At 64.4% G+C, this 57,671-nt stretch carries 50 protein-coding genes (1 of these 50 cut by a window edge); 21 read left to right on the plus strand and 29 right to left on the minus strand.

Annotation, left to right across the window (positions count from 1 at the left end):
- The 4 genes from AC522E_RS15885 to AC522E_RS15900 form a co-directional block, all read left to right on the plus strand.
- Positions 1-732: the 3' portion of an inositol monophosphatase family protein gene (locus AC522E_RS15885; RefSeq protein WP_500747229.1), read on the plus strand. 60 nt of this gene lie to the left of the window's left edge; the window shows 732 of its 792 coding nt (coding positions 61-792); the start codon falls outside the window, past its left edge; its stop codon occupies positions 730-732.
- Between the two features lie 238 nt (positions 733-970).
- Entirely contained in the window at positions 971-1,984 is a 1,014-nt protein-coding gene (locus AC522E_RS15890; protein ID WP_500750726.1) for an ABC transporter substrate-binding protein, read from the plus strand.
- Positions 1,985-2,098: 114 nt separating this feature from the next.
- Positions 2,099-4,288: an ABC transporter permease gene (locus tag AC522E_RS15895; RefSeq protein ID WP_500747230.1), complete on the plus strand. Its 2,190-nt coding sequence runs from the start codon at positions 2,099-2,101 to the stop codon at positions 4,286-4,288.
- Between the two features lie 5 nt (positions 4,289-4,293).
- The gene (locus AC522E_RS15900; protein WP_500750727.1) at positions 4,294-5,406 is read left to right on the plus strand and encodes an ABC transporter ATP-binding protein; all 1,113 of its coding nucleotides are present in this window, start codon (positions 4,294-4,296) and stop codon (positions 5,404-5,406) included.
- Positions 5,407-5,437: 31 nt separating this feature from the next.
- On the opposite strand, the gene AC522E_RS15905 is transcribed toward AC522E_RS15900, so the two are convergent.
- Positions 5,438-6,205: a potassium channel family protein gene (locus tag AC522E_RS15905; protein ID WP_500747231.1), complete on the minus strand. Its 768-nt coding sequence runs from the start codon at positions 6,203-6,205 to the stop codon at positions 5,438-5,440.
- Positions 6,206-6,392: 187 nt separating this feature from the next.
- Here AC522E_RS15905 and AC522E_RS15910 point away from each other — a divergent pair, with 187 nt between their 5' ends.
- Complete coding sequence (locus AC522E_RS15910; RefSeq protein ID WP_500747232.1) at positions 6,393-7,052, plus strand: HAD family hydrolase; 660 nt, start codon at positions 6,393-6,395, stop codon at positions 7,050-7,052.
- Between the two features lie 7 nt (positions 7,053-7,059).
- Here the strand turns inward: AC522E_RS15910 and AC522E_RS15915 are convergent, their stop codons facing one another.
- On the minus strand, positions 7,060-7,467 hold the full coding sequence (locus AC522E_RS15915; protein WP_500747233.1) for a winged helix-turn-helix transcriptional regulator: 408 nt from the start codon (positions 7,465-7,467) through the stop codon (positions 7,060-7,062).
- 102 nt (positions 7,468-7,569) lie between these two features.
- Here AC522E_RS15915 and AC522E_RS15920 point away from each other — a divergent pair, with 102 nt between their 5' ends.
- A complete protein-coding gene (locus AC522E_RS15920; RefSeq protein WP_500747234.1) occupies positions 7,570-8,166 on the plus strand; it encodes an NADPH-dependent FMN reductase in 597 nt (198 codons plus the stop codon).
- 106 nt (positions 8,167-8,272) lie between these two features.
- Here the strand turns inward: AC522E_RS15920 and AC522E_RS15925 are convergent, their stop codons facing one another.
- From AC522E_RS15925 to AC522E_RS15945, 5 genes are all read right to left on the minus strand, one after another.
- Positions 8,273-9,436 carry an iron-containing alcohol dehydrogenase gene (locus AC522E_RS15925; protein WP_500747235.1) on the minus strand — a complete coding sequence of 388 codons (1,164 nt, stop codon included), beginning with the start codon at positions 9,434-9,436 and terminating at the stop codon, positions 8,273-8,275.
- Positions 9,437-9,443: 7 nt separating this feature from the next.
- Positions 9,444-10,835, minus strand: coding sequence for an aldehyde dehydrogenase family protein (locus tag AC522E_RS15930; protein WP_500747236.1), 1,392 nt, complete (start codon positions 10,833-10,835; stop codon positions 9,444-9,446).
- Positions 10,836-10,845: 10 nt separating this feature from the next.
- Positions 10,846-12,237, minus strand: a complete 1,392-nt coding sequence (locus AC522E_RS15935; RefSeq protein ID WP_500747237.1) for a glutamine synthetase family protein — start codon at positions 12,235-12,237, stop codon at positions 10,846-10,848.
- 57 nt (positions 12,238-12,294) lie between these two features.
- Positions 12,295-13,827: an amino acid permease gene (locus AC522E_RS15940; RefSeq protein ID WP_500747238.1), complete on the minus strand. Its 1,533-nt coding sequence runs from the start codon at positions 13,825-13,827 to the stop codon at positions 12,295-12,297.
- Positions 13,828-13,890: 63 nt separating this feature from the next.
- The gene (locus tag AC522E_RS15945; RefSeq protein ID WP_500747239.1) at positions 13,891-14,673 is read right to left on the minus strand and encodes an N-formylglutamate amidohydrolase; all 783 of its coding nucleotides are present in this window, start codon (positions 14,671-14,673) and stop codon (positions 13,891-13,893) included.
- Between the two features lie 132 nt (positions 14,674-14,805).
- Between AC522E_RS15945 and AC522E_RS15950 the strand changes: the two genes are divergently transcribed.
- Positions 14,806-15,675 carry a MurR/RpiR family transcriptional regulator gene (locus tag AC522E_RS15950; protein WP_500747240.1) on the plus strand — a complete coding sequence of 290 codons (870 nt, stop codon included), beginning with the start codon at positions 14,806-14,808 and terminating at the stop codon, positions 15,673-15,675.
- Between the two features lie 9 nt (positions 15,676-15,684).
- Here the strand turns inward: AC522E_RS15950 and AC522E_RS15955 are convergent, their stop codons facing one another.
- The 5 genes from AC522E_RS15955 to AC522E_RS15975 form a co-directional block, all read right to left on the minus strand.
- Positions 15,685-16,734, minus strand: a complete 1,050-nt coding sequence (locus AC522E_RS15955) for an AbrB family transcriptional regulator (RefSeq protein WP_500747241.1) — start codon at positions 16,732-16,734, stop codon at positions 15,685-15,687.
- A gap of 95 nt (positions 16,735-16,829) precedes the next feature.
- Positions 16,830-18,032, minus strand: coding sequence for a pyridoxal phosphate-dependent aminotransferase (locus AC522E_RS15960; RefSeq protein WP_500747242.1), 1,203 nt, complete (start codon positions 18,030-18,032; stop codon positions 16,830-16,832).
- A 110-nt stretch (positions 18,033-18,142) separates the two neighbouring features.
- A complete protein-coding gene (gene mscL, locus AC522E_RS15965) occupies positions 18,143-18,577 on the minus strand; it encodes a large conductance mechanosensitive channel protein MscL (protein WP_500747243.1) in 435 nt (144 codons plus the stop codon).
- 53 nt (positions 18,578-18,630) lie between these two features.
- Positions 18,631-19,158, minus strand: coding sequence for a VOC family protein (locus AC522E_RS15970; RefSeq protein WP_500747244.1), 528 nt, complete (start codon positions 19,156-19,158; stop codon positions 18,631-18,633).
- A gap of 10 nt (positions 19,159-19,168) precedes the next feature.
- Entirely contained in the window at positions 19,169-19,606 is a 438-nt protein-coding gene (locus tag AC522E_RS15975) for a DoxX family protein (protein ID WP_500747245.1), read from the minus strand.
- A 105-nt stretch (positions 19,607-19,711) separates the two neighbouring features.
- Between AC522E_RS15975 and AC522E_RS15980 the strand changes: the two genes are divergently transcribed.
- Both AC522E_RS15980 and AC522E_RS15985 read left to right on the plus strand, forming a co-directional pair.
- Positions 19,712-20,623: a LysR family transcriptional regulator gene (locus tag AC522E_RS15980; RefSeq protein WP_500747246.1), complete on the plus strand. Its 912-nt coding sequence runs from the start codon at positions 19,712-19,714 to the stop codon at positions 20,621-20,623.
- 84 nt (positions 20,624-20,707) lie between these two features.
- A complete protein-coding gene (locus tag AC522E_RS15985) occupies positions 20,708-24,217 on the plus strand; it encodes a PAS domain-containing hybrid sensor histidine kinase/response regulator (protein WP_500747247.1) in 3,510 nt (1,169 codons plus the stop codon).
- 21 nt (positions 24,218-24,238) lie between these two features.
- Here AC522E_RS15985 and AC522E_RS15990 read toward each other — a convergent pair whose 3' ends face one another.
- From AC522E_RS15990 to AC522E_RS16025, 8 genes are all read right to left on the minus strand, one after another.
- Positions 24,239-24,958, minus strand: a complete 720-nt coding sequence (locus AC522E_RS15990; RefSeq protein WP_500747248.1) for an aspartate/glutamate racemase family protein — start codon at positions 24,956-24,958, stop codon at positions 24,239-24,241.
- 78 nt (positions 24,959-25,036) lie between these two features.
- On the minus strand, positions 25,037-25,660 hold the full coding sequence (locus AC522E_RS15995) for a 2-hydroxychromene-2-carboxylate isomerase (protein WP_500747249.1): 624 nt from the start codon (positions 25,658-25,660) through the stop codon (positions 25,037-25,039).
- A 57-nt stretch (positions 25,661-25,717) separates the two neighbouring features.
- Positions 25,718-26,266 (minus strand): acyl-CoA thioesterase, encoded by a 549-nt coding sequence (locus tag AC522E_RS16000; protein ID WP_500747250.1) that lies wholly within the window; start codon positions 26,264-26,266, stop codon positions 25,718-25,720.
- Positions 26,263-26,772 (minus strand): DinB family protein, encoded by a 510-nt coding sequence (locus AC522E_RS16005; protein ID WP_500747251.1) that lies wholly within the window; start codon positions 26,770-26,772, stop codon positions 26,263-26,265. The genes AC522E_RS16000 and AC522E_RS16005 overlap by 4 nt, the downstream gene beginning before the upstream one ends.
- A 110-nt stretch (positions 26,773-26,882) precedes the next feature.
- Positions 26,883-29,090, minus strand: a complete 2,208-nt coding sequence (locus AC522E_RS16010) for an FAD-dependent oxidoreductase (protein ID WP_500747252.1) — start codon at positions 29,088-29,090, stop codon at positions 26,883-26,885.
- Positions 29,091-29,236: 146 nt separating this feature from the next.
- Entirely contained in the window at positions 29,237-30,445 is a 1,209-nt protein-coding gene (locus AC522E_RS16015; protein WP_500747253.1) for an acetyl-CoA C-acetyltransferase, read from the minus strand.
- A gap of 119 nt (positions 30,446-30,564) precedes the next feature.
- A complete protein-coding gene (locus AC522E_RS16020; protein ID WP_500747254.1) occupies positions 30,565-32,358 on the minus strand; it encodes an acyl-CoA dehydrogenase C-terminal domain-containing protein in 1,794 nt (597 codons plus the stop codon).
- A 420-nt stretch (positions 32,359-32,778) separates the two neighbouring features.
- A complete protein-coding gene (locus tag AC522E_RS16025; RefSeq protein ID WP_500747255.1) occupies positions 32,779-33,201 on the minus strand; it encodes a MerR family transcriptional regulator in 423 nt (140 codons plus the stop codon).
- 356 nt (positions 33,202-33,557) lie between these two features.
- On the opposite strand from AC522E_RS16025, the gene AC522E_RS16030 reads away from it, so the two are divergent.
- From AC522E_RS16030 to AC522E_RS16040, 3 genes are all read left to right on the plus strand, one after another.
- Positions 33,558-36,707 (plus strand): tetratricopeptide repeat protein, encoded by a 3,150-nt coding sequence (locus tag AC522E_RS16030; protein WP_500747256.1) that lies wholly within the window; start codon positions 33,558-33,560, stop codon positions 36,705-36,707.
- A gap of 102 nt (positions 36,708-36,809) precedes the next feature.
- The gene (locus AC522E_RS16035) at positions 36,810-37,739 is read left to right on the plus strand and encodes a sulfite exporter TauE/SafE family protein (RefSeq protein WP_500747257.1); all 930 of its coding nucleotides are present in this window, start codon (positions 36,810-36,812) and stop codon (positions 37,737-37,739) included.
- On the plus strand, positions 37,736-38,497 hold the full coding sequence (locus AC522E_RS16040) for a TIGR02186 family protein (RefSeq protein WP_500747258.1): 762 nt from the start codon (positions 37,736-37,738) through the stop codon (positions 38,495-38,497). Before AC522E_RS16035 ends, AC522E_RS16040 begins: the two co-directional genes overlap by 4 nt.
- 7 nt (positions 38,498-38,504) lie before the next feature.
- Here the strand turns inward: AC522E_RS16040 and pdeM are convergent, their stop codons facing one another.
- Positions 38,505-39,206 (minus strand): ligase-associated DNA damage response endonuclease PdeM, encoded by a 702-nt coding sequence (gene pdeM / locus AC522E_RS16045; protein WP_500747259.1) that lies wholly within the window; start codon positions 39,204-39,206, stop codon positions 38,505-38,507.
- A complete protein-coding gene (locus AC522E_RS16050; RefSeq protein WP_500747260.1) occupies positions 39,203-41,728 on the minus strand; it encodes a ligase-associated DNA damage response DEXH box helicase in 2,526 nt (841 codons plus the stop codon). Before AC522E_RS16050 ends, pdeM begins: the two co-directional genes overlap by 4 nt.
- Positions 41,729-41,876: 148 nt before the next feature.
- Here AC522E_RS16050 and AC522E_RS16055 point away from each other — a divergent pair, with 148 nt between their 5' ends.
- Positions 41,877-42,698 carry an SDR family oxidoreductase gene (locus AC522E_RS16055; RefSeq protein WP_500747261.1) on the plus strand — a complete coding sequence of 274 codons (822 nt, stop codon included), beginning with the start codon at positions 41,877-41,879 and terminating at the stop codon, positions 42,696-42,698.
- A 6-nt stretch (positions 42,699-42,704) separates the two neighbouring features.
- On the opposite strand, the gene AC522E_RS16060 is transcribed toward AC522E_RS16055, so the two are convergent.
- A complete protein-coding gene (locus AC522E_RS16060; protein WP_500747262.1) occupies positions 42,705-43,634 on the minus strand; it encodes a methyltransferase domain-containing protein in 930 nt (309 codons plus the stop codon).
- Positions 43,635-43,735: 101 nt separating this feature from the next.
- Between AC522E_RS16060 and AC522E_RS16065 the strand changes: the two genes are divergently transcribed.
- From AC522E_RS16065 to AC522E_RS16080, 4 genes are all read left to right on the plus strand, one after another.
- Entirely contained in the window at positions 43,736-44,806 is a 1,071-nt protein-coding gene (locus AC522E_RS16065; RefSeq protein WP_500747263.1) for a ligase-associated DNA damage response exonuclease, read from the plus strand.
- A complete protein-coding gene (locus AC522E_RS16070) occupies positions 44,803-46,599 on the plus strand; it encodes a cisplatin damage response ATP-dependent DNA ligase (RefSeq protein ID WP_500747264.1) in 1,797 nt (598 codons plus the stop codon). Before AC522E_RS16065 ends, AC522E_RS16070 begins: the two co-directional genes overlap by 4 nt.
- Entirely contained in the window at positions 46,596-47,054 is a 459-nt protein-coding gene (locus tag AC522E_RS16075; protein WP_500747265.1) for a secondary thiamine-phosphate synthase enzyme YjbQ, read from the plus strand. The genes AC522E_RS16070 and AC522E_RS16075 overlap by 4 nt, the downstream gene beginning before the upstream one ends.
- A 142-nt stretch (positions 47,055-47,196) precedes the next feature.
- Positions 47,197-47,868 carry a response regulator gene (locus AC522E_RS16080; protein WP_500747266.1) on the plus strand — a complete coding sequence of 224 codons (672 nt, stop codon included), beginning with the start codon at positions 47,197-47,199 and terminating at the stop codon, positions 47,866-47,868.
- Positions 47,869-47,887: 19 nt separating this feature from the next.
- Here AC522E_RS16080 and AC522E_RS16085 read toward each other — a convergent pair whose 3' ends face one another.
- A complete protein-coding gene (locus AC522E_RS16085) occupies positions 47,888-48,829 on the minus strand; it encodes an alpha/beta hydrolase (RefSeq protein ID WP_500747267.1) in 942 nt (313 codons plus the stop codon).
- Positions 48,830-48,925: 96 nt separating this feature from the next.
- Between AC522E_RS16085 and AC522E_RS16090 the strand changes: the two genes are divergently transcribed.
- Together AC522E_RS16090 and AC522E_RS16095 are read left to right on the plus strand one after the other, a co-directional pair.
- A complete protein-coding gene (locus AC522E_RS16090) occupies positions 48,926-49,186 on the plus strand; it encodes a DUF6460 domain-containing protein (RefSeq protein ID WP_500747268.1) in 261 nt (86 codons plus the stop codon).
- Between the two features lie 8 nt (positions 49,187-49,194).
- Positions 49,195-50,535, plus strand: a complete 1,341-nt coding sequence (locus tag AC522E_RS16095) for an MATE family efflux transporter (RefSeq protein WP_500747269.1) — start codon at positions 49,195-49,197, stop codon at positions 50,533-50,535.
- 22 nt (positions 50,536-50,557) lie between these two features.
- Here AC522E_RS16095 and AC522E_RS16100 read toward each other — a convergent pair whose 3' ends face one another.
- Positions 50,558-51,643 carry a quinone-dependent dihydroorotate dehydrogenase gene (locus AC522E_RS16100; protein ID WP_500747270.1) on the minus strand — a complete coding sequence of 362 codons (1,086 nt, stop codon included), beginning with the start codon at positions 51,641-51,643 and terminating at the stop codon, positions 50,558-50,560.
- Positions 51,640-51,984 carry a DUF952 domain-containing protein gene (locus AC522E_RS16105; protein WP_500747271.1) on the minus strand — a complete coding sequence of 115 codons (345 nt, stop codon included), beginning with the start codon at positions 51,982-51,984 and terminating at the stop codon, positions 51,640-51,642. The genes AC522E_RS16100 and AC522E_RS16105 overlap by 4 nt, the downstream gene beginning before the upstream one ends.
- A gap of 161 nt (positions 51,985-52,145) precedes the next feature.
- Here AC522E_RS16105 and AC522E_RS16110 point away from each other — a divergent pair, with 161 nt between their 5' ends.
- Positions 52,146-52,781 (plus strand): S24 family peptidase, encoded by a 636-nt coding sequence (locus AC522E_RS16110; protein ID WP_500747272.1) that lies wholly within the window; start codon positions 52,146-52,148, stop codon positions 52,779-52,781.
- 105 nt (positions 52,782-52,886) lie between these two features.
- Here AC522E_RS16110 and AC522E_RS16115 read toward each other — a convergent pair whose 3' ends face one another.
- Together AC522E_RS16115 and AC522E_RS16120 are read right to left on the minus strand one after the other, a co-directional pair.
- Entirely contained in the window at positions 52,887-54,620 is a 1,734-nt protein-coding gene (locus tag AC522E_RS16115) for a lysine--tRNA ligase (protein WP_500747273.1), read from the minus strand.
- A gap of 63 nt (positions 54,621-54,683) precedes the next feature.
- Positions 54,684-55,499, minus strand: coding sequence for a transporter substrate-binding domain-containing protein (locus tag AC522E_RS16120; RefSeq protein ID WP_500750728.1), 816 nt, complete (start codon positions 55,497-55,499; stop codon positions 54,684-54,686).
- An 88-nt stretch (positions 55,500-55,587) separates the two neighbouring features.
- Here AC522E_RS16120 and AC522E_RS16125 point away from each other — a divergent pair, with 88 nt between their 5' ends.
- On the plus strand, positions 55,588-57,528 hold the full coding sequence (locus AC522E_RS16125) for a glycosyltransferase family 2 protein (protein WP_500747274.1): 1,941 nt from the start codon (positions 55,588-55,590) through the stop codon (positions 57,526-57,528).
- Here the strand turns inward: AC522E_RS16125 and AC522E_RS16130 are convergent.
- Positions 57,471-57,644: a hypothetical protein gene (locus AC522E_RS16130; protein ID WP_500747275.1), complete on the minus strand. Its 174-nt coding sequence runs from the start codon at positions 57,642-57,644 to the stop codon at positions 57,471-57,473. The genes AC522E_RS16125 and AC522E_RS16130 overlap by 58 nt on opposite strands.
- Positions 57,645-57,671 lie beyond the last annotated feature (27 nt).

Consider the following 57,671-nt stretch of genomic DNA (forward strand, 5'->3'; position numbering starts at 1 on the left):
GCCCTGGCCCGCCGTCGGTTTCTCGAGCGTCCCCGGTCGCAGTTGGCTGACATGAAGGGCCCCCAGGACTATCTGACCGCAACCGATTCCGAGGTCGAGGAGCTGATCAGGGAGCGCCTTCTCACTCTTTTTCCGAAAGATGGGTTCTTCGGTGAGGAGGGTGGCGGCTCCTTCGAGCGGAATGTTTGGGTGGTGGACCCCATCGACGGAACGGCGAACTTTGCCCGGGGCATCCCCCATTTCGCCATCTCCATTGCCTTCCTCCGGGACGATCGCACCGAAATCGGCGTGGTTCTCGATGTCATGCATGACGAGCTCTACACGGCCCGGCGCGGCGGCGGCGCGACTTTGAACGGCAGGGCGATCAGGGTGAGCGGCCTCGGCCATATCGAGCAGGCGACGGTGGAAGCGGGATGGTCCTCCCGCCTGCCGGTCGAGCCGTATATTGCCATGGTTGAGCGCCTGAAGCGGACCGGCGTCAACGTGCGCCGCGCCGGCTCCGGGACGCTCGGGATCGTCTACGTGGCCGACGGCCGGATCGACGCCTATTGCGAGCTCCACATCAATGCATGGGACGTCCTGGCAGGGCTTCTCATCGTCGAAGAGGCCGGCGGCTGGACCAACAACTTTCTCGCCCGCGACGGACTCCGCAAGGGAAACCCGGTCCTCGCCTGCACCCCCGACCTCGCCGAAACCGTGTCGGCCGCCACCGGCATCGGCAAGGAACCGTAAGGCCCGGGATTCGGCGAGAAGCCCACCTTTTCCACAGCAAAGCCGAGCCTGCCATCAGGCCGGATCCGGTCTTATTTGGAGGCTTCGCTGGTATTCAGTCGAATACGTCGAAAGACGCGCCTCAAAAGTCTTGACCGGAAGGCGCAATGGTTGGAGCTTAGCCGACCAACGAAAAACAAAAGCCAAACCATCTGGGAGGATACTTGTGAAACTGAAAAAGAACTTCGTCGCGGCGACAATGCTGGCCGGAGCCGCCACGGCCCTGTCGTTCCTGTCGGCCGGCGCAGCCCAGGCCCAGGGCGCCCTCGTGATGTATTGCGGTGTGCAGGAGGAATGGTGCCGGGCGATGACGAACGCCTTCGAGCGCGAGACGGGCATCAAGGTCTCGATGACCCGCAAGAGCTCCGGCGAGATCTACGCGCAGGTCAAGGCTGAATCCGCCAATCCCCGCGCCGATATCTGGTGGGGTGGCACCGGAGATCCGCACATGCAGGCCGCCGAGGAGGATCTCACCGTCGAATACAAGTCGCCGAAGATGGGCGAGTTGCAGGATTGGGCCGTTCGCCAATGGGAGCAGGCCAAGCACCGCACGGTCGGCATCTATTCAGGCGCGCTCGGCTTCGGCTACAACACCGAGCTGATCAAGTCCAAGGGTGTCGCCGAGCCGAAATGCTGGGCGGACCTCCTCAATGCCAAGCTGAAGGACGAGGTCCAGATGGCCGACCCGAACTCTTCGGGCACGGCCTATACGCTGCTGGCCACCATCATCCAGATCATGGGCGAGGAGAAAGGCTTCGACTATCTCAAGTCTCTCCACAAGAACATCAACCAGTACACCAAGTCGGGCGCGGCGCCGGCCAAGGCCATGGCGCTCGGCGAAACCACGGTGGGGATCGCCTTCATGCACGACATCGTGACGATGGTGGTGGACAAGGCTCCGGTGAAGGTCGTCGCTCCCTGCGAGGGCACGGGCTACGAGATCGGCTCCATGTCGATCATCAAGGGCGCCAAGAACATGGACAGTGCCAAGAAATTCTACGACTGGGCGCTGACGCCCGACGCGCAGAAGCTCGGCGCGGAGGCCAAGTCCTACCAAGTGCCCTCGAACAAGAGCACGCCGGTTCCGCCGCAGGCCCCGAAGCTTAGCGAGATCAAGCTCATCAACTTCGATTTTGCCAAGTACGGCTCGTCCGACGAACGCAAGCGTCTCCTTTCCAAGTGGGACAACGAGGTGAAGAACCTGCCGAAATAGTCGGCCTGTTCTTCCCTGATCCGGCGAGGCGGCAATCGCCTCGCCTTTTTTGAAAGCATAGCAATTCCCGAGGAAGGCTCCCCAGCCCTCTTCGGGCCTCGTGCGAGGATGGAAATGTCGCGGGCAACCCTCGGCTGGATTGTCCTGGGCTGGATCGGATACGCGATCCTGCCTTGGTACGGCTTTGAACGCACAGCGGCACCCGCCCTGAGCGATTATGTGGTCAGCGCGTCAGGGCTCGCGCTCGGCCTGAAGGGTGCCTGGTGGCTTCTGCCGGTGCTCGCGCCGCTGCTCATGCTGCTGCGACCTGTCGCGCATTCCAATCCATCATCGCTGTCGCGCTGGCTGACCGCCTGTGGCGTTGTCGGATTGTTGCTCATTCTGGCACAGGGATTCGCCATCGGCCTGAACGGCTGGACGTTCGACTTCCTCAAAACCCTCTTCGGCGAGCCGGGGCCGCGCCAGGCTGGCATGGGCTACGGGGCCGCACTCACGGCCGCCTCGTTCCTCATTCTTTTGTGCCACGGTCTGGCTGCGCGCGGCTGGTGCCGCGGTGACGCCTTCGTGACATCGTCGATCGGCGTGGTCATCGCGCTCATCATCGTCTTCGTGTTCTTCCCCGTCTCCACGATTCTCGCCAGCGCCTTCGGCGACGACAAGGGCCACTTCGCTCCGATGGCCTTCGTGACGAAATTCACGGACCGTTCGATCTGGGGGCTCGACTGCCTGATCGGCGACCTTCGCTGCGGCGTTGCCTGGAACACGCTGTTTCTCGGCATCCTGGTGGCTTTCGGAACCACGGCGCTCGGCTTGGCCTTTGCGCTGATCGCCACACGCACGAGTTTCCGTTTCAAGAAGCTCCTGCGCGTGATGAGCGTCCTGCCGATCATCACGCCGCCTTTCGTGATCGGTCTCGCCCTGATCCTGCTCTTCGGTCGATCCGGTGCCTTTTCGGCCATCCTCTACGATTGGTTCGGCGTTCCGCGCTCGCGCTGGATCTACGGCCTGCCCGGCGTCTTCATTTCCCAGCTCCTGGCATTCACCCCGATTGCATTCCTTGTGCTCATCGGCGTCGTGCAGGGTATCAGTCCGACCCTGGAGGAAGCGTCTCAGACCCTGCGTGCAAAGAGCTGGACCACTTTTCTCACGATAACGCTGCCGCTGATGCGGCCCGGCCTTGCCAACGCGTTCCTGCTCGGCTTCGTGGAGAGCCTTGCCGATTTCGGCAATCCCCTCGTCCTGGGTGGCAACTTCGAAGTGCTGTCGACCAAGATCTTCTTCGCCGTCGTCGGCGCCCAGCAGGACCAGGGTCGCGCGGCGGTGCTGTCGATCATCCTGCTCGGATTCACTCTGGGGGCCTTTTGGCTCCAGCACGCCTGGCTCGGCAAGAAGGTCTATACGACAGTGACAGGCAAAGGCGACGCGGGTATTCCGCTGCCCCTGCCCCGGCGCGTCGCCCTCGCATCTTACCTGACCGCCATTCCCTGGGCTCTGTTCACAGTTGTCGTCTACGCCATCATCGCAGTGGGCGGCTTCGTGCGCTCCATGGGTCGGGACTACACGCCGACGCTTGATCACTTCCTGACGGCGTTCCGCGTCGAGCGGGCAGAATGGGGTCTTTATTTCTCGGGATCGGCCTGGGATTCCTTCTTCGCAACGGTCAAGGTGGCTGCTCTCTCGGCACCGCTGACGGCCGCCATCGGTCTGCTCACGGCCTACCTCCTCACGCGCCAGCGCTTCTCGGGACAGCGCTCCTTCGAGTTCGGCACTCTGCTGAGCTTCGCCATTCCCGGAACCGTCGTCGGCGTGTCCTATATCCTCGCCTTCAACGTGCCACCGATCGAGATCACAGGCACGGGCTTCATCCTCGTGATGTGCTTTGTCTTCCGCAATATGCCGGTGGGCGTGCGCTCCGGCATCGCCACCTTGAGCCAAATTGACAAGAGCCTCGACGAGGCGTCGCTGACGCTCGGCGCACGGTCCTTCACCACCATGCGTCGGATCGTACTGCCGCTGCTTCGACCCGCCATCGTCGCCTCCCTGGTCTACTCCTTCGTGCGTGCGATGACGGCTGTGAGCGCCGTCATCTTCCTCGTAACGGCCGAGTACAACATGGCAACGACCTATATCGTCGGTCGCGTCGAGGCCGGTGAGTTCGGTCTCGCGATCGCCTACTCGACGGTTCTCATCATCGTGATGCTCCTTGCGATCGTTGCGATCCAGTTCGCTGTCGGCGAGCGGCGCCTGGGGCGCCGCAGCGCCGGCGCCGCTACCGCCCCTCTTGCCGTCCAGGCCGCTCCATGAACCAGATGTCCACCGTATCCTCGCTCGCTCTTACGGGAGCGTCCAAGTCCCCACGGAAAGAGGCCGCCTCCGTCGAGTTCCGGCACGTGACGAAGCGCTACGGAAATGTCGTTGCCGTCGACGACGTGTCGTTCAGCATCGCGCCCGGACAGCTCGTGACGCTGCTTGGCCCTTCCGGCTGCGGCAAGACCACGACGCTGCGGATGATCGCGGGACTCGAAATGGCGAGCGCAGGACAGATCCTAATCGGCGACCGGGACGTGACGAACCTCTCCGCTGCGGATCGCGATGTCAGCATGGTCTTCCAGTCCTATGCGCTGTTCCCGCATATGTCGGTCCTGGAGAACGTTGCCTATGGCCCGATCGTACAGGGGGTGCCGAAGAAGAATGCGCATGCCATGGCGATGGAGAAACTCTCCCTGGTCGGTCTGACAGGCCTTGAGAAGCGCGCTCCGTCGGAGCTGTCCGGCGGCCAGCAGCAACGTGTTGCCGTGGCGCGCGCGCTGGTGCTGGAGCCGCAGGTTCTGCTCTTCGACGAACCCCTTTCCAACCTCGACGCCAAGCTGAGGCGGCGGGTGCGCGAGGATATCCGCGAGTTGCAGCAGAACCTGAACCTCACTGTCGCCTATGTGACCCATGACCAGGAAGAAGCGCTCGCCGTATCCGACCACATCATCGTCATGTCGAATGCGCGCATCGCACAGACAGGCACGCCGCGGGAGCTTTACGAGGAGCCGGCTGACCTGTTCGTCGCCGACTTTATCGGCGACGCGAATATTCTCGACGCCACACTTCTCGAACAGTCGGGCTCAGAGGCCAAGGTACGTGTCGGCGGAATGATCCTGAATCTTCCTCACCGGGGCGTGAGTCCCGGACCGGTCAAGCTGGCGGTGCGGCCGGATGCCGTCATCCTGGATGAAGGACCGGCCCAGGGCGGCGTCACCGGCACGGTCAGGAAGGCCTCCTATCTCGGCACCCAAGTCGAATACGACGTGGAGACGTCGATCGGTGTCCTGTTCGTCGTGCAGTACGGCCGCAAGGAGCCGATCCCGCCCGGAACGCCGGTTTCGATTTCGTTTCTCCTGCAGCGCGGCATCGCGGTCATTCCCAACGCTTGAGACATCGGGCCCGTGTCGACAATACGGCACCCTAGATTTCGCCCTCATCGGGAATTCTCAGGATCGTTCCGCAAGCCTTGCAATGAATCGCATCCCTGTCATGGAGCGTCAGGCCGCAGACGGGACAGGGAAATCGCACCTTGGGCGGACGGAGAAGCACCTGAACGAGCCGCAGGAACAGCGTCACTCCGAAGATCATGATGATGACGGAGATAAGATGCCCCAGTGTTCCCGTCAGGGTGATGTCGCCGAAGCCGGTCGTGGTCAGGGCTGCAATGGTGAAATAGAGGGCGTCCACGTAGTTGCCGATGGCCGGATTCATCCAATGCTGCGTCTCATAGACGAACCCGGTCATGATGAAGATGAAGACGCCGAGATTCACGGACGCGATGATCAGGTCCTCGTTGCGCCGGAAAAAGCCGCTGTCGGCCCGTAGCCTCGCGAGCAACTGATAGGTGCGCAAGAGCCGAACCGTCCGGAGAATGCGCAGGAATCCGATACCTTCCCCGACGATGGGAGCCAGGAAGGAGACCGTTGCGGCCATGTCGGCGAACGAGGTCGGATGAACCAAATCTTTCCAAGGTGTCCGACTGATGGCGAGGCGGGCGGAGAAATCGGCGAGGACGGCAAGCCCGATCACCACATCGAGCCATTCCTGAGCCTGGAAGCGCGGCACGAACGACGAGACGACGATGAAGAGGATTGTCACGACATCGAAAACGAGCAGCCCGTACCGGAACTTGTGTGCTTCACGCGTATCTCCCTCGTAGAGGGATCTCAGCCTGTCGACGACCCTCATTGGACCTCCCTGCCTTCTCGGCGTCCTGGAAGCCGCCGGTCCGGTGAAGATATTCAGGATCGGTTTATCAGTCGCCCATTAATCTGTAAGGATTGACCGTTCTTGCAGAGGAAATGCCCCATCCGGACGGACTGTCCGGATGATTGGGCAATGCCCGCCTCACCTTCCGATCGACGAGACGAACCTGATGCTCAAGGCGCTGATTTTCGACATGGATGGCACGCTGGTCCATAGCGACCCGGTCCATCTCCAGGCCTTTGCGGAGATTCTCGGCCCGGAGGGTGTCGTGATCGATGACGTGGTGTTTCGCAACTCCATCATCGGTCATACCAACGAATCCATCTTTGCGACCCTGTTGCCCCACCACACGGTCTCGGAGCATGAGCAATTCGCACAACGGAAGGAAGCTGCCTTCCGGCGGCTCGCAACGGAACTTCGGCCACTGGACGGGCTGCCTGAACTTCTTGACTGGGCTGACCGGCATGAAATCCGGGCGGCCCTCGTCACCAACGCACCGATCCTGAATGCGACGCACATGCTGGATATCATTGGCGTGACGAAGCGTTTCGCGGTCACTGTGACGATCGAGGACGTCGTCCGGGGCAAGCCCGATCCCCTGCCCTATCTCACGGCCCTGGACCGGCTCGGCATTGCGGCGGATTCGGCGATTGCCTTCGAGGATTCGCCGTCCGGTATGCGGGCGGCAAAGGGGGCAGGCTTATTTTCCTTCGGCATGCTGACCGGGCTGTCGGCCGAGGAAATGGCTGCCGTCGGCGCCGACCGGACGATTGCCGACTTTCATGACCATGCTCTCTGGGACATCCTGGAGGCGAGGATCCGGTCCTGAGGACCTTTCACGCCGCGTTGGATTGTCCTTCGAGCGAGGGTGCATTCTCCTCATCCGATGCGTCGAAACGCCGCCGGGCCTCCAGGATCTGGTCCCGATTGCGGATCGCCCAGTCTCCAAGAGCCCGTACGGTTTTCAGCAGCGAACAGCCAAGCTCCGTCAGGCGGTACTCTACCCGGGGCGGGATCGTTGGATAGACAGTGCGATGGACGAGCCCGTCCCGCTCCAGGCCACGCAGGGTCAGCGTCAGCATGCGTTGTGAAATCCCACCGACGATGCGGCGTATCTCATTGAAGCGCTTCGGTCCGCTGCCCAGCTGGACGACCACCTGAACGCTCCACTTGTCGCCGACCCGGGACAGGATCTCGGTGACGGTGCGACAGTCGGTGGGCACATGGATGTGACTCGGTGTCAAGAAAGTGCCTCCTTGCGGTTCTGCCGATTAGTTACTTAATGAGCCTCGGTTACAAAGCAGAACTTAATACCGGTTCTGCCCCGTTGCAAATCGAGGAATAAGATGACGTTCAAGCTTCATACCATCGTCGGCAGCACGCGCCCGGGGCGCGTGGGTCCCACCATCGCCAAATGGTTCAACGAGTTTGCCGCCGAGCACGGCAAGTTCGATCCGGTTCTCGTGGATCTGGCGGACTTCAAGCTGCCGGTTTTCGATGAGCCCGAGCACCCGATGCGCCAGAACTACAAGAACGCCCATACCAAAGCATGGGCCGAGAGCGTGAGTGCCGCGGATGCCTTCGTCTTTGTGACACCAGAGTATAATTACGGCCCGCCTCCGGCCCTGCTGAATGCTCTGAACTATCTTTCCCTGGAATGGAATTACGCACCCGCGGGCTTCGTCAGCTACGGCGGCATTTCCGGCGGCCTGCGAGCGGTCCAGGTCGAGAAGCAGATCGTGACGACTCTCAAGATGATGCCGATCCCCGAGGGGGTGCCGATGCCCATGGTGTTCCCGCATATCGAGAATGGCGTTCTCAAGCCGCTCGATATCTACAAGACCTCGGCGGCGACCATGCTCGACGAGCTCTACAAATGGACCGAGGCCTTGAAGCCGCTACGGGCGCAGCGCAAATCCTCCGCGACCGCGAAGGCAGCGTAATCAGCACGGATTGAGCCTGCCTGACTGTAGCGACCGAGCGCAAAACCTTGAATACGAAGAAGCGGCGGAGCCGGGCTCCGCCGCGTTCTCATGAAACGGGGGTTCTCTACACGGCACCCGCCAGAGCGTTCTCATAAAGCTTGCGGGCGCTTTCCTTGGTGATCGGGACCGGGTTCCCGCCGGCGGTCGGATCCTCCGGCGCCATGGCGGACATCTCATCGAAACGCGCCGCATCGATCCTGAGCCCTTCCAGGGTGTGCGGAACGCCGAGGTCCCTGCGGAGCTGCAGGACCCAGTCGAGGAAGGTCTCGAAGCTCGGCTCGAGGCCGATATAGGCGGCGAGGCGTTCGATCCTCGTCTCGATGGCCGTGCGGTTATAGACCAGCACATAGGGCATGAAGACCGCGTTGGTCAGTCCATGATGGGTGTCGTAGAGCGCGCCGGCCGGATGGGAGAGCGCGTGAATGGCGCCCAGGCCTTTCTGGAAGGCGGTGGCGCCCATGGCAGCGGCCGACATCATGTTGGCGCGCGCCTCGATATCCTTCCCGTCCTTGTAGGCACGCGGCAGATACTCCTTCACGAGGCGAATGCCCTCAACCGCAATGCCATCCGCCATCGGGTGATAGCCGGGAGCGCAATAGGCCTCGAGGCAATGCGCGAGCGCGTCGAGACCCGTGCCTGCCGTGATATGAGGCGGCATGCCGACTGTGAGTTCCGGGTCGCAGATCGTGATCTTCGGCATCATCAGCGGATGGAAGATCACCTTCTTGGTGTGGGTCGCCTCCTGCGTGATGACCCCCGCGCGCCCGACTTCCGAGCCCGTGCCGGCGGTTGTCGGAACCGCGATGATCGGTGCGATCCCTTTCGGGTCGGCGCGGGTCCACCAATCGCCGATATCCTCGAAATCCCACATGGGACGGGTCTGCCCCTTCATGAAGGCGATGACCTTGCCGGCATCGAGCGCCGAACCGCCCCCGAAGGCGACGACCCCATCATGCCCGCCCGCCCTCAAGGCCTCCAACCCCTTGTAGACATTGGTTTCCACTGGATTTGGCTTGATGTCCGAAAAGATTGCGGCCTTGAGGCCCGCAGCCTTCAGCGCCTCCAGCGCATTCTTCGTCATCGGCTGCGTCGCGAGGAACGGATCGGTGACGATGAGCGGCGCGGTCATCCCGACGGACCTGCAGGCTTCCGCCAGTTCGGCGATGCGCCCGGCGCCGAAGCGGATCGCGGTCGGGTAGTTCCAGTTGGAGCGGGGAGAAGCTATCATGTCGAACTCAGATCTGACGGAGGTGGAAGGATTTCGGGCGGGTGAGCGACTCATAGGCGAGCCGGGAGAGGCTGGCACCGCGGCCGGTATCCTTTACGCCGGTCCAGGCGAGAGCGGGATCGAGATAGTCGCAGCGGTTCATGAAGACGGTGCCAGTTTCGAGCCGGTCGCCGATGGCCTCCGCGGCATCGACGTTCAACGTCCAGATCGCGGCTGAGAGACCATAGGGCGAGTCGTTCATCAGGCGGATCGCCTCCTCGTCGCCCTTCACCTTCATGATGCCGACGGTGGGTCCGAAACTTTCGTCACGCATGACGCTCATGGAATGATCCACCTGGGTCAGGACCTGAGGCGCCAGATAGGCGGTGTCGCCCACATCCGCAGCGAAGCGCTGCCCATCGATATGGGCCTTGGCGCCCTTGGCCACCGCCTCCGCATTCTGCTGCCGCACGAGATCCGCGAACCGCCTGTGCGCCATCGGACCGAGCGTGGTCGCCTCGTCGAGCGGATTGCCGAGGACATATCGGTTCACGAGATCAACGGCACCTTCGACGAAGCGGTCGTAATGCTTCTCATGGACGTAGATCCTCTCGATGCCGCAACAGCACTGCCCGGAGTTGAAGAACGCGCCGTCGACAATATTCTCGATGGCGTGCTCGATGTTCGCATCCTCGCGCACATAGGCGGGATCCTTGCCGCCGAGTTCGAGGCCGAGCGACGTAAAGGATCCCGCCGCCGCGCGCTCGATGGCGCGGCCGCCCGAGACCGATCCGGTGAAGTTGCAATGATCGACGAGGCCCTGCTGAAGAATGCGGCCCGTCTGGTCATGGCTGAGATAGAGGTTCTGGAACAGCCCCTTCGGAAGTCCGGTCCTGTCAGCTGCCATCTGGAAGCGCTCGCCCGCCAGCACGGTCTGTGACGCATGCTTCAGCAGAACCGCATTGCCGGCCATGAGCGCCGGCGCGATGGTGTTGATGGCGGTCAAGTAGGGATAGTTCCACGGCGCAATGACCAGGACGAGGCCGACAGGCTCGCGCTTGATCATGCGGCGGAAGCCCGCCTTCTCGTCATCCGCCGGAATGGCCCTGAGGCTCTCCTCCGCGATGCGGACCATGTAGCGCGCACGCTCCTCCACGCCCCGGAACTCGCCGCCGTAGCGGACCGGACGACCCATCTGCTGGGCAATCTCGGGCACCACCTCCTGATTCATGGCGACGAGCGCATCAAGCATGCCGAGAACCTTGGCGGCGCGCTCAGCCAGCGGAACGTCACGCCAGGCCTTCTGCGCCTCGCGCGCCGCATTGACGGCGGCATCAATGGCGGCATCGGACATGATGGGGCGGCGAACGAGCTCGCGCCCGTCGATGGGTGAAATGCAGACGATATCGGTATCGGCCATGATCTTGCTTTTAGATGATCTCGAAATAACGGGCGAGCTGCCAGTCCGTAATGGCCTTCCTGGCTTCCCTTTCCTCCCATTCGCGCGTCGCTGCGTAATGGTCAACAAAGGTGTCGCCGAAAAGCTGGCGGGCGGGCTTCGAGGCCCTGAGGCGTTCCGCCGCCTCCCCGAGCGAACGCGGCAGAGCCCGCTTCTTCGGGTGCTTCACCGCGTAGGCATTGCCCTGGATGGGATCGCCAGGCTCGATCCTGTTCTCGATCCCCCACAGGCCGGAGCCGATCGCCGCGGCAAGCGCGATGTAGGGATTGATATCGGCCGCCGCGACCCGGTATTCGACGCGCTGCGACTTTTCGGAGCCCGGGATGACACGCAGGGCCGTGGTGCGGTTCTCCACGCCCCAGGCCGCATCCGTCGGCGCCCAGAAGCCTGGAATCAGCCGCGTATAGCTATTCACCGTGCACGAGACCATGGCCAGGACCTCGGGCATCAATTGCTGCTGGCCGCCCACGAACCAACGCATCGTGTCGGACATGCCGTGCGGTTTCGCCGCGTCGTAGAAGGCGCCTTTGCCGGACTTGAGATCCCGCAGGGATGCGTGGAGATGGCCGGACTGACCCGGCCAATCCCGCGACCACTTGGCCATGAAGGTTGCCATCCAGCCTCGGCGCTGGGCGAGAATCTTGGTGTAGGTCTTGAACAGGGCGGCCTTGTCGGCGGCCCGCAATGCGTCGTCGACGCGGATCGCGGCCTCAAGCACGCCCGGGCCCGTCTCGGTGTGAAGACCCTCGATCTCGAAATCCATTTTCGCCGCCATATCCAGGAGGTCGTGGTAGAATTCCGAATGGACGCCCGAGCGCAGGACGGAGTAGCCGAAGAAGCCTGGCGTGATGGTCCTCAGATCGCGGAAATTCTTCTCGCGGATCGAATGCGGCGTCTCCTCGAACAGGAAGAACTCGAACTCGGCCGCAGCCGAGACCGCGAAGCCCATATCCTTTGCCCTGTCGAGCACGCGGCGTAAGGTCCCCCGCGGGCAGGCGGCTTCCGCATAGCCGTCGAACTCCGCGAGGAAGAACGGCAGATCGTTTTCGAAGGGAATCAACCGCATCGTGTCCGGCAGGATCCGGGCCGTCGCGTCCGGATAGGCCGTGTGCCAGCCGGTCAGGGTCGTGTTGTCGTAGAGCTGGTCGTTCGAATCCCAACCGAGCACCACGTCGCAGAAGCCGAAGCCCTTTTCGAGCGCCGATTCGAACTTGTCCCGCGCCATGTACTTCCCGCGCATGATGCCGTCGACATCGACGAGACCAATCTTCACGAAGGGAAGATCGCGGCTGCGCACATAGGCGGCGGCCTCGGCCGCTGTCCTGATCCGGGGTGTTTCCATGCGGGGCGTGGGGGCGTTCATGCACAAAACCTGACGAGAATTGGGAAAGGGGGAGCGCACGAATGCGCTCCCGAACGATCAATGGGTCTTGTATTCGCTCTCGCCCTTGGTGAGGGCGAATTCCTCTTCGGGCGAGAGTATGAGCTTATGGCGGCCGTGAAGCAGGAAATAGGCCATCATCACGGCATAGTAGATCGCCACGCCGAGGACCCCCTTCTGGAACACGGGATCGGTGAACTGGAAGTAGAGCGTCACCGCAGCGATGATCATGCAGATTGCCGCGCCCGCAACTCCGAACGGGCTCTTGTAGGGCCGATGGATCAGGGGGAACTTCTTCTTCAGGGTGATATACGACATGCCCTGCATGAAATAGGCCAGCATGGCCCCGGCCACAGCCATGTTCAGCAATGTTCCGCCGATGACGTTGGCGCCGGCTTCCGCTCCCACGGAGAACCAGATGATCATCATCACCAAGAGACCGAGGACAGCCCCTGCGATCAATGCCACGTGCGGCGTCTTGCGGTTGCCGTGCGTGATGGACAGAAAGCTCGGGAAGTAGCCGGCACGCGACAGGGAGTAGATCTGTCGTCCGAAGGCGAAGATGATCGTGTGGAACGACGCGATGAGGCCGATGACTGCCAGCGCAGCCAGGATTTTCGCGATGTCGGAGCCGAAGAGGGTGCGAAATCCGTCGAGCAGAGGCTCGCCCGATTTCGCAAGTCCGGCGGCGCCCGGCGCGATGCTCGTGTTCAGGAATGTCACGAGGAACGCGGAGACGATGAGCGTCATGATGCCCGCGATGATGCCCTTGGGCATGTCACGCTGAGGATCGTGCGATTCCTCGGCCGCCAGGGGCAGCTGCTCGATGGCGAGAAAGAGCCATACGGCAAAGGGAAGCGCCGCGAAGATGCCGCCGATGCCGAAGGGCAGGAAAGGCCCGTTCCCGTTCGGCAATTCGGCACCGTCCGGACCGACATTCAACGCCCAGCGCGAAAAGTCGAGCTGGCCGGAGAACAGCACGGACAGATAGAACGCGACGAGCACGGCCAGCGCCAGCAGCGTGACCGTGACCGTGACCTTGAAGGACAGCTCGACGCCGACAATGTTGAGCCCCACGAACAAGGCATAGGACAGGATCCAGTAGACGGGCTGGAACTCCGGCGACGTTCCGAAGATTGCCGACAGATAGGACCCGATGAAAAACACGATCACCGCCGGCGTCAGCACGAACTCGATGTTCTCGGCGATGCCGGTGATGTAGCCCGCCCACGGACCCATGGACGTCCGGGCGAAGGAATAGGCGCCACCCGTATGGGGCAGGGCCGGCGACATCTCGGCCAGTGAGAAGGTGAGGCCGAGATACATGACGGCGATCACGATGGTGGCGAAGAACATCGAGCCGAAGCCCTGCGCCAATCCGAGATTCCACCCCGAATAGTGACCTGAGATCACCGCGCCGACGCCGAGCGCCCAGAGCGACCAGACGCGTGCGTAGCGCTTGAGCCGCCTTGCCTCGAAATAGCTCTCATCGACTGTGGTATAGGTAATGCCGGCCGACGCTTGCGTCCCGGCTGGAGCTTGGGCCCCCGTACTCCCTTGACCGACTGACATAGACTCTTCCTCCAAGAATAAGCCTGCCTCTGAGCCACGGCACACCTCGCGCCATGGCCGTCGTCACAGCGTCCGCACGCCCTCCCTCATCAAGGGTGCAAGACGGCTCGCCCACGACGCCTGTCCGTCTTCCGTGCGGATCAGGTCGTTGCGGATCTCGATCATGAGAGGCGCCAAGCCGCGTCTCTCCGCGTGGCGTTCGAGAGTATGAAACACCCGGTCGGCCGGGCTGTAAGGCTGGTTCATGCCGACATTCAGCCCATCGTCCCGCTTGAGGCCGGCTTCGACGCTGCGCGCCAGACGCTCGTCCTTGTCGAAGATGAGACCGATCGGCCAGGGACGCGGGACGCCGCGATATGTCGGCGTGAAGGAATGAATGGAGACGATCGCCGTGACGGCGCCGGCCGCCCTGCGTGCTTCCACATAGGTGTCGACGGTGTGATGAAACGCCTCGTAGACCTCGCTGACGCGCCGGGCGCGCTCCACGGGCAACAGGCCCGCATTCCCAGGAATCGGGGTATTCTCGCTCAGGGCCGTGATGGAGTCGGGAGCCGACGGGTCCCGGTTGAGGTCGAGGACCAGGCGGGAGACCGTGGCATGGATCAACGGCGCATCGAGGCTGCGCGCCAGGTGCCGCGCGACGCCGAGAGCGCCTGGATCCCAGGCGATATGGCTCTCGCGCTCCACCAGCCCGAGACCCAAAGTTCCATAGCGCTCCGGGAGATGGTTGGACGCATGCTCGCAGATCAGGATGACGGGCGACTGGCCTTCCGCATTCTCGATGGCCGCGACAGCGCCTTCGCCCTGCCCGCCGTGGTCGGCCGTGATCCGTCTCGCATGCACCATGCGGCCCTCCGCTCGCCAAAGGCGAGATGATCTGAATTGAACGCTTGATACGTCCCTGTGCGTTCTTGCCGTTTTGGAATTTCTGGTACAGCTTTTGTCAACCGTCAAGAACGGAGCTGTGGACAGGTCGGCATGCGCAACGAAAGTACAATACATTCAGGCATTCCGCCGAGCCTGGCGGACCGGATTCGTCATGAAATCGAGACGTTTACGCCAAGTGAGAAGCGCGCCGCCCACGTCCTGCTGAGCCACTATCCCTTTGCCGGGCTGGAGACGGTGGCGGAGTTCGCCGCCCGCGCGGGGATCTCGGCGCCTTCGGTTCTGCGCTTCGTCACGCGGTTGGGCTTCAATGGATTCCCGGATTTCCAGAAGCATCTGCGGGGAGAACTGGAGGCGCGCCTCCTCTCCCCGCTTGCGAAGGCGGGTCCAAGCGGGATCGGCCACGGCGCCCCGGCCCTGACTTCCTTTGCCGACGCGGTCATGGGCAACCTGAAGGCGACCGTCGAGAACATCGCTCCGGCCGAATTCGAAGCCGTCGTCGCCCTGCTGAGCGACCCGCGCCGACATATTCATTTCACGGGCGGTCGTTTTACGGGGGCTCTGGCCCGCTACGCGGAAAGCCATTTCCGCATCGTGCGGAGCCAGGTGGACTACATCGAAGGGCAGCCCGCCCTCTGGCGCGACCGGATGATCGAGATCGGCCGCAAGGACGTGCTCGTGGTGTTCGACATCCGCCGCTACCAGGAAGATGTGATCGCGTTGAGCGAGACGGCCGCAAAACAGGGAGCAGCGGTCGTTCTTCTCACCGATCCGTGGCTCTCGCCCATCGCCCGGGTCGCCCGCCATGTCCTGCCGGCCCCTATCGTCGCGCCATCGAACTGGGACTCTTCCGTCGGCCTGATGCTCCTTGCGGAAGCACTCGTCGGAGCTGTCACGCGTCGCCTTTGGAAGACCGCAAAGCCGCGCATGGAGGCGGTCGAGCGCCTGCGCGATCAGAAGTAGCCTGGGGCCTCATCTCGCCTTCGGCGGATCGCCTCTCTGCAGCCACGCGACCACGAACGGCACCACCAGACCGATGCCGAGGAATCGGACGAGATGGTGGATGCCGACATAGAGCGGATCGAGCCCGAGGATCAGCGCCAGCACGGTCATGGCCTCCAGGCCGCCTGGCGCGAACGCGATGAGGCCGTTGGCGAAACTGACCCCGGCCAGCCAGGCGGCCAGAATCGCAAAGGCCGTCGCAACTGCCATGCCGATGGCGAACGACCCGAGCGCCGCCACGAGGGACTTGCGCAAGGTCGAACGCCGCACGTCGCGGAAGCGCTCGGCGATGAACATGCCGATCAGCACGAGCCCCCCGGTCGTGATGACGGGCGGGATGACTCCGGTGACCCATTCCGCGCCGTGGCTCACCGTACTCACCAGCGTCGCGCCGAGCAGGATGGGGGCGGCAACCTTCAGCTGCTTGAAGACCATGCCGACCAGGAGGCCGCCGACGAGGATGAACGCCATACCGCCGGCACTCTGGACGGGAAGCCCCTGGCCGATCAGCGCGCCCGCGGAGCCGCCGCCGCCGCTGAAGACCACCACGCTCGGCAGGAGCGCGATCAGCACGAAGAGCCTCAGATTCTGCACGATCGCAATCGACGCCACGGCCGCGTTCCGGTCGACGGCGATGGCGAGAACCGTCGACAGGGCGCCGGGTACGGAGGCCAGCACGGCATCGTCCCGACGCCAACCCGACACGCGGGTGAGCCAGAAGGCCGACGCGCTCGAGATGGCGAGAACGGCAATGACGAGAAGGACCAGGCTCGATGGATACCGCGCCATGGCGGCAATGGCCGCCGGTGTGACCGCCGCTCCCATGGACGCGCCGGAAATCAGCATCGCTGCATCCGCCATGGGGCGAGGCATGGGCAGCGCGCGGCCGGCCCATCCCCACAGGACGACGGCGAGGGCGGAACCGGACAGCCAGGCCGCGGGAACACCGGCGGCATCAAGGGTCAGTCCCCCGAGACCGGCGATCAGGATCTGAACGATATGGGCAAAAACGGCGCGCATGACAGGAGATCGGGCCGAAGCAGCCCTCGATCGTCAATGGACGTGGACGGGACCGAGGTCAATGCCGGTGGCGCAGGCTTGCCATGCAGGGCCCCTCAGGCGACAATTTTCGGGAGGGCCGCACTGATGCGCCGGACGGCTTCCTGGAGATCGGAGGCCTTGCGGGCATAGCAGAGACGCAGGTAGCCCTCCCCCGCCTCGCCGAAGGCTGAACCCGGCGCGAGGCCCACATTCGCCTCCTCGATGAGGCGGATCGCAATGTCCGTTGAGGATCGGGCGCTCTTCACCTTGAGAAAGGCATAGAAAGCCCCGCTCGGCGCTGGGAGGTCTATCAGACCGCTTTCCGCCAGATGACCGACGATCTCACGGCCCGCCCGGGCGCGGGCGATCTGGTGCGCAACGAATTCCTCTCCCAGTTCCAGGGCCGCGAGGCCGCCCCGCTGGATGAAGACCGGCGTCCCCGAGGTCTGGTACTGGACCAGGTTTTCGATGACCTGGCCCAGGGCGGGCGGCGCTTCGAGCCAGCCGAGCCGCCAGCCTGTCATGGCCCAGTTCTTGGAAAAGGTCTGGATAAAGAGGATTCGGTCGTCCAGCGCCATGATGTCCCTGAACGATGGCGCACGGCCATCGACCGCCAGGGCTGGATCATGGATGAACCGGCCGTAAATCTCATCGGCGATGATCCAGAGGCCGTGCCTGCGCGCCAGATCGAGCACGGCACGCAGGTCCGAAGGCGTCGCGGTCCAGCCGGTCGGATTGGCGGGTGAATTGATCAGAATAGCCCGGGTCTGCGGCGTCACCGCCTTCTCGATCCGCTCGAAATCGAGATTCCAGCCGTTTTGCCCGAACACCATCGGCACGCCGACCGGCTTGGCGCCCGCCACGGTGATGGCACCGGCGAAGTTCGGCCAGGCGGGCGTCGGAATCAGCACCTCGTCGCCCGGACCCGACACCATGCGCATGGCGATCTGCATGGCCGGCATGCCGCCGGAGGTCACGAAGAAGCGCTCCGGGTCGGCCGCCTGCCCATAGACGCGCTCATGATAGCGCGCGAGGGCTTGGCGCAGCTCCGGAATGCCACGCTGATAGGTGTAGAAGGTTTCCCCGGCCGCGAGCGAGCGGGTCGCCGCATCGCAAATGAACGACGGCGTCGGCAGGTCGCCCTCCCCAACCCAGAGGGGAATCAGGCCTTCGCGGTTTCGCCCATAGTTGAAGACATCGACGATCCCGCTCGTCGGCGCCTGCTCCGCCTCCGGGCGGAGCTTGAAGAGCGACGGAACGGGGACGGACGCGTTCATGGACAACTCCCTGGCAAGGCGAACAGGGATGGCCCTTTCGTCGTGCCAAGGCAAGCCTCAAAGCCGATCGATCACAACAAGCCGCAGATGCGGTGGGATTGAGTGATGGATCAGACGACCCGCCTGTCCTTCAGGAGATCGCGGATTTCGCCCAGGAGCTTCACGTCCGCCGGAAGCTCGGGGGCCTTCTTGGCCGCTTCGGCCTTGGCATCCGCTTGCCGCTTCATCTTGTTGATGCCTTTGACGACAATGAAGAGGATGAAGGCGATGATCGCGAAATTGATCGCGACGGTGATGAAGTTGCCCCAGGCCAGAACTGCGCCCTGCGCCCTGGCTTCCGGAAGCGAGGGCGCCGTAACTCCGCTCGAGAGGGGGATGAAATAGTTGGAAAAGTCGAGGCCGCCGCTGATGGCGCCGATAATCGGCATGAAGATATCCCCGACGAGGGACTCGACGATCCGTCCAAAGGCCGCGCCGATGATGACGCCGATCGCCAGATCGACCACGTTTCCGCGCAACGCAAACTGCTTGAATTCCTGCCACATGGTCCCAGACCTCCGCCCGCCATAAGCTTAAGCTGGAGGTCTGGGTAAATTCGTCAAGGCTTTACAAGTGCAAGCAGACCGTGCAGGTCAAGGCGGCGGGTGACCATCTGGAGTTCCCCGTCCGGGGCCCTCGGCCACTGCTCTTCCGGACGGTCCCAGTAGAGCTCGACGCCGTTACCGTCGGGATCTCTCAGGTAGAGCGCTTCGCTGACACCGTGATCGCTCGCACCGTCCAGCGGAATGCCTGCTTCTGCGAGCCGGCGGAGTGCATCGGCGAGGGCTTCCCGGGTCGGGTAGAGGATCGCCACATGATAAAGGCCCGTCGTGCCCGGAGGTGGCGGATGACCGCCTGCGCTCTCCCAGGTGTTGAGCCCGATATGGTGGTGATAGCCGCCAGCCGAGAGGAAAGCGGCCTGTGCACCGTAGCGCTGCGTCAGCTCGAAGCCGAGGACATCGCGGTAGAAGCCGAGAGCGCGATCGAGGTCGGCGACCTTTAGATGCACATGGCCGATCCGGGTGCCGGGATGGATGGGCTGCGCGCCGGAGGTCTCTGCAGATGCGGGATTCGTGATCGTATTCATCGTTCCTGCCTTATGCTGAACGGGGGCGAAGAGCGCCCGAAGCGTCGTTGACCGGCGTAGCCTTGAGCGCGAACGCGCCGTCACCCATGAGAGCCTGAGCCAGGAGCCCGACGGCCCAGAATGCCGGATATTCCCAACCGCCGTTCGGATTGGTGAAGAAGAAGCCGGCGGATCCGTGGACCGTGACAATCGAGCCGAGCAGGATGGGGATCAGAATGAGCGCGGCAATACGGGCATAGAAACCGACAATGAGCGCAAGGCCGCCGGCGACCTCGACGAGGATCGTCAGATAGGCCAAAGCGGGCGGGAGGCCGAGGCTGCCGAAGAACTGCGCTGCACCGGCCGGCGTGAAGACGAAGACCTTCAGGCCGGCATGGGCAAGAAACAGGATTCCCAGCGCAACGCGTAGGATCAGGGCAGCATAGGGAGCTGTACGGGTATCGATCATGGCGAAATCTCCGAGGATTGGGTCTCTTCCATATGAGCTCAAACCGAGGATATGATAATGTCCATGCCAGAATATCACTTCACACCCTGAGAGTGAGATAAGATCTTGCTTGACCGTGTCACCAGCATGCAGGCGTTCCAACGCGTTGCGACCCTGGGCAGCTTCTCCGCTGCAGCCCGGTCCATGGACCTGTCTCAGACCATGGTGACGAAGCACATTGCGTCTCTTGAGGAGCGTTTGGGCGTCAAGCTCCTGAACCGCTCGACCCGCAGGCTAGTCCTGACCCAGGGCGGCCGGAGCTATCTGGCGGCCGTCGAACGCATCCTCGCGGAGATTGAGGAGGCTGAGGCTTCGGCCGGTCTCGACAGAATCGAGCCGAGGGGAACCCTGCGCCTCAACGCTCCCGTCACCTTCGGCTTTCGCGAAATCGCTCCGGCCCTGGCGGAATTCAGCCGGCTGTATCCGGCTGTGTCGGTCGACCTCGGCCTCGCCGACCGTTTCGTGGATCTGATCGAGGAGGGTTGGGATCTGGCCATCCGGATCGGCCGACTGAAGGATTCGCGCCTCGTTGTCCGGAAGCTTGCCCCCTGCCGCATCGTCGCCTGTGCCGCCCCGTCGTATCTCGCAGAGCACGGCACGCCGAAAACACTTGAGGACCTGTCACGACACAATTGTCTGGGCTACACCCTGTCGGGCACGATCAGTCACGACCGTTGGGCTTTTGGACGCGACGGCGATGTCGCTGTGCCGGTCAGCGGCAATCTCCGTGCCAACAACGGTGATGCCCTGGTGGCTGCGGCAATAGCCGGTCAGGGCCTGATCTACCAGCCGACCTTCCTGGTGGGCGAGAGCCTCCGCAATGGCGATCTGGTGCGCGTGCTGCCCGATCAGCCGACCTATGAGCTCGCCGTCCATGCGGTTTTGCCGTCCGGCCGTCAGGCCCCGGCCAAGGTACGGGCCATCGTGGAATTCCTTGCCGACCACTTCGCGGTGCCGCGCTGGGACCGCGACCTTTGAGGCGAGGCTCGACCTGGCGGGAGCGGTGGCAATCCTGACTCCAAACGGGTAAATCTTGCACTGGTTCTCGCGAGGATCCCTGACATGGTCGCCAGCTGGGCGGTAATCCTATCGGCCCTGGTCTATCTCTGCCTTCTCTTCACCGTCGCCTATTGGGGCGACAACGGGGGACGTCGGATCGTCCAGGGGCGCGCACGCTCGACCATCGCAGCCCTGTCGCTCGGCGTTTATTGCACCTCCTGGACCTTCTTCGGCTCGGTGGGCCTCGCAAGTCATTCGGGGCTCGACTTCCTGACCATCTATATCGGTCCGGTCCTCGTCATCGGCCTCGGGCACCTTCTCGTCGCCCGCATCGTGCGGATCGCCAAGACACAGAACATCTCCTCGATCGCCGATTTCGTCGCTGCCCGCTACGGCAAGAGTGAACGGGTCGCCGCCTTGGTCAGCATCATCGCAGTGGTCGGATCGATCCCCTACATCGCCCTGCAGCTGAAGGCCGTATCGTCCTCCCTGGACGTCTTCCTCACGGCAGCAAACGGCTTCACGCCGCAGAGCGTCCCGATCTTCGGGGACCTCGCCCTGGCCGTCGCGCTGGTTCTCGCCGGTTTCGCCGTCGCCTTCGGCACGCGCCATACGGACGCCACCGAGCACCAGGATGGGCTGATGATGGCGATCTCCCTCGAGTCCGTGGTGAAGCTCGCCGCCTTTCTCCTGGTCGGCGGCTATGTGACGTTCATCATGTTCGATGGCTATGAGGGGATTGTCGCACGCCTTCACGAGCAGGGCGTCAGCACCAGCCTGCTCGGGCGGACCTCCGGGTTCGGCAGCTTCATCACCCTCATTCTGCTGTCGAGCTGCGCGGCCCTGCTTCTGCCGCGACAGTTCCACATGACGGTGGTGGAAAATCGCGCGATCGAGGATGTGAAGCGCGCGGCCTGGCTGTTCCCGGTCTATCTGGTCGCCATCAATATCTTCGTCATCCCCATTGCATTGGCCGGCCTCGCGATCTTTCCCGAGGGCACGGTCGATCGTGACATGACCGTTCTCGCGCTGCCCCTGTTCAATGGGGCCGGAAAGCTCGCCATCATCGCCTTTCTCGGGGGCTTTTCCGCTGCGACCGCCATGGTCATCGTCGATTCCGTGGCTGTGGCCGTGATGATTTCGAACCATCTCATCATGCCCATCGTGCTGCGCCGGCGCGCATTCGCGGGGGTCGATCTTGGCAGCGTCGTGCTTGCGATGCGCCGCATCTCCATCGTCGTGGTGATCCTGCTCGCCTATGTCTATTACCGGGCATCGGGCGAAGCGGCCCTGGCAGCGATCGGCCTGCTGTCCTTCGCAGCCATCGCACAGATCGCGCCGGCCTTCCTCGGTGGGCTGATCTGGTCGCGCGGCACAGCGCTCGGTGCCAGCGTGGGCCTCACCGTCGGCTTCGTGACCTGGGCCTATACCCTGCTCCTGCCGAGCCTGGTCTGGGACGGGGTCTTCTGGTCCGACGTGGTCGTGACGGGTCCCTTCGGCATCGTCGCCCTCAAGCCCACGGCCCTCTTCGGAGTCGACCTGCCGCAACTGACCCACGGGGTGGTCTGGAGCCTCACGCTCAACATCATCGCCTATATCGGCTTCTCGCTCTGGCGCCCGGTGACGGCCATGGAGCGGATCCAGGCGCATGTCTTCGTCGGCGAAAACGACACCTCGGCCGCACCGAGCTTCCGCCTGTTCCGGCCGAGCGTCACGGTGGAGGAATTGCGGGCCACGGTGGCGCGGTATCTAGGCGACGAGCGTACGAGCCGGTCCTTCGAGGGCTTTGCCCATAGCCGCGGCCAGGTGCTCGAATTGCGGGCCGAGGCCGACATCCACCTGCTGCGCTACGCCGAGCACCTTCTCGCGTCGGCGATCGGTACTGCATCCTCACGGCTGGCGCTGTCCCTCGTCCTGCGCCGCCGGACGGTTTCGACAAAGGCGGCGCTGAAGCTTCTCGACGATGCCTCGGCCGCGATTCAGCACAGCCGCGACCTGCTCCAGCACGCCATCAATTATGCGAAGCAGGGCATCACCGTCCTCGACCGCGACCTGAGGCTCCTGGCATGGAACCAGGCCTTCGTCGACCTCTATGACCTGCCCCCCAACCTTGTGCGTATCGGGGTTGGGATGGATAGCATTGTCCGGTTCAACGCCGACCGCGGGTCCTATGGACCGGGCACACTCGAATCCCTGGTCGATGCCCGGATCCATTCCTTCCTGCACGATCTGGAGCCGGTCCGCCTCAAACTCTATCCGTCCGGCAAGGTCATCGAGATCCGCTCGAACCCGCTGCCGGACGGAGGTGTCGTCACCACCTACACGGACATCACAGATACGGTTGCGGCGGAGGAAGAGAGCCGCCGCGCGAACGAGACCCTGGAACAGCGCGTCCGGGAGCGCACGGAGGAGCTTACGCGCCTCAACGAGGCTCTCACCCAGGCCAAGGCAGAAGCGGACGAGGCCAATATTTCGAAGACGCGCTTCCTGGCGGCCGCCTCGCACGACATTCTCCAGCCCCTCAATGCCGCCCGTCTCTACGCGACCTCGCTCGTCGAGCGTGACCGCGACGCTGGCGACGTCACATTGGCCGAGAACATCGACGCGTCCCTCGATGCGGTCGAGGAGATCCTGACGGCCCTTCTCGACATGTCGCGCCTCGACACCGGTGCCATGAAACCGCAATGGTCGAGCTTCCGCATCGACGAGATGTTCCGGCAGCTCCAGCGGGAATTCGATCCCATCGCCCGTGAAAGGGGGCTGACCCTCAGCTTCGTTCCGTCGACCCTCACGGTCCGCTCGGACCGCCGCCTGCTCCGCCGCCTGCTTCAGAACCTGATCTCGAATGCCATCAAGTACACGCCCGGCGGACGCGTTCTGGTCGGCGGACGTCGCCGCGGCGCCCATCTCATCATCGAGATCTGGGATACCGGGCTCGGCATCCCGCCCTCGAAACAGCGGATCGTCTTCCGGGAATTCCAGCGCCTCGACCAAGGCGCCAAGGTCGCGCGGGGACTTGGGCTCGGCCTGTCCATCGTGGAGCGCATCGGCCGCGTCCTGTCCCACCCCATCTCGCTGAAGTCAGAAGCCGGACGCGGCTCTGTGTTCCGGGTCGAGGTTCCGGTCGTCGCGGCCCTGCCGGCCACCCGCTCGGCTCCCGAGGCCCCCGCGGCCCCCGTGACAGCCCTGTCGGGCCTCTGCGTACTCGTTATCGACAACGAGCCGGCGATCCTGGAAGGAATGCGGCTTCTGCTCACGAACTGGGGTTGCGAAGTCTGGACAGCTTCCGGGCTGGACGGGGCGCAGGCGATCATCAGGGCACAGAAGACCAATCCGGACGTCATTGTTGCCGATTATCACCTGGATCACGGCGACGGCCTCGACCTGATCAAGGTCCTTCGCTGGAAGACTCAGGTCGATACGCCCGCCATCCTGGTGACGGCGGACCGGACGCCGGCGGTGCGCGATGCGGCGGCGGCCATGCATGTGCACGTACTCAACAAGCCGGTAAAACCGGCAGCCCTGCGCGCTCTGCTCACGCAATGGCGCGCCACGCGCGCGGCGGCGGAGTGATCCGGCGCTCCTGAGGGCTCTTCAGATCGCATCTCCACCCAGGGCATAATCGACTGCGGCAAGAGCATGAAGGGTGGTCGTATCGTATAGCGGGACCGGGCTGTCTTCGGTCGCGACAAGCAGCATGATCTCGGTACATCCGAGGATGATCGCCTCCGCCCCCCTTTCGACCAAGCGGTTCATGATCCCTCTATAGGCGTCCCTGGATTCAGGCCGGATTAGGCCTATGACCAGTTCCTTGTAGATGATGTCGTGCACGACACGCCGGTCCTCGGTCTCGGGTACGAGGACGGTCAGGCCGTACTGGCTCTGCAAGCGCCCTTTGTAGAAGTCCTGCTCCATCGTGAATGCCGTGCCGAGAAGACCGACGCGCTCGAAGCCGGCCCTGCGGATCTGCCGGGCTGTCGGGTCCGCTATGTGGAGAAGGGGGATGCCGACCGATGCCGAGATGGCGTCCGCCATGCGGTGCATCGTATTGGTGCAGAGGACGATGAAGTCGGCCCCGCCGCGCTCGAGCCTGACGGCAGCGTCCTTCATGGTCTCTGCAAGCTCGACCCATTCTCCGCTGTGCTGAAGCTTCTCGATCTCGCCGAAATCAACGGACCACATCAAGCTGCGCGCAGAGTGCACGCCTCCAAGCCGCCTCTGCATCTCCCTGTTGATGATGCGATAATACTCGGCAGAACTCTCCCAGCTCATGCCACCGATGAGGCCGACGGTTGCCTTCTGTTGCACAGTCATCTCTCCCTGCTGGCCTCGATACGGCAACGGACCGCCGGGAGGAAGGAACCTCGACCGGCGCCGGAAGGGCTCCCGCCCTCACACGGTCGGCAGGTACGGCGCCCTCCCGCTCCTGAGCGCATCGTCGAGCAGTTCGAGCCGGTCCTGGCCCCAGAACACCTCCCCGTCGAGCACATAGGCAGGCGAGCCGAAGACATCCCCGGCGACCGCATTCTCGAGGTTGAGGGCATAGATCGCCTCGGTGGTGCTCCCGGTCGCGATGTCCATGAGGGACGAGGAGTCCAGCCCCGCCGCCTCGGCGAGTTCGGCCAGGACGACGGGATCCCCGAGGTCGCGCTCCTCCTCCCACAGGGCCGAGAAGGCCCGGCGAAGAAACGGATCGGCATCCTTGCCCGAGACGGTCACGGCGATGACGAAGCGGTCGGCGAGATTGACCTCGAAGGGCCAGTATTTGGGCTTGATGTTGAAATTCAGTCCCCGCTTCTCGCGCCAGCGCTGGAGTTCCACGAGGCGATAGCGCTGCCGTGCCGGATGGCGCTGAGCCAGGGGCAGGCCACCTGTCTCCGAAAACACCCGGCCGAGGAAGACGGGCTTGTAGTTGACCTCGATCCCATGCCGCCGGGCTATGCCCATGAACGGCGTATGCCCGATATAGGCCCAAGGGCTCATGAGCGAGAAATAGTAGTCGATGGTGCGGGGCATGGAATCGTCTTCACGGTTGGAACGAAGACCTGCAAGCTACCGCGCCGACGTTCAGGATCAAGCCGCGTTCTTCAACGCCTCCTCCGCCACAAGAAAGGCGGCCACCTCCGGGGATGCCTCCGGCGCCTCCGCCCGGACGCCGATGGCCCTGAACATGCAGTCCACCGGCACGAAGCTTTTCACGCGGCGATCATAAAGACCCGCCCGCACGAGCGCGATGGCGGCCAGGACGGGAGTGCCGTCCCGGGATGTCGAAACGAGCCGGTGTTCCATCACGACCCAGCTTTCCGCCCAGGTAACGATCCGGGTTTCGAGGGTGAAAGGCTGAAACAGCTTGAGTTCGCGGCGGAACCGGATCTTTCCGGCGCTGACCACGGGCACCCAGCCATGCCGGGTGACGGCTCGCCACAATCCGGAGCGGATCATGATGTCGGACCGGCCAAGATCCATGAGGGTCCAGTAGCGGCCATTGTTCATATGGAGCGAGGTGTCGAGATCATGCGGCCAGACGCGAAAGCGCAGGCGCGATGTGTCCCGCACGGGATCGAGCTTCGGGCGGAAGAACGAAGCGATGATGAGGTGCAGAACCCGCAACCAGAGATTCATGCCATGCCCATGCCGCTGATCCGCTGGAACAGGGCGAGGTCGAGCGATGGCGCCACCCGGCCAAAGCCCGTCAGGAGACAATGGACCTGTCCGCGGTGATGGGTCTGGTGGTTGAAGACATGCAGCAGGATCGACGCTAGCGGCTGCTCGATCGGAGCGGGATTGGACAGGGCCTGGTAGCGGATGCGGGACGCGAAAGCCACTTCCGGCAGGCCGGCGACATAGGTCATGATCCGCTCGTCCTCCTTCCAGCGGGCATCCCGGAGCGAGCCGAATTCCTCGAAGAGGATTTCGTCGAGGCGCGTGGGTGCCTCGCCATGACCGGTCAAGCGCTTCATCCAGATCCGGTCGGCCACCAGCAGGTGGTTGAGGGTGCCATGGACCGATTTGAAGAAGGCGCCGCGATCAGCCTTGTAATCGACCTCCGGCAGCTCGGCCGCAACGTCGAAAAGGCGTTGATTGCACCAGGCATTGTAGGCAGCCAGCATGGCAAAATGCGGTTTCATCGCGGCTCCTCTGTCTTCGCGGGCGGGGGGGCAAGATGGGATGGACACGCCGGTCATGGCCGAGCCTAGCATGCCCGTCCTTTATCGAACCTCCCCAAACAAAGGGGAAGTCAGGCGGCCTTCTTGGCCTCCGCCCGTCCATAGAACGTGTCGCCCGAAGCCGCCATATCGAGCAGGATCTTCGGCGGAGCGAAGCGGTCGCCGTATCTCCCCTGCAGGTCACGGCACATCTCCACGAAGGCCTTGGCGCCCATGAAATCGATATAGGAGAGCACGCCCCCCGTATAAGGAGCGAAGCCGAACCCCAGGATGGAGCCCACATCAGCCTCGCGGGGGTCCGTGATGACGCCCTCCTCGACCGTGCGCGCGGCCTCGAGGGCCTGCGTCACGAGGAGGCGCTTCTTCAGGTCCTCCATGTCGAGCGTTTCGGCGTCGAGATGCTTCGGCTGAAGGTCCTTCAATCCCGGCCAGAGGTGCTTGGGCGCATTCTCCGGGTAGTCGTAGAAGCCCTTGCGGTTCTTGCGTCCAAGGCGGCCATCCTGGTCCACGAGCTGCGTGAGCAACTGCTCCTGCGCCGGCACGATCGCCGCCTCGCCGAGCTGCTCCTTGGTGGCGCGCAGGATCTTGAGGCCGAGATCGACGCCGACTTCGTCGTTGAGGGACAGGGGGCCGACGGGCATTCCCGCCTGCTTGCCGGCATTCTCGATCATCGCCGCCGGCACGCCCTCCAGGAACATCAGATGCCCCTCCAGGATGTAGCCGAGAACGCAGCGATTGGCGAAGAAGCCACGGGAATCGTTGACGACGATGGGCGTCTTCCTGATGGCGCGCACGAAATCGAGGGCGGCGGCAAGCGCCTTGTCCCCGGTCTGCTTGCCGACGATGACCTCCACGAGCATCATCTTCTCGACGGGCGAGAAGAAATGGATGCCGATGAATTCGTCGGGACGCTTCGAGTTCCTGGCGAGACCGCTGATCGGGAGGGTCGAGGTGTTCGACGCGAAGATGCAGTCTGCCGGAATGACCGCTTCGACCTTCTGGATCACGTCGGCCTTTACCTTGGGGTCCTCGAATACGGCCTCGATGACGAGATCGCAGTCCTTCAGATCGTTGTAATCGGCCGAGGCCGCGATGCGCGCCAGCAGAGCGTCGCGATCCGCCGTCTTGGCGCGACCCTTCATGATCTGATCGGTCATCAGCTTATGCGAATGGGCCTTGCCTTTCTCCGCCGATTCCGTATCGCGGTCGACGAGCACGACCTCCATGCCCGCATTGGCGGTGACATAGGCGATGCTTGCGCCCATGAAGCCTGCGCCGACGATACCGATCTTCTTCAGGACCGTCGGTGGCACATTCTTCGGACGGCGCGCGCCCTTGTTCAGTTCCTGCATGGACAGGAAGAAGGTGCGGATCATCGCCGCCGCCTCCTTCGAACGCAAGATTTTGGCGAAGTAGCGGGACTCGACCTTCAGCGCCTGATCCATCGGAAGCTGGAGGCCCTGATAGACGGCCTCGAGAATGGCTCGGGCCGCGGGATAGTTGTCCTGGGTCTCGCGGCGGTAGATGGCATTCGCCGCGGGCCAGATCTGCATCCCGGCCGCGGAATAGACTTTGTTGGACGGGAGCCTGAACCCCTTCTGGTCCCAAGGCGCCTCCGCCGAACCGCCGCCCTTGATCCAGTCCTTGGCCGCCTGGACGATCTCGTCGCGCGGCACGACCGCGTGGACGAGGCCCATGTTTCGCGCCATGAGCGGGCGAATCTGATCGCCCTTGAGCAGCATCTGCAAGGCATCGCCGGTCTGCATCAGCCGGGACACGCGTTGCGTCCCACCGGCGCCCGGGAAGAGGCCGACCTTGATCTCGGGCAGGCCGACGCGGGTCGCATCCACATCGGAGAGGACACGGTAGTGACAGGCGAGCGCCAGCTCGAACGCCCCGCCGAGGCAGACGCCATGAATGGCGGCCACGAACGGCTTGCCGCCGGTTTCGAGGCGACGATAAAGCTGTGAGAGTCGGCGCGATTCCTCGAAGAAGGCCATCATCGCCTCCTCAGGGCCCTTCTCCTTCGCGAGCTTGTCGAACTGCGTCTTCGATTCCTGGAGCATCGAGAGATCGGCGCCGCCGGAAAAGCTTTCCTTGCCCGAGGTGATGACACAGCCCTTGATGGCGGCATCGCTGGCAACTTTTTCGACGATTTCGGACAGTTCGCGCATCACCTCGTTGGTGATGACGTTCATCGAGCGGTCGGGCATGTCCCAGGTCGCCAGCGCGATTCCGTCGTCATCGATGTCGAAGCGGAAATTCTTGAAGTTCGTCATGTCGTCCTCCCGTGTCTCACACTGTCCTCCCGGAGTCGCGCGGCGGCGCCTGGGATCCATAACCGCCGTCGCTGCTGACTGGAGCGCACCCGGTGGCTACGGGTTCCGCGATCGCGTCTCACGCGTCCCGGAACGACAGTCCCAAATCAAACCCGCTCGATCACCGTCGCAGTGCCCATGCCCGCGGCGACGCAGAGAGTCACCAGAGCCGTCTGCTTGCCCGTGCGCTCGAGTTCGTCGAGCACCGTCCCGAGGATCATGCCGCCGGTCGCGCCGAGCGGGTGGCCCATGGCGATGGCCCCGCCATTCACATTGACCTTGGCTGGATCCAGATCGAGCGCCTGGATGTAGCGGAGGACCACCGCGGAAAAGGCCTCGTTGATCTCGAAGAGGTCGATGTCCGCCGTCGTCATGCCCGCCTTCTTCAGCGCGAGCGCGGACACGTCGATGGGACCTGTCAGCATGAGGGCGAGGTCGGAGCCGATGGAGGCAAAGGACTTGATCCTGGCGCGCGGTTTCAGGCCGGCCTTGCGGCCGCCCTCGGCGGAGCCGACGAGAACGGCAGACGCGCCGTCGACAATGCCGGAGGAGTTCCCCGCATGATGGACGTGGTTGACGAATTCGACATCCGGATGCGCCGAGATGGCAACGGCGTCGAAGCCCCCCATGTCGCCGATCTGGACGAAGGCGGCCTTGAGCTGGCCCAGCGACTGCATGTCGGTCTGCGGCCGCATGTGCTCGTCCTTGGCAAGAATTGTGAGTCCGTTGATATCCTTCACAGGGATCACGGAATTCTTGAAGCGTCCCTCGTCCCATGCGCGGGCGGCGCGCTTCTGCGACTCGACCGCGTAGGCATCCACATCGTCGCGGGAGAAGCCGTATTTCGTCGCGATGAGATCCGCCGAGATCCCCTGGGGCAGGAAATAGTTCGGAACGGCGATGCCGGGATCGGTGGGCCACGCTCCGCCCGATGCGCCCATGCCGATACGGCTCATGGATTCGACGCCGCCGCCGATGGCAAGGTCCTTCATGCCGGTCATCACCTGGGCCGCCGCGAGATTGACCGCATCGAGACCCGACGCGCAGAAGCGGTTGATCTGGATGCCCGGCACTTCCTTGCCGAAGCCTGCCTTCAGCGCCGAGGCGCGGGCGATGTCGCCCCCGGCCTCTCCCACAGGGTCGACGCAGCCCAGCACCACGTCTTCCACCAGGACCGGATCGAGATCGTTGCGCCGGCGTACGGCATTCAGGGTCGTGACGGCAAGGTCGACCGCGGGGACCTCGTGCAGCGAACCGTCCGGCTTACCGCGCCCGCGCGGCGTGCGGACGGCGTCGTAGATAAAGGCTTCGGCCATATTGTTCTCCCTGAACCTGCAAAACGTCCGGCGCCGGCAGAGCCGGTCCCGGAACATGTATCACGCGAGGCGCTGCGGGTCTCCGGCCATGCCGAACCCGGCGCGGTGCCTCTTCGTCCTCAAAACATCTCCATCGGCATGGCCATGGTGGCATCGGCACCAGTCGAAATGGCCGCGAGATGGGATGCCGTCTCGGGCATCATGCGCTCCATGAAGAAGCGGCCGGTCAGGAGCTTCGCGTCCATGGCCTGCGCCACACCATTGCCCTGCGTCTTCTTCGCACTCGCAGCCTTGGCCATCTTGGCCCACATGTAACCCATGGCGACGAGGCCGAAGAGGTGCATGTAGTCCGTGGCGCCGGTGCCTGCATTGTCGGGCTTCGCCATGGCGTTCTGCATGAACCACATGGTCGCCTGCTGGAGATGGCCAAGGCCCTGCTGGAGCGGCGCGACAAACCCCTTCAAATTCTCATCGCCGGCATTGTCCTGGCAGAAGGCGGCGACTTCGTTGAAGAAGGACATGACAGCGCGGCCGCCGTCCTTGGCGAGCTTGCGGCCGACGAGATCCATGGCCTGGATGCCGTTTGCACCCTCGTAGATCATGGTGATGCGGGCATCGCGCACGAACTGCGACATGCCCCATTCCTCTATATAGCCGTGGCCGCCGAACATCTGCTGCGCCCTCACGGTATTGTCGAAACCGACATCGGTCAGCACGCCTTTCACGACCGGCGTCAGGAGGCCCATATGATCGTCCGCCGCCTGGCGCTCGGCACCGTCGGCGGAGCGATGCGCGACATCGCTTTTCAGTGCTGTCCAGATCACGAGCGCCCGGGCGGCCTTGTTGAACGCCTTGATGGTGAGAAGCGTGCGGCGAACGTCGGGATGGACGATGATGGGATCGGCAGGCTTGTCCGGAAACTTTGCGCCGGTCAGGGCCCGGCCCTGCAGGCGGTCCTTGGCATAGGCGACGGCGTTCTGGTACGCGACCTCGGATTGCGCCAGGCCCTGAATGCCGACGGCGAGACGGGCCTCGTTCATCATCACGAACATGGCGTTGAGGCCGCGGTTTTCTTCACCGATCAGCCAGCCCTTGGCGCCGTCGTAGTTCATCACGCAGGTGGCATTGCCGTGGATGCCCATCTTGTGCTCGATGGAGCCGCAGGAGACGCCGTTGCGCTCGCCCAGAGAGCCGTCCTCGCCGACGAGGACTTTCGGCACGACGAAGAGCGAGATGCCCTTTGTGCCCGCCGGCGCACCCTCGATCCGGGCGAGCACCAGATGGACGATGTTCTCGGCCATGTCATGCTCGCCGGCCGAGATGAAGATCTTGGTCCCGGAGATCGAATAGGACCCGTCCCCGTTGGGCACGGCCTTCGTCTTGAGGAGCCCAAGGTCGGTGCCGCAATGGGGCTCGGTGAGGTTCATGGTGCCGGTCCATGTTCCCTCGACCATCTTGGGTAGATAGGTCTTCTTGATCGCGTCGGAGCCGTGAACGGCCAGAGCGGCGATAGCGCCCTGGGTCAGGCCCGGATACATGCCGAGGGCCAGATTGGCCGACGACAGGAATTCCTGCATCACCGAATTGAGAGTCGTCGGCAGGCCCTGCCCACCATATTCCTCGGGAGCCGAGAGCCCCATCCATCCTCCGGCCGCAAAGGCCTCATAGGCCTCCTTGAAGCCCTTGGGTGTCGTCACGGACCCGTCCGGATGGCGGACGCAGCCCTCCTGGTCGCCGACCCGGTTCAGCGGAGCGAACACCTCCTCGCAGAGCTTGGCTCCCTCGGCGAGGATAGCCTCGACCGTGTCCGGGGTGGCGTCGCCGAATCCTGGAAGATTGTTGTAACGCTCGATGGGGAAGACGTCCTTCAGCAGGAACATCACGTCTTCGACGGGGGCCTTATAGACCGGCATGGAACTCCTCCCAGATCGGATCCCGGCACGGATCGCTCAACCAATGCGCCGGCCGACTAGATAGTTCACATATAAACTATCTAGCTATGTAGGGGAAGAGGTAGGGCGAGAATTGTCTTGGGGTACGGGACGTCTGATGCCGGATCGTCCGGTGCTGAACCCGATGGCAGCCAAACGTTCACATTGCCCAAGGGCATCCGTAGGGCAAAAGGCGCGACAGTTCCCTGCATAGGGTCGCCTTCCGTATCGAAGCCAACCCTCCTTGCCGCATAGTCCTCATGGCCGGCGCGCATCGACCGCTCGCGCCACAGCCCTCGTGGAGGTCTGGACCGTCGGCATAGGAGCATCTGCCATCGAGGCTGCGTCGATGTGGTTTCGACGCCCTGAAGGATTGTGAGAGACGGACGAAGATAGTCCGGCTCAGGCCGCGTTGATCAGGCGGGCCCTGCACGCTCTGAGTTCGACCAGCGCTTCGTCGATCTCCACCCGCTGCTGTTCAAGATGACTGATCTGATCCTCGATCTGTGGCAGGGAAAGATTGAGATTTGCCGCCACACCGCTGCCCCCGCGCTCTTCGGCGAGCATGGCGCGGATCTCGGTCAGCGTAAATCCGAGTTGCTTGCCCTTGAGGATGACCGACAGCCGGTCACGGTCGCGGACATCGTAAACTCGGGCCGTTCCATCGCGGCGCGGCGACAGCAGGCCGCGATCCTCATAGAAGCGCAATGTCCTGAGAGTGACGCCGAATTCGCGCGCCAGATCTCCGATTGTATAAAACCTGGAATCGTCCGCGTCCGCCCTCTCCGAGAGAACGGAAAAATTCATCGCGACGCTGTTGCTCATCTTCTGCCCCAACCATTGTTGTCACTGTCGAGGTCCTGTCACCAAGGAACCCCTCGCAGCATCTGTGAATGTAATGATAGAACATTATCGATGCATTCCGCAAGTGTGCTGCCTTAAGGCGAACCGCCAACATGCCCGTGAGGCAGCGTCCGATACGCCCGGGACCATTGCAGGCGACTTAAATCCCTCAGATTAACGGGTTTTTTACTACGTTCGCCAAAAGCTGCGTCATCGGCCGTGGGGCTGGCGGCTCGATCCGATTCGTCAGATTTCACCCCATGAATCGTCGGCACGGGGAATGATGTGGGGTCATCGCCGCCGTTCCGGGTAGTTTTCGAGTCCCCACGAGCGCGGCCATGAGACGACCTGATCCCGCACATCTCGAAGCTCTGGATCCCGAAATCCGTGCGGCTGCCGAAAAAGCGGCCAGACGGGCGGGCCTGAGCCTGGAGGATTGGATCGCCGCAATCATCGCCCGGCACGGAGCCGAAATTCCGCCAGAGCGGTCTCGCTGCCCTGCCGACCCGCCATCGGGCGAATTCGAAGCCATCATGGCCGCGGCCGAAGCCGCCGAGCGGGACCGCCGCCCCGACCAGGCCTCGCGCAATGCGGTCGCGCTGGAATCCATCGCGCTGTGGATCGAACAGGCCGAGGAGCGCTTGAACGAGGCGGCCCGGACCTCCGCCGGACAACAGGACCGCATGGCTGCAGCCCTGTCGCAGACCCTTTCGTCTCTGAGGGGACGCCTTGAAACCGTCGAGCGACGCGTCGCCGCGGAGCCTGCTTCGATCCAGGCCCTCGAAGAGGCCCTGAAGGCCATTTCTCCGGTTGCCGACAGCCTCGTGGAACTGCGCAGAGACATGTCCCGGCTGACACAGCGCCTGGACGAGCCCTCCCCTTCCGCCATCGATGAGATCCGGCAGGACATCGACCACCTGCGCGCCGGGATGGAGAATCTCGCGACGCATGGCCAGATCGCCACCCTCGACGAGACGTTCCGCCTCCTGGCCCGCGATCTCGAACGCAGCCCGTCGAGCAAGGACCTTCTCACTCTTGCGGGCTCCATCGCCGGCCTCAACCGCAAGATCGACAGTCTGTCGGAGACCGTGGCGGACAGCACGCATCAACGGATCGGCAGTGGGATAGAACTCGTCGCGGGCAAGGTCGAACAGCTGGCCGCGACCAGCGTCGATCGCTCCGTGATCGACTTCCTCAGCAGCCAGATTGTAGACCTGCGCCAGGATCTGGCGTGCAGGGCCGAACCCCAGCAGATCGACCGGCTGTCCGAAGCCGTTGCGGCCCTCGGTCGCCAGATGACGGATCTTCAGGCCGAACAGATCGGACGCGGCGATCTGGCCGCCCTCAAGCTCTCGCTGGAGGATGTCTGCGCCGCCCTGGGCCGCTCTGTCGCGGCTCAGGAAGACAACGACGTGCCGCAACAACTCCAGGACATGTCCCGCCGTCTCGACCTCCTGGCGAGCCGCCCGGTGCCTGTGCCGGCCGATCTCGATCCGATCGCGGAACAGCTTGCCGTCCTCACCGAGCGCATGGCGCGGATGGCCGATGGACGCCTCGAGCAGGACGAAGCGCTCCACGGCCGCTTGGATCGGCTGTCGTCGCAGATCGCGGACGTTGCCGACAGCACGGCATCGCTGAAACAGCCTTTGTTCGAACGCTTCGAGCGCCTTGAAGGGGAACTGCGCCAGGTTGCCCGCCCGGCCGATACTTCGGCCATCGAGCCGCTGCTGCGCTCACTCGAGGAAAAGCTCGCTGAGCCCTCGGCGCCGGCCCCCGCCTTGAGCGCCCTGGAGCAACGCATCGTCGCCTTTGCCGATCAGCTCTCGCACATGCCAGAGACCTACCGGCAGGCCTTCGAGGATGCAGCGTCCCATCTCAAGAGCCTGCAGACGGAGGCGGCGCTGATCGCCGAGCGCGCGGCCGCGACCGCCGTGAAGAATGCAGGCACGGGCGCTCTCTCCATGAGCGAGCTCGATGCCCTGAAGGCCGGTTTCGCCGAGCTGAAGGCCCTGCAGATACGGGCGGACAAGAGAACCCAGCAGACCCTTTGCGCCGTCCATGACGCTCTGGGGACCCTCGTGTCGCGCTTCGCGCCGTCGCCCGCCCAGCTGAACGGGACCGGCGGGGCACGAGCAACGTCGGAGATGCCGTCATCGGACCGCCTCGAAGCGGCAGTGCGCCGGCTTCACGCGTCGGCGCTGTCGCAGATCGAAGAGATCGCCGCGAACGTGCCGGAGGTGACGCTGCCGGTCCCCGACCGGGAGCATGATGCGGTGCGGCCGAACGCCATCACGGAGCCGGAAGTTGCCATGAGCAATGTCCGGTCAAGCCTTATCGCCGCCGCCCGGAGAGCGTCCCGGACGCTCCCGCCTCCGGCCGCGGATGCCATGCCCGCGCTTGACGGCCATCCTGCCGAGGCCACGGCCTTCCAGGATCCGCCGGACAGCGATCGACAGGCCGAGGCTGCCGAAAAGGCGGACCTTTCCGCACCCTCTCTCTTCGAGCGCCTTCGCAGGACGCTCGATGCCCATCGCCGGCCTCTCCTCTTCGGTCTTGCCTTTCTCGTGCTGGCCGCCGGGACGACGCAGATCCTGTCGAACGCCCCCTATGCCTCCGCTTCCAAAGCCGCCGCACCCGAGACCACTTTGGCCATAGCGGACCCGATTGCCCGCCCCGAAGGACCTTCGGAAAGCACAACTCCCGCCATCGTCACCGAGGCCGAGACGACACTTTTCCAGCCTTCGAGCCTCTCATCGGCATCGCCCCCTCCTGCGCACCTTACTGCGGCCAGGTTCACACTGGACCCGAGCACGCTCGGCGACTTGCCCACCGGGATCCCGGCCGTGCTGCGGCAGGAAGCCCTCTCCGGCGACGCGACGGCCGTCCATGAGATCGCGCTCCGCGTGGCGGAGGGACGCGGGCTTCCCCGCGACCCAGCCCTTGCCCGTCGGCTGTTCGAACGAGCTGCACAGGCGGGACTTGCTCCGGCACAGGAGCGCCTCGCGTTCCTTTACGATAAGGGCATTGGAACGGCCCGGGACGCGAAGCTCGCAGTGGCTTGGTATGAGCGCGCCGCCCAGGGAGGGAATGTGCGCGCCATGCACAATCTCGCGACCCTGCTGACCGCGGGCGTATCCGGGAAGCCGGATTATGCTGGCGCCCTGCAATGGTACTCGGAAGCCGCCGAGGCCGGGGTCAGGGACAGTCAGTTCAACATGGGCGTGCTCCTCGCACGTGGCGTCGGGGCCCGCAAGGATCCGGCGAAGGCCTTCCACTGGTTCGCCTTGGCCGCGGCCCAGGGGGACGCCGAGGCTGCGAAGAAGCGCGATGAAATCGCCTCCCGGCTGACGGCGGCAGAGCTCAACGCCGCGAAGGCGTCCCTCGAAAGCTGGCGCCCGCGGCCGACGGATCCTCTCGCCAACGACGTTCCGCCGCGCCCCGGAGACCGCACGGCCGCCGTCGGCGCTCCGGCAAACGACAGGAGCTGAGACCATTGGCCCTGTCATGCTCCATTCAGAACGCGGCATCTAATGTCGAGCAGTGCAATGTGATGACCAGGATGTGGCTGCACCGGCCATAGGGGGACCGGGGTGCAAATTTATTTGCCTATCGCCGAAATGCCCGTAAGCGTTCTCCTGATCCTCGGACTGGGCGCGGCGGTCGGGTTTATTTCGGGGCTCTTCGGGATCGGCGGCGGGTTTCTGATGACGCCGCTCCTGATCTTTCTCGGCATTCCGCCGGCGGTAGCGGTCGCCACCCAATCGGCGCAGATCGTCGCCTCCTCCACCACCAGCGTGCTCAGCGCCCTGCGCCGCGGGGCGCTGGACCTGAGGCTTGGGGGCATTCTCGTGGCCGGCGGCTTCGTCGGCTCGGCCCTCGGCGTCTGGTTCTTCGCCGCCGCCCGGCGGGCGGGCCAGCTCGATCTTGTCATCGTCGTTTCCTACGTGACGCTGTTTACCGTCGTCGGTAGCCTGATGATGAAGGAGAGCCTTCGCGAGTTCTGGCTGAAGCGCAAAGGCGGCATAGTGAAGCCGCGGCGCAACGCGGGAAATCACCGGCCGTTCCTGGGCTGGCCCCTGCGCATGCGCTTCTACCAGTCCAAGCTTTATGCCAGCGTGATCCCAATCCTGGGCCTTTCCCTGTTCGTCGGCTTCGCAGGTGCGCTGCTCGGAATCGGTGGCGGCTTTATCGTCGTTCCGGCACTCCTCTACATCTTCCGCGTGCCAACCGGCGTCGTGGTAGGCACGTCCCAGTTCCAGATCGTCTGCACGACCCTCGTTGCGCTTGTGCTCCACGCCATCGCCAACCAGGCGGTCGATATCGTTCTGGCCATTCTCCTGATTGTCGGCGGCGTCTTCGGCGCTCAGTTCGGTGCCCGGGCCGGGCGCAATCTCCGGGCGGAGATGTTCCGCTTCCTTTTGGCCATCCTGCTGCTGGCAGTGGGTCTGCGTTTCGCACTCGAGCTGGTGGTGAAGCCGCAGGAGCCATTCACGATCACCGTGCAGGAGTCGCGCACGTGAGGATCGTCGCAGTCCTGCTCCTGCTCCTGGCCGGAACCGTGCCTGCGCTGGCGGAGAACCTGATCACGTCCCTGTCGAACCACCGTGTCCTGATCAATTCCAATTACACGGGCACGTCGATCGCGGTCTTTGGCGCCATCGAGCGGGATGCACAGACGGTTTCCCGTGCCTCGGGCTACGATGCCGTAGTGACCATCCGCGGACCACAGCAATTCCTCGTCGTCCGCGAAAAGGAGCGGCTGGGCCCGCTCTGGCTCAACCAGGACCAGCAGAAATTCCCGACAGCGCCGGCCTATCTGACGGTCCTCACCTCAAGGCCGATCGTCGAGATCACCAGCGAGCAGCTCCGCCGCCGCCAGAAAATCGGACTTCAGGCGATCATTCATGCGCCCGACTTCACCAACGACCGCGGCGGCGCCGACGAACCGTTCCGCGACGCCTTGTTTCGGCTCAAGAGCAAGGAAGGCCTCTATCGGGAGAACGAGCGCGGCGTCACCTTCCTGACGCCCAGCATCTTCAATGCCAGCATTCCCCTGCCGGCGACCGCGCCTCCGGGGAACTACGACGTGGAAGTGACGCTGCTTGCCGACACCGTCATCCTCGCGCGGACGGTCACGCACTTCGAACTGGTCAAGACCGGGTTCGAGCAGCAGGTCGGCGAGATCGCCCACGACTGGAGCGCCCTCTATGGCTTCGCGACGGCTCTTCTCGCGCTGTTCTTCGGCTGGGGCGCCAACGCCATCTTCCGGAGGGACTAAAAGCCGCTCAGTCCCGGCAGAGCATGGATTTGGCAATGGCAAAGATCCGCTCCGTTCCGATCAGATGCGCGGTGAAGCCCTTCGGGAAAAGGGGCTTGAAAGCCATGTCGCAGGCGTTCAGGCCGCCTGCATAGGCCCCGAGCGCCGGCATGACGCAGCGCGAACCGTCCGTCAGGAAGCAGCGTCGCCGTGTCGAGCGGCCCCGCATCACCACCTTTCCGACCGGGTGAAGATGCCCGGCGATTTCAGTTTGCGCACCCTCCAACGGCTCATGGCGCAGCATGAGCGGACCCATGGCGAGTTCAGGAACGACCTGGCCCCCGATACTCGCCGGCAGGGTGTGATCGTGATTTCCTGTGACCCAGATCCAGTCCCTGCCGTTCTGGACATCGGCCAGAGTGGCGCGCTCCTCGTCCCCCAAACGGTCCGGGCCCCCGACGTCGTGGAAGCTGTCGCCGAGGGCGATGACGATCCGCGGATCGATACGGAAGACGACCTCCCTCAGGGCGAGCAGCGTCTCGCGGGTGTCGTAGGGCGGCAGCATCATGCCGCGGCGGGCAAAGGAGGAGCCTTTCTCGAAATGGAGATCGGCTACGAGAAGCGCATTCTCGTCCGGCAGGTAGAGAGCGCCCGTCAGGTCCAGGATCGCCGCCCGTCCGCTCAGTCCGATCTCGGTTGTTGTCTTTTTGTTCTTGAGCAAAGCCGTCACGCCATAGCCTCGTCGAGAAGCGCCGCTTCCGCCTCGGCCAGAATCTCGTCCGCATCATCGCTATAGACGCGCTCGCGGCCGATCTCCAGCATGACGGACACGCTTAAGGGAGAAACCCGGTCGAGCGGTTTGTGAATGATTCGCCCCCGGATACGCTGTAGCAGCATGCCGAGCCGCCTCACGTCGAGGAGTCCCGTTGCCGCATCGGCGCGCGCCGCGCGCAGCAGGACGTGGTCGGGCTCGTGCTTGCGCAGCACGTCGTAGACGAGATCGGTCGAGATCGTCACCTGCCGCTGGGTTTTCTCCTGGCCGGGGAACCGGCGCTCGATCAACCCTGCGATCACCGCGCAATGACGGAAGGTGCGCTTCATCAGCGCCGCCTCGGCGAGCCAATCCTCGAGATCGTCGCCCAGCATGTCTTCCGAGAACAGCTCGTCGAGGAAACCGGGCTCGCGCCCGACCCGCGCCGCTACGTCGCCGTGGCCCCAGACCGCCAGCCCGTAATCGTTGGCGACGAAGCCGAGGGGCTTCAACCCGGCCCGTTCGAGACGCCGTGTGAGAAGCATGCCCAGCGTCTGGTGTGCCAGCCGCCCCTCGAAGGGGAAACAGGTCATGTAGTAGCGCCCGGCCCGTGGAAAGGTCTCGACCAGAAGATCCCGCGGACCCGGCACTAGGGAGCGGCGGCGCTGCTGGAGGAGATAATCGGTCAGCTGCGCCGGCAGGCGGTCCCATTCGAAGGGGTCGGCGAGGATTTCCCGCACCCGCGCAGCCAGGAAGGTGGAGAGCGGGAACTTCCCGCCCTCATAGGACGGGATCTTCGGATCCGTCCCGGGGCTCGCGCGGGTGACGAGAGCCGCATCCTCCCCGATACCCTCGAACCGCAGGACTTCCCCCGCGAACAGGAAGGTGTCCCCGGGCGTCAGGGTTTCGGCGAAATATTCCTCGACCTCGCCCAGAATTCTTCCGCGCGGCAGCACGGTGCCGGGCCGGGAGCGACTTGTCTTGCCGAGGCGCACCTTGATCATGGTCGCTTCGACGATGGTGCCGACATTCATCCGGTATTGCTGCGCCACGCGGGCATCCCGCACGCGCCAGAATCCGTCCTTGCCCTTCACGATCTTGGCGAAGCGCTCATAGGCGCGAAGGGCGTATCCGCCGGTTGCGACAAAGGCGACGCAGGCCTCGAAATCCTCCCAGGTCAGGTTGGCGTAGGGAGCGGCGGAGCGGATTTCCTCATAAAGCTCCTCTGGACGGAACGGCTCCGCGCAGGCCATGCCGAGGATATGCTGGCAGAGCACGTCGAGGGCGCCGATCCGGGCGTCCGGCGTATCCTGCGCCGCCTCGTGAACCGCGTCGAGGGCAGCCCGGCATTCGAGGATCTCGAAGCGGTTGGCGGGCACCAGATAGGCCTTGGACGGCTCGTCTATGCGATGGTTCGAGCGCCCGATGCGCTGCATGATGCGCGACGCCCCCTTCGGGGCGCCGACATTCACCACGAGATCCACGTCTCCCCAGTCGATGCCGAGGTCGAGGGTCGCGGTGCAGACCACGGCCCGCAGCCTGCCGGCGATCATGGCTTCCTCGACCCGGCGACGCTGCGACACGTCGAGGGAGCCGTGGTGAAGGGCGATCGCCAGGCCGTCCTCGTTGAGATTCCAGAGTTCCTGGAACGTGTATTCCGCCTGCATGCGGGTATTGACGAAGACGAGGGTCGTCTTGTGCCGGCGGATCAATTCGTAGATTGCCGGCATCGACAGGGCGGCCGTATGTCCGGCAAGCGGCAGACGCTCCTTCAGATCGAGCATGCGGATGTCGGGCGCGGCGCCGCCTTGGACGACGACGAGGTCGGCGAGGGATACGCCACCGTGCTCCGGAGAGCTGCGCATGCGGCCCTGCGGCACCAGGAACTTCCGCAACTCGTCCGGCTCGCGCACGGTGGCCGACAGCCCGACGGCCGTCAGATCCGGCGCGAGCGAATACAGCCGCGCAAGGTCGAGCGAGAGAAGGTCGCCGCGCTTCGATGTGACCAGGGAATGCAGTTCGTCGAGGACCACCCGGCGCAGACCCTTGAACAGGTCCCCTGCCTCGCGGTGGGCGAGCAGGAGGGCAAGCTGTTCCGGCGTCGTCAGCAGAATGTCCGGGGGACGCTCGATCTGCCGGGCCCGCTTGTGGGCCGGGGTATCCCCCGTCCGGGTCTCGATGCGGATCGGCAGCGCCATTTCCTGCACGGGAATTTCAAGGTTGCGGGCGACGTCGGTGGCCAGGGCCTTCAGGGGGGAAATGTAGAGTGTGTGGAGGGCGTGTTTCTCGCGACCTCGCGCGTCCCGCTCCGCCAGCTCCTCGAGGCTCGGCAGAAAGCCGGCCAGGGTCTTGCCCGCCCCCGTGGGCGCGACGAGGAGTACCGAGCGCCCGGACCGCGCCTTGGTTACGAGGTCGAGCTGATGCGCCCGCGGCTCCCAGCCCCGGGCCTCGAACCAGTCACGGAAGATTTTCGGGAGAATCGGCGAGGGGGATTTCTGCATCGACCCTCAAGATAGGTTGTCCGGCGGATTCCGCCATGGCTCGGGAAATCCTGCTTCATGTGTGGATGCCGCCAAGGCCCGCTTGCCCTCCTTCCTGAGCCGGTTCACTTTGTTCGCCCGATCATCCTGACACCATCATAACAACGCCATGTCGCAGCAAGCCCCATTCAAGAACGCCGTTGCCATCGTCACAGGAGGCACCCAGGGCCTCGGGGAGACCATTGCCCGCACCCTCGCCGAGCGCGGCGCGGCCGGGGTCGTGATCTGCGGCCGCGACGCGGCCAGGGGCGAAGCGGTGGCAAGGGATCTCTCCGCCCAAGGCTGCCGCGCGGAATTCGTGCAGGCCGACCTCGCCGAGGTCGAGCAGGCGCGCAACGTCGCCGCAAGGGCAGACACGGTCTTTGGCCGCGTCGATGTGCTCGTGAACGCAGCCGGCATGACGGATCGCGGTACGATCTTCGACACCAGTCCGGAACTTTTCGACCGCATGTTCGCGGTCAATGTGCGCGCGCCATTCTTCCTCATGCAGGAGGCGGCCAAGATCATGCGGCGTGAGAAGATCGAAGGGTCGATCGTCAACATCCTGTCCATGTCTGCCCATGGCGGCCAGCCCTTCATCTCGGCCTATTGCGGTTCGAAGGGCGCGCTGGCGACGCTCACGAAGAATGCGGCCTTCAGCCTGATGCCGTGGCGGATCCGCGTGAACGGGCTCAACATCGGCTGGATGAGCACGCCGGGCGAGGATCGGATCATGCGCACCTATCACGGCGCGCAGGATGGCTGGCTGGAGAAGGCGGCCGAGGCCCAGCCCTTCGGCCGCCTGCTCGACCCGGCGGAGGTGGCCCGCAGCGTCGCCTTTCTGGCGAGCGGCGAATCCGGCCTCATGACCGGCTCCATCATCGATTTCGACCAGTCCGTGCTGGGCTGCTACGAGAGCGCTCCGCATCCCTCGAAACCCGCCGCAGCCTGAGGTCGGTCACCGCTCCAGGACGACAAGGAAGCCGGGGACCGGCCGCCCGTGGTCCTCCCGGATCGCAAGGTGTTCGAACAGCACGGAGTGGAACCCCGCCTCGGCGGCGAGCGCGCGCAGATAAGCCTCGCCATGGGCGTAGCGTGCGTCCTCGCCGAGGACGAACCCCTCGCCCTCATGGGCCTGAACCGTGAAGGCGAAAAGCCCGCCCGGCTTCAGCACGCGCGCGATTCCCCGAAAGGCGGCATCGAGTGCCGCCATGTAGACGAACACGTCCGCTGCGAGAACGAGATCGGCGGCCCCGGTCTCGCACCGCCCGAGAAAGGCGACGAGCCCGCCCTCGTGGAGTGCGTCGTAGAGCTTTTCCCGGCGTGCCCTGTCGAGCATTCCGGGGGAGAGATCGACCCCTTCGATCCGGGAACAGCGTCCCTCCAGGGCTCTTGCCATCAACCCGGTGCCGCAGCCGAGATCGTAGGTCGTGCCGAAACGGTCCGGGCGCATACGGATGGAGCACGCCCGGCGCAAGGCATCGACGAGGAGTTCCGGCCCGCGATAGGAAAGGGTCCGGACGAGGTGCCGCTCGAAGCGCGGCGCGTAGTCGTCGAAGAGCGCCCGGACGTAGCCCTCGGACACGGCCTCGCCCGGGGCGACGATTCCCAGCCGCGCCAGATCGAGGCCGACGCCGAGCGTGTCCTCGGGCTCCAGGGACAGGGCCTGCCGGAGCGCCTCCGCCGCTGCCTCGGGCTGTCCGAGTCCCATCGCGGCGCGTCCGAGAAGGGCATGGGCGGCGGCGAAACCGGGAGCCAGATCCAGAACCTGGCGCGCGAGATCGGCCGCACACGCGAAATCCTTCTCGTCGAAGGCTCCGCGAGCGTATTCGTATCGGCGGTCGGCAAGAAGATCGCCGGAGGAGCGATAGATCGAAGCAGGACTCATGGCGCCATGCCATGAGCGAGAGCGAAAACACTGTCAATCCGATGAACGGATAGTGGGCCCTGCCCTGAAATTCTCTGTGCGAGGTCCTATATTCCCAGTACATGGCGCTGCGTTCCACCGACATCCTCAAACAGACCCCGCAAGGGCTTTACTGCCCCCTTGGGGACTTCCACATCGACCCGATCAGGCCGGTGAAGCGGGCGCTGATCACCCACGGGCATTCCGACCACGCCAGGTCGGGGCATCGTTCGGTCCTGGCAACGCGCGAGACCCTGCGGATCATGGGCGTGCGCTATGGCGATGATTTCGCGGGAACGATCCAGGAAGCTCGGCTGGGCGAGAGCATCCGCCTTGGCGATGCGACGGTGCGCTTCACCCCGGCGGGCCACGTGCTCGGCTCGGCGCAGATCACGGTCGAGGCCGGCGGCACGCGCGTCGTCGTCTCCGGCGACTACAAGCGCGCCGAGGATCCGACCTGCCTTCCCTACGAGGTCGTGCCCTGCGATGTCTTCATCACCGAAGCGACCTTCGGCCTGCCGGTCTTCCGCCACCCGGATACCCGCGGCGAGGTACGCAGGCTCCTCGATTCCGTCCATCTTTTCCCGGAGCGCACCCACATCGTCGGCGCCTATGCGCTGGGCAAGGCACAACGGGTCATGGCTCTGCTGCGGGAGGAGGGCTACGAGCGACCGATCTACCTGCACGGCGCCATGGAGCGGCTGACGGAGTTCTACAAGTTGGAGGGCGTGCCGCTGGGCGAGACACCGAAGGTCGTCGCTGGAGAGCGGTCCCGGCTCGCGGGGGCCATCGTGATCTGCCCGCCCTCCGCCATCCAGGACCTCTGGTCTCGACGCTTTCCCGATCCTGTCACCTGCTTCGCCTCCGGCTGGATGCGGGTGCGGGCCCGGGCGCGCCAGAAGGGCGTCGAGCTGCCGCTCGTCATTTCCGACCATTCCGACTGGGACGATCTCTGCCGCACGATCGTCGAGACCGGCGCAGGCGAGGTCTGGGTGACCCATGGCCAGGAGGATGCCCTCGTCCATTGGTGCACCCAGCAGGGCATCAAAGCGCGGCCCCTGCATATGCTGGGTTACGGCGACGAGGGCGAGGCAGAGGCGGCGGCTCCCGCTCCCACTCCGCCCCGCGGGGAGGATGAAGGGGGGATCGCATGAACCGCTTCGCCGCGCTCCTCGACCGGCTCGCCTACGAGCCGCGCCGCAATGCCAAGCTGCGTCTTCTCGTGGATTACTTCACCCACACGCCTGACCCGGACCGCGGCTACGCGTTGGCTGCACTCACGAATTCCCTGATGTTCAAGGAGGCCAAACCGGGCCTGATCCGGGGCCTGGTGGAGGAGCGCACTGACCCGGTCCTGTTCCGGATGTCCTACCATTATGTGGGCGACCTTGCGGAGACGACAGCGCTGATCTGGCCCCATCCGACGCATGCCTCCTTCATTCACGCGGGAGGGACCAGCGCTCATCCCCTTTCTGTCTCTCTCCCACAGGAGGAGAAAGGGCAGGTCGAGCCCGGTCTCGGTCACAACAACCCGCCCCTCCATGTCCCGACCATTTCCGAGGTTGTCGAGACTCTGGCGACCGCAGGCAAGAGCGAGCTGCCGGCCCGCGTCGCCGGTTGGCTCGACGCGCTCGACGAGACCGGCCGATGGGCGCTGCTGAAGCTCATCACCCGTGAGCTGCGCGTCGGTGTCTCCGCCCGCCTTGCGAAGACTGCCGTCGCACAGATCGGTGGCGTCGACGCCGACGAGGTGGAGCTGATCTGGCACGGCCTGGAGCCACCCTATGCGGATCTTTTCGCCTGGGTCGAAGGCCGCGCGCAAAAGCCCGAATCCACCAATCCAGCCCCGTTCCGCCCGCCGATGCTTTCGCATCCGCTCGAAGAGGAGGATTTCGCCAAGCTCGACGCCACCGAGTTCCTGGGAGAATGGAAATGGGACGGCATCCGCCTGCAGGCGGTCTCGGGCCGCGCGAGCGACGGCCGCCTCGTCAGACGCATCTATTCCCGAACCGGCGAGGACGTATCGCGGGCTTTTCCGGATCTGGTGGAAGCCCTCGATTTCGAAGGGGCGATCGATGGAGAGCTCCTGATCGTCCGTGACGGCCGCGTGCAGAGCTTCAACGTGCTCCAACAGCGCCTGAACCGGAAGGCCGTGACGCCCAAGCTCATGGCCGAGTTTCCGGCCCATCTGCGGGTCTACGACATCCTCACCGAAGGGGACGAAGACCTCCGGCACCTGCCATTCGAGGAGCGGCGGCGGCGCCTCGAAGCCCTTGTCGTCCGGCTTGACGATCCCCGCATCGACCTGTCACCCCTCGTGGAGTTTTCGTCTTGGGAGGTTCTCGCCGCGGCCCGGTCCGACCCCGCATCCGTCGGCGCGGGCCCCGATGCCGACGCGATCGAAGGCTGTATGATCAAGCGGGCGGACAGCCCTTATCTTCCCGGGCGCCCCAAGGGCTACTGGTACAAATGGAAGCGCGATCCCTATCTGGTGGACGCGGTGATGATGTATGGCCAGCGCGGGCACGGAAAGCGCTCATCCTATTACTCCGACTACACCTTCGGCGTCTGGCGCGACGGGCCGGGTGGTGAGGAACTCGTGCCTGTCGGCAAGGCCTATCACGGCTTCACGGACGAGGAACTGCTGAAGCTCGACCGCTACGTCCGCAACCATACTGTCAACCGGTTCGGTCCTGTGCGGGAGGTCGAGTATGGCAAGGATCGCGGCCTGGTGCTCGAGGTCGCCTTCGAAGGCCTGCAGCGTTCGACCCGCCACAAATCCGGCGTCGCCATGCGATTTCCCCGGATCAATCGGATTCGCTGGGACAAGCCGGCGGCGGAGGCGGACCGGATCGAGACCCTGGAAAAGATCCTCGACCGCGGCGAGAAGGAGATCCATCCCCTCAAGGGGCGTATGATCGGCGGGACGGAGGGTGAGGCATCATGACCGTGCTGGCAATTGAAACCCTCACTGACGGCAGCGTGACCCAGCAGGCCATGGGGCGCCTCATGGTCGAGACGCAGGGCCAAGGCTTTACCGAGCTGACGGAGCCTGCCGCCCGGTGGGTGCTGGGAACCGGGATCCTGCACGGGATCCTGACCGTCTTCTGCCGCCATACCTCGGCCTCCCTCCTCATCCAGGAGAATGCCGACCCGGACGTGCGCCGGGATCTGCTCACCGCCTTCGACCGGCTGGCGCCCCGCGACGCGACCTACGTCCACGCCACCGAGGGCACGGATGACATGCCGGCCCATGTCCGGACCGTGCTGACCGGATCGTCACTGAGTATTCCCGTAACGGAAGGCCAGATGGCGTTGGGCACTTGGCAGGGCGTGTTCCTCGTCGAGCATCGGGACAGGCCGCATTGCCGCGATATCCTGTTTCATCTCATCGGGGCCTGACCGGTTCCTACGCCTGTCACGCTTGGTTTTCCTGCTCCATTCGGCTGGAGTTTCGGCTAGAATGGGGCGCTGCGCCCTCCTCGCCTTGCCATTTCACGGGGGATGTGGCTAAGGCTCAGGGAGTTGCGTGGGAGACACCAGAGTGCAAGGTCAAAATACCACGATCATCATCGCCGACGACCATCCGCTGTTCCGCGGCGCATTGCGACAGGCGATCGGCTCCATCATGCCGAAGGCCCGGGTCATCGAGGCCAACGGCATGGATGACCTCCATACCGCCCTCGGGCATGAGCGTGATATCGACCTGATCCTTCTCGACCTGACTATGCCGGGAGTGCAAGGCTTCTCCGGCCTCCTCTCCCTGAGAGCCCAGCATCCCGAGCTCCCGGTGGTCATCGTCTCGGCGACCGAGGAGGCGACTGTCATCCGCCGCGCCATGGAATTCGGCGCCTCGGGCTTCATTCCGAAATCCATCGACATCGACAGCATCGGGGGCGCCATCGGCGCCGTGCTCGCCGGCGACATCTGGACGCCGCCCGACGTGGACCTCTCGGCGGCCGAGGACAAGGAAACCGCCGATCTCGTGCGTCGCCTCGCCACGCTGACCCCGCAGCAGGTCCGCGTGCTGACGATGCTCTCCGAAGGACTTCTCAACAAGCAGATCGCCTACGAACTCTCGGTTTCGGAAGCGACAGTGAAGGCCCACGTCTCGGCCATCCTCGACAAGCTCGGCGTCGACAGCCGCACCCAGGCGGTGATCGCCGCTGCCAAGATCGGCGTGACCCAGCGCCCCTCCCCCGCCAGCGCCGAATGAGGCGTCCCGCTCGACCCTGTCAGAGCCCGTTCACGAACGCGTCGATGCGCGAGAGGGCCCGTTCGGCCATCGCGCTCTCATAGCGGATGAAGACATGGCAGCCGCCTGGCCAGACGGCGAGGTCGGACTTGTTGGCGAAGGATGCCCACCGCGCCGCCATGAAGAGGCTATCGTCGAGCAGGAGATCCCTGGTTCCGACCGAGAACAGCGCCGGAGGCATTCCTTCGAGATCGGCATATAGGGGCGACAGGTCGGGATCGCGCCTGTCAGCCAGAGGGCCGCACAAATTATCGGCGAAGATCCGGACGTCCCGGGTGTTGAGCACGAGTTTGTCCGGTCCCCAGTTTACGACGCTCGGTGTGAGGCTGAGATCGTAGCAGCCGGCGAAGAGGTTCGCGCCGCGAAACGGCGTCAGGCCATGCCGGTCGCGCAAGCGCAGCAGCGTCGCAGCGGAGAGATGCGCGCCGGCCGACTCGCCGCCGATGAAGAGACGGTCCGTGCCGAAGCGCCTCGTGCCCTCACGGACGACCCAGAGCGCGGCGGCCTCGCAATCGTTGTGGGCGGCGGGATAGGGATTCTCCGGTGCAAGGCTGTATTCGACGGATACCACGGCAAGGCCGCACTTGTCGGCCATGCGGTCGAGATAGGGGTCCTGTTCGTCTGCGGTGCCCCAGGTCCAGCCGCCGCCATGGATATGGAGATAGATGCCTTTCGGGTTGGCCGGGGCGACGATCCGGAGCTGGAGCGGACCGGCGGGGCCTTCGATCTCGATGACCTGCGCGCGCGGGCTCTTCGGCATGGGTGGGAACGGGCCGATCCCCTGCCGTCGTCGCTCGCGCACCAGGGCGAGCGGCACCGACCACGGATCCGGCGAGGCGGACAGCCGGGCCAGGATTTCCGCATTCTGGGACTTGATTTCGTCGCTGACGCAGGAGGGGTCGAAGAGGGTGGGATCGATCATGCCAAGCTCAAGTGAGGTTGCGTTCATCGTCGACCCTTGCGATGAAGCACACGCAAAGGCTGCGGTCCAGCAGCGCGAGGGGATAAGGATGGGACAATGTCCAATGTGACCCGATTTCTCGGTGGCTCGCCGGGCTCGGTGCTGGTCAAGCTGATCTTCCTGTCACTGCTCGTCGGCGCCTTCATGGCCTTTCTCGACATTACGCCCTTCGGCCTGGTCGAGGGCATCTACAACTGGCTGCGCTCGCTTCTCGGCCTCAGCCTCGATACGGTGATCGAGGTCGGGCGCTGGATTCTCTACGGCGCCGTCATCGTCGTTCCCCTCTGGCTGATCGCGCGTCTCTTCGGCCGCCACTGAGAGCAACCATGGAAGGCTCCATTTCCTCACGGCGGGTCACCGTCACGCACAGGCGCATGCTCGCGCTGGCGCTGCCCATGACCCTGTCGCACGTGACGACGCCGCTGCTCGGCCTCGTCGATGCCACGGTGATCGGCCGACTGGGCGAGGCGCATCTTCTCGGGGCCGTTGCCCTGGGCGCCGTGGTCTTCGATTTCGTGTTCTGGAGCTTCGGGTCCCTGCGCATGGCGACCGCCGGCATGACCGCCCAGGCCACCGGGGCCGGCGACAGGCACGAGGTGGACCGTGCGCTCGGTCGCGCCCTCCTCGTCGCTGTCGTCACCGGCCTTCTCCTGATCCTGCTGCAATGGCCGATCGCGATGGTCGCCTTTCCGCTGACCGGCGCAAGCGCGGCAGTGAAGGTGGCGCTCGCGACCTATTTCTATATCCGCATCTGGGCGGCCCCCTTCACGCTGGCGAACTACGTCATCCTCGGCTCGACGCTCGGACGCGGCCGCACGGATCTCGGCCTGTTCCTGCAGGTCGCCATCAACGTGGCGAACATCCTCCTGACCTCTGCCCTGGTCCTGATCTTCCACTGGGGCGTCGCGGGCGCGGCCATCGGCACGGCGATCGCGGAAGTCTTCGGCGTCGGCCTCGGAATCGCCGTGCTGCGGCGGTTGGGTTCCAATCCATTCGCGGTGGAGCGGCACGAGATTCTCGACCGCACGGCGATGCTGCAGACATTGAGCATGAACCGGGACATCATGATCCGCAACATGGCGCTGATGCTGGCCTTCGGCATCTTCAGCGCTTTTGGCGCACGCTCCGGCGACGTGACGCTGGCCGCGAATGCCGTGCTCTACAACATGTTCCTGATCGGCGGATATTTTCTCGACGGCTTCGCCACGGCCGCGGAGACCCTGTGCGGACAGAGCATCGGCGCCCGTGACGAGCGCAGCTTCAACCGCGCGGTTGTCTTGAGCCTCGGCTGGAGCATCGGCTTCGGCCTTGCGGTCTCCAGCCTCTTCCTGGTCGGCGGCGGGGCATTCATCGACTTCGTCTCGACCAGCGCGGATGTCCGGGTTTATGCCCGTGACTATCTGGCCTACGCGGCGCTGACCCCGCTGATCGGCGCAGCCGCCTTCGCCTTCGACGGGATCTATACGGGTGCGACCTGGACGAAGGCCATGCGCGATCTCATGCTGATTGCCCTTATGGCATATGGCGCAGTGCTCTTCGCAGCAGGGTCGCTCGGCAATACCGGACTGTGGATAGCGCTCCTGGTCTTTCTCGGCACCCGCGGCCTGGGACAGGCTCTGCTCTGGCCCCGGCTGATGCGCAGGACGTTCCCGCGCCACGAAGCCTGATCGGATCCGAGCCGTGCTCCGTTCAGAACCGGCCCTCCGCGATCTCGGCGGCATCGCGTCCGATGGCCCGATCCAGGGAAGTACCTTCCTTTGCGAGGGTCTCCAGGATGCCTTGCTTGATCTCGCCGATGAGGCCGGGACCCTTGTAGACCAGAGCGGAATAGAGCTGCACGAGGCTCGCCCCCGCCCGGATCTTCGCCCAGGCCGTTTGGGGGGAGCCGACGCCGCCGACACCGACGAGGGGAAGCCTGCGCTCGACACGGAGAAATGTCTGGGCAAGCAGCCTCGTCGAGGGCTCGAAAAGCGGCCTGCCGGACAGGCCGCCGGTTTCCTTCGCGAGGGCTTTGTCCCTGAGCTGGTCCGGACGCGCGATGGTGGTATTCGACACCGTCAGCCCATCGACACCGCGGCGCAGCGCTGTCGCGACGATGGCATCGAGCGTTTCGAGCGAAATATCGGGTGCGATCTTGAGGAGGATGGTCGTTTTCGGACGGCCCTGATCGGCCTTGTCCCGTGCCTCGATGCAACGCGCGAGAAGATCGTCGAGAAACGCTTCGCCCTGCAGATCGCGCAGACCCGGGGTGTTCGGCGACGACACGTTGATGGTGAGAAAATCGACGAGTCCCGCGAGGTCGCGGATGCACAGGGCATAGTCGGCGATACGGTCGCCGGAATCCTTGTTGGCGCCGATATTGACCCCGACGATTCCGGGTCGGCCGCGCCGCGCCGTCAGACGACGACGGGCAGCAGCCAGCCCCTCGCTGTTGAGACCGAAGCGATTGATGACCGCCTCATCCTGCGGGAGGCGGAAAACCCGCGGGCGCGGGTTTCCTTCCTGTGGTTTCGGCACGACGCCGCCGAGCTCGACGAAGCCGAAACCCAGCGACAGGAGCTGATCGGGAACCTCGCATTGCTTGTCGAAACCCGCAGCGAGTCCGACCGGGTTCGAAAAGTGTCGACCGAAGACCTCGATGGCGAGCCGGGGGTCGTCGGGTTCCGGCCGGGTGACCGGCATCAGCGACAGGCTGCGGATCGTCAATTGATGAGCGGTCTCAGCATCGAGCGCGTGCAGCACCTTTTTCGCAAAGGGAAACAGGCTTGTGATCATGCGGCGAGATCCGGAAAGACATGCCCTCCGTCCGCACCCAACGGCAAGGGCTTGACCCAGAGGACCGCGGAGAGAGGAAGAGGCGCATAGAGATGCGGGAACAGGTCGCCTCCCCGGGACGGTTCATAGCGCAGGGCTGGGCCAAGGCGCTCGTCGTCCACGGCAACGAGAAGCAGATCGGCCTGCCCGGCGAAATGTCTCTCCGCCGTTTCGCGGACCTGAGATGCGGTGGATAAATGGATGTACCCATCCTTCGCATCGATGGGCGCACCTGCGAAGACATTTGCCGCCTCGGCAGCCTTCCAGAGCGGTTGCGAACAGATTTTATAGATGATTGCCATAGCGCTTTTGAGTAGCGCCGGACCCTCGCCGGAGCAACCTGAACCTGGACGCGTTGTCGCTAGACCTTGTTCTCCGTTGTGCGAGCCATAGAACAACCTTAATTCCTAATCATAGGTTCGGTTTCCAGTAGAGTTTTTGGCGCCTCTCGAAGGTTCATCATATGTTGTCTCATGATCGCGTTTGGGCCGCTATCGATGCTCTGGCTTCCCGCCACGGCATGACCGCATCGGGCCTCGCCCGCAAGGCCGGACTCGATGCCACGAGTTTCAACAAATCAAAGCGCACCAGTCCCGAAGGCCGGGATCGCTGGCCTTCGACCGAGTCGATCGCGAAGATCCTGCGCGCGACCGGGGCCACGCTGGAGGATTTCCTGCGTCTCGTGGAGCCCTCCGGCTCACTGCGCCGTTCCACGATCCCCCTGGTCAGCCTGACGCAGGCGGCCTCAGGCGCCAAGCTTTTCACCGAAGAGGGCCTGCCGGTCGGCGGACCCGGATGGGACGAGATCGATTTTCCGGATTTCGGCCAGGAAAAGGTATTTGCCCTCGAGGTGACCGGCGATGCCATGGCGCCTCTCTACCGGGACGGCGACATCCTGATCGTCTCGCCCACCGCGGGCATGCGCAAGGGCGATCGGGTGATTGTGCGTCTGGCAAGCGGTGAGATCCTGGCGAAGGAACTCCGGCGCCGCTCCGCCAAGACCCTGGAACTTGCGGCGTTCGAGCCGGGCGTCGAGGATCGGGTGATCCCGGCCGAAGAGGTCGCCTGGGTCGCCCGGATCATGTGGGCGCGGCAATAGCAGCGAGTTCGGGCGCCTGTTCCGGCGGGCTCGGAAAGAACGCTCTTTCGTTGCCGCCGGATCGCGTTTCGCGCGAAGCCGATGCGTGCCCTTGCGCGAGTTTCTCTAGGCCGCGCGCTCCGCATTCCTCGCTTTCAGGAACGCCTCGTGCCCGCTCACGAGCTTGCCCTCGAGAGCCTTCTGGATCAGGTCCCGCGTTTCCTTAACACCGAACAGGGCGACAAAGGATCCGAAGCGCGGACCGCGCGGCTCACCGAGCAGCACCTGATAGATCGTGTTGAACCACTCGATGGAGACGCCGGGGCGCTCGGGCGTGGCGCCCTTGGCCTTGAGGTCCTGATAGCGGGGCTCGGCCCGGCCGACATTGTAGATTTCCTCCTGGATCGCCTCGGCCGTGACCGGGCGCTCGCCGTTCTCGAAGGCGCCCAGAACCTCCCAGAGGTGTCGCAGGGATGCCGCCTCGACCTCATCGGGCATGCGATAGGCCTTCTGCGGCTTCACGAAGTCCTCGAAATAGCGTCCGACACGCTTCACGAGGCTGTCGAGCCGGGGGTGGGTTTCCGGCGAGACGTTTGGCGCATAGCGCCGGATGAAGCCCCAGATCACGCCGGGATCCTCCGAGTTCGCCACTGCCACCAGGTTGAGCAGCATGGAGAAAGAGATCGTCGTGCCGGGCTGATTGCCGCCGCCCGCGGCCACCAGTTCGGGCGCCGGCGGATGGCCGGCATGGAGATGCCAGACCGGGTTCATGAGGCGCGCTTTGGCGTCCTGCGCGGGATACTTCTCCAGGAAGGTCAGATAATCGTCCACCTGCCGGGGGATCACGTCGAAATAAAGCTTCTTCGCCTCGCGGGGCTTGCTGAACATGAACAGCCCAAGGCTGTCCGGCGTGCCATAGGTGAGCCACTCGTCGATGGTGAGGCCGTTGCCCTTGGACTTGGAGATCTTCTGACCCTTCTCGTCCAGGAAGAGCTCGTAGTTGAAGCCTTCCGGCGGCAGGCCGCCGAGCGCCCTGGCGATCTCGCCGGAAAGCTTGACGCTGTCGATCAGATCCTTGCCGGCCATCTCGTAATCGACGCCCAGAGCAACCCAGCGCATGGCCCAGTCGGGCTTCCATTGCAGCTTGGCATGCCCGCCGGTCACCGGCGTCTCGAAGCGCTCGCCCGTCTCCGGATCGCGCCAGACGATGGTTCCCGCGTCGAGCTTGCGCTCGTCGATGGGCACCTGCATCACGATTCCGGTCTTCGGATGAATCGGCAGGAACGGCGAATAGGATTGCTGCCTCTCCTCGCGCAGGGACGGGAGCATGATGGCCATCACGGCATCGTAGCGCTCCAGCACGGTGAGCAGGGTCTTATCGAACCGGCCCGAGCGGTAGCACTCGGTCGCCGACAGGAACTCGTAGTCGAAGCCGAAGGCGTCGAGGAATTCGCGCAGGCGCGCGTTGTTGTGGTGGGCGAAGCTCTCATGGGTGCCGAATGGGTCCGGCACCTGGGTCAGGGGCTTGCCGAGGGAGGCGCCGACCAGTTCCTTGTTCGGGATGTTGTCGGGCACCTTGCGCAGGCCGTCCATGTCGTCCGAGAAGGCGAAGAGCCGCGTCGGGATCGTGTCGCCGGTCAGCACGCGGAAGGCATGCCGCACCATGCTGGTGCGAGCGACCTCGCCGAAGGTCCCGATATGCGGCAGGCCCGAGGGGCCATAGCCGGTTTCGAACAGCACCTCTTTCTTTCCCGTCCGTTTGAGCCGCTCCACAAGTTTGCGCGCCTCCTCGAAGGGCCAGGCGGTCGCGGTTTGAGCGGCGTCGATCAGGGCGGGGTCGAGAGAAAGAGGGTGAGACATGTGACCAAAAGCTGATGGAAAACGCGGCACACTAGGGACCGTGCTGTCCAGGGTCAATGCGGCTTAAAAGGGGCTGACGGGAAAGAAGCGCAGGTAGAGTTCCGCATATTTGCCCTCTTTCCAGAGCTGCTGGAGCGCGTAATCGAAGGCGCGGCGCAGGTTTTCCTCATCCTGGCGGACGATGAAGCCGATGCCCTCGCCGAAGAAGCGGCTTTCCAGATAGGGGCCGCCGACGAAGTCACAGCACCCGGCGGAATCCTCTCCACCGATCCAGAGCGCGAGGCCGAGTCCCTCGGCGAACAGGTAATCGATCTGCCCCGCCTTCAGGGCCTCCTGCGCGTCGGACAGATCCTGGAACGGCTTAAGGCTGGCTTCTGCCATGAACGCTTTGGCGTAGGCCTCGTGCGCGGTCCCTCCGACTACGCCGATCGTCTTGCCGGCCAGCGCCTTCGCACGGGGCGGCGGCTGGTTGCGATCCTTTTTCACCGCGAAGCGGGCGGGAATCTTGAAGTAGGGCGACGTCACCGCAAAACGCTGCCGGAGCGACGCGGTCACGGGAATGGCGGCAGCCACCACATCCCCCTGCCGGTCCGCAAGGGCGTCAAGCAGGGTGTCGAAGCGGCGGACCTGAATGGTGCAGGTGATGGCCAGGCGCTCGCATGCGGCCCGGGCGAGTTCCACCGACAAGCCCGTCGGATTGCCATCGATTCCGCTGAAATGCAGAGGCGGGAAGTCATCATCGATCAGAAAGCGGATCGGGCGCAGCCCTGTCAGATCCGGACGCTCGAGCTGCGCCCGCGGGTCCCAGAAGTTCGGTATTGCGATGTCCTGCGCCTGGGCGGCCGCCAGGCTGGACAGGGACAAACTCAGAAACAGCAGGACCTGCCCTAGGGTGAGGGCATTGATCTTTCGGACGACGCGAGCGACGAATAAGGCAACTTTATATCGTTTTGGCAATCGTCACCTCTTGCAAGCCGTCCCGCCATATCCTGAAACGCCGCTCGCCCCTGAGAAGGAGGGTCTAGCGGAGGAAGGCCGACAGTCAACTCTCGTTCCGTCGGGACTGCCGTTCGAGATCGGTTTTCTCGCCGCCCATGGATATCCCCCCAGCGCGCTCCAGGATGCGGCCGTTTTCGCCGAGGCCTCGGGTGTCTCGGCGGATGTCTTCCTTCTGAAACACGGTCTCGTCGACGAAACGAGCTTCTACCGTGCTCTCGCCCGGGAACTCGGCCTTCCCTTCACTCTCGCGCCATGCCTGTCCGGACAGTGCCGCTATCCCGAGAGCATCCTCGCCGGTCTTGCACCGATGCAGCGCACGGATTCCTTTGCCGTTGCCCCCTCCGGCCCGGCCTTGTCACAGCTCCTGCGGCATCGGGCCGAGCTCGGCAGGACGCTCGTGGTCACGACGCCGACACGGCTGAGGGACGCCGTCCTTCGGGCTAAATCCCACACCATCGCCGATCAAGGCGCGAACGCGCTTTGTGGGCGGGCTCCGGACCTGTCGATCCGCGATGGACTTGGCCCAGGCCATGTGACCGTGCTGGGCATTCTTTCGTTCATGATCTCCTATGGCAGCATCGCCGCCCCGGGACCGACCCTGACGAGTTTAGCCGCCTTGATGAGTCCGCTCTTCCTCGCAGCGGTCACCTTGCGTCTGGCAGCAGGGCTTCTGAACAACGGGATCACGCCCTCCCGACCGATCAGCCGCGAGGGCGATTCCGGGCTGCCGGTCTATACGATCATCGCGCCCCTGTACCGGGAGCAGCGGATCGCGATCCGGCTTGTGACGGCGCTGGCGCGGCTCGATTATCCGGCCGCCAAGCTCGACATCAAGTTCGTCCTCGAAGCGGACGACCCGGAAACGCTGGCTGCTCTTGCCGCCATCCCGATGCCGGGCTTCATCGAGGTGATCGTCGCGCCCCCTGGCCATCCGCGCACCAAGCCGCGGGCGCTGAACATCGCCCTTCCCCTTGCGCGCGGCCACTACACCGTCATCTACGATGCCGAGGATGTACCGGATCCCGGTCAGCTCCGCCATGCCGCGGCGCTCTTCGCCGTTGCGCCGCCGGAGGTCGCCTGCCTCCAGGCAAGGCTCACCATCGACAATACGGACGATACCTGGCTCACGCGGTTGTTCACGATCGAATACGCGGCGCTCTTCGACGTGTTCAATCCGGGTCTCGCCGAGATCGGAAGTCCCATCGCTCTCGGCGGGACGTCCAACCACTTTCGGACCGATCTGCTCCGGCGGGTCCATGGCTGGGATGCCTGGAACGTGACGGAGGACGCTGATCTCGGCATCCGCCTGGCGAGAATGGGCTATCGGGTCTGGGATCTGCCGTCCTCGACGCTCGAGGAGGCTCCCGCCACGCTCGGCGCATGGATGAATCAGCGCACCCGTTGGATGAAGGGTTTCATGCAGACCTGCGTCAGCCATTCGCGCAAACCTTGGCGGACTTTCGCGCAGCTCGGGCCATGGCGCAGCATAGGCGCCGGCGTTCTGACCTTTGGCGCGGTCTTGAGCGCCCTCGGTTTTCCGTTCTTCACCTTGCTCTTCGTCGCGGCTTGGGACGGCGTCGTTCTCCCAGGCGTGTCGCAGCACTCGCCGCTTCTGCGTGCGGGAAGCAGCACCCTGTTCGTCATGGGAATGGCCGCGATCATTCTTCCCGCCTTCGTCGCTCTCAAGCGCCGGCGCCTGTGGCGGCTGCTGCCTTGGGTGCCGCTGCTGCCGATCTACTACATGCTCGTAAGCGCGGCCGCCTGGCGAGCCTTGTGGGAAGTGGTGCGGGAACCGTTCCGCTGGAACAAGACCAGCCACGGGCTGGCGCGCACGTCACGCACCGGACTGCTTCAGAAACACCAGGCCAGGGCGGAGGAGACGACGTCGCTGAACACGGCTGCACCCTGACGCCACCAGAGCAGGCCTCCGGCGCCGATGAGGCACAGGGCGGCGGCCACGATCAGGATGCGACCGATCAGCCGCTCCTGCCTGTCAGGTGTGGATGCTTCGCTGTTGATGCTCATGCCGTGCCGTTCCGCTGCCGCATGGAG

Source organism: Microvirga sp. BF8 (genome assembly GCF_059888585.1).

Coding starts and splice junctions, on each gene's coding strand:
- AC522E_RS15890 (WP_500750726.1), top strand. CDS start 971: ATGCTGGCCGGAGCCGCCACGGCCCTGTCGTTCCTGTCGGCCGGCGCA.
- AC522E_RS15895 (WP_500747230.1), top strand. CDS start 2,099: ATGTCGCGGGCAACCCTCGGCTGGATTGTCCTGGGCTGGATCGGATAC.
- AC522E_RS15900 (WP_500750727.1), top strand. CDS start 4,294: ATGTCCACCGTATCCTCGCTCGCTCTTACGGGAGCGTCCAAGTCCCCA.
- AC522E_RS15905 (WP_500747231.1), bottom strand. CDS start 6,205: ATGAGGGTCGTCGACAGGCTGAGATCCCTCTACGAGGGAGATACGCGT.
- AC522E_RS15910 (WP_500747232.1), top strand. CDS start 6,393: ATGCTCAAGGCGCTGATTTTCGACATGGATGGCACGCTGGTCCATAGC.
- AC522E_RS15920 (WP_500747234.1), top strand. CDS start 7,570: ATGACGTTCAAGCTTCATACCATCGTCGGCAGCACGCGCCCGGGGCGC.
- AC522E_RS15925 (WP_500747235.1), bottom strand. CDS start 9,436: ATGATAGCTTCTCCCCGCTCCAACTGGAACTACCCGACCGCGATCCGC.
- AC522E_RS15930 (WP_500747236.1), bottom strand. CDS start 10,835: ATGGCCGATACCGATATCGTCTGCATTTCACCCATCGACGGGCGCGAG.
- AC522E_RS15935 (WP_500747237.1), bottom strand. CDS start 12,237: ATGAACGCCCCCACGCCCCGCATGGAAACACCCCGGATCAGGACAGCG.
- AC522E_RS15940 (WP_500747238.1), bottom strand. CDS start 13,827: ATGTCAGTCGGTCAAGGGAGTACGGGGGCCCAAGCTCCAGCCGGGACG.
- AC522E_RS15945 (WP_500747239.1), bottom strand. CDS start 14,673: ATGGTGCATGCGAGACGGATCACGGCCGACCACGGCGGGCAGGGCGAA.
- AC522E_RS15950 (WP_500747240.1), top strand. CDS start 14,806: ATGCGCAACGAAAGTACAATACATTCAGGCATTCCGCCGAGCCTGGCG.
- AC522E_RS15955 (WP_500747241.1), bottom strand. CDS start 16,734: ATGCGCGCCGTTTTTGCCCATATCGTTCAGATCCTGATCGCCGGTCTC.
- AC522E_RS15960 (WP_500747242.1), bottom strand. CDS start 18,032: ATGAACGCGTCCGTCCCCGTTCCGTCGCTCTTCAAGCTCCGCCCGGAG.
- mscL (WP_500747243.1), bottom strand. CDS start 18,577: ATGTGGCAGGAATTCAAGCAGTTTGCGTTGCGCGGAAACGTGGTCGAT.
- AC522E_RS15970 (WP_500747244.1), bottom strand. CDS start 19,158: ATGAATACGATCACGAATCCCGCATCTGCAGAGACCTCCGGCGCGCAG.
- AC522E_RS15975 (WP_500747245.1), bottom strand. CDS start 19,606: ATGATCGATACCCGTACAGCTCCCTATGCTGCCCTGATCCTACGCGTT.
- AC522E_RS15985 (WP_500747247.1), top strand. CDS start 20,708: ATGGTCGCCAGCTGGGCGGTAATCCTATCGGCCCTGGTCTATCTCTGC.
- AC522E_RS15990 (WP_500747248.1), bottom strand. CDS start 24,958: ATGACTGTGCAACAGAAGGCAACCGTCGGCCTCATCGGTGGCATGAGC.
- AC522E_RS15995 (WP_500747249.1), bottom strand. CDS start 25,660: ATGCCCCGCACCATCGACTACTATTTCTCGCTCATGAGCCCTTGGGCC.
- AC522E_RS16000 (WP_500747250.1), bottom strand. CDS start 26,266: ATGAATCTCTGGTTGCGGGTTCTGCACCTCATCATCGCTTCGTTCTTC.
- AC522E_RS16005 (WP_500747251.1), bottom strand. CDS start 26,772: ATGAAACCGCATTTTGCCATGCTGGCTGCCTACAATGCCTGGTGCAAT.
- AC522E_RS16010 (WP_500747252.1), bottom strand. CDS start 29,090: ATGACGAACTTCAAGAATTTCCGCTTCGACATCGATGACGACGGAATC.
- AC522E_RS16015 (WP_500747253.1), bottom strand. CDS start 30,445: ATGGCCGAAGCCTTTATCTACGACGCCGTCCGCACGCCGCGCGGGCGC.
- AC522E_RS16020 (WP_500747254.1), bottom strand. CDS start 32,358: ATGCCGGTCTATAAGGCCCCCGTCGAAGACGTGATGTTCCTGCTGAAG.
- AC522E_RS16025 (WP_500747255.1), bottom strand. CDS start 33,201: ATGAGCAACAGCGTCGCGATGAATTTTTCCGTTCTCTCGGAGAGGGCG.
- AC522E_RS16030 (WP_500747256.1), top strand. CDS start 33,558: ATGAGACGACCTGATCCCGCACATCTCGAAGCTCTGGATCCCGAAATC.
- AC522E_RS16050 (WP_500747260.1), bottom strand. CDS start 41,728: ATGCAGAAATCCCCCTCGCCGATTCTCCCGAAAATCTTCCGTGACTGG.
- AC522E_RS16055 (WP_500747261.1), top strand. CDS start 41,877: ATGTCGCAGCAAGCCCCATTCAAGAACGCCGTTGCCATCGTCACAGGA.
- AC522E_RS16060 (WP_500747262.1), bottom strand. CDS start 43,634: ATGAGTCCTGCTTCGATCTATCGCTCCTCCGGCGATCTTCTTGCCGAC.
- AC522E_RS16065 (WP_500747263.1), top strand. CDS start 43,736: ATGGCGCTGCGTTCCACCGACATCCTCAAACAGACCCCGCAAGGGCTT.
- AC522E_RS16070 (WP_500747264.1), top strand. CDS start 44,803: ATGAACCGCTTCGCCGCGCTCCTCGACCGGCTCGCCTACGAGCCGCGC.
- AC522E_RS16075 (WP_500747265.1), top strand. CDS start 46,596: ATGACCGTGCTGGCAATTGAAACCCTCACTGACGGCAGCGTGACCCAG.
- AC522E_RS16085 (WP_500747267.1), bottom strand. CDS start 48,829: ATGATCGATCCCACCCTCTTCGACCCCTCCTGCGTCAGCGACGAAATC.
- AC522E_RS16090 (WP_500747268.1), top strand. CDS start 48,926: ATGTCCAATGTGACCCGATTTCTCGGTGGCTCGCCGGGCTCGGTGCTG.
- AC522E_RS16095 (WP_500747269.1), top strand. CDS start 49,195: ATGGAAGGCTCCATTTCCTCACGGCGGGTCACCGTCACGCACAGGCGC.
- AC522E_RS16100 (WP_500747270.1), bottom strand. CDS start 51,643: ATGATCACAAGCCTGTTTCCCTTTGCGAAAAAGGTGCTGCACGCGCTC.
- AC522E_RS16105 (WP_500747271.1), bottom strand. CDS start 51,984: ATGGCAATCATCTATAAAATCTGTTCGCAACCGCTCTGGAAGGCTGCC.
- AC522E_RS16110 (WP_500747272.1), top strand. CDS start 52,146: ATGTTGTCTCATGATCGCGTTTGGGCCGCTATCGATGCTCTGGCTTCC.
- AC522E_RS16115 (WP_500747273.1), bottom strand. CDS start 54,620: ATGTCTCACCCTCTTTCTCTCGACCCCGCCCTGATCGACGCCGCTCAA.
- AC522E_RS16130 (WP_500747275.1), bottom strand. CDS start 57,644: ATGAGCATCAACAGCGAAGCATCCACACCTGACAGGCAGGAGCGGCTG.